This is a genomic window from Pedomonas sp. (genome assembly GCF_036515995.1).
Lineage (GTDB): Bacteria > Pseudomonadota > Alphaproteobacteria > Sphingomonadales > Sphingomonadaceae > Pedomonas.
This window is the reverse complement of sequence record NZ_DATBUP010000265.1, coordinates 1-40,677: the sequence shown is the minus strand read 5'-3', so window position 1 is coordinate 40,677 and position 40,677 is coordinate 1. Positions and strand designations below refer to the sequence as shown.

General features: G+C 60.8%; 35 protein-coding genes and 1 pseudogene. 16 read left to right on the top strand and 20 right to left on the bottom strand.

Annotated features, from left to right (window positions below; genetic code table 11):
- Positions 1-641, bottom strand: a pseudogene (locus tag VIG90_RS19015) (hypothetical protein); the annotation flags it as partial.
- A gap of 131 nt (positions 642-772) precedes the next feature.
- A complete protein-coding gene (locus tag VIG90_RS19010; protein WP_331595094.1) occupies positions 773-1,078 on the bottom strand; it encodes a hypothetical protein in 306 nt (101 codons plus the stop codon).
- Between the two features lie 119 nt (positions 1,079-1,197).
- Between VIG90_RS19010 and ettA the strand changes: the two genes are divergently transcribed.
- Positions 1,198-2,874, top strand: coding sequence for an energy-dependent translational throttle protein EttA (gene ettA, locus VIG90_RS19005; protein WP_331595093.1), 1,677 nt, complete (start codon positions 1,198-1,200; stop codon positions 2,872-2,874).
- Between the two features lie 102 nt (positions 2,875-2,976).
- Here the strand turns inward: ettA and VIG90_RS19000 are convergent, their stop codons facing one another.
- The 5 genes from VIG90_RS19000 to VIG90_RS18980 form a co-directional block, all read right to left on the bottom strand.
- Positions 2,977-3,624 (bottom strand): TadE/TadG family type IV pilus assembly protein, encoded by a 648-nt coding sequence (locus VIG90_RS19000; protein ID WP_331595092.1) that lies wholly within the window; start codon positions 3,622-3,624, stop codon positions 2,977-2,979.
- 19 nt (positions 3,625-3,643) lie between these two features.
- Entirely contained in the window at positions 3,644-4,228 is a 585-nt protein-coding gene (locus VIG90_RS18995; protein WP_331595091.1) for a TadE/TadG family type IV pilus assembly protein, read from the bottom strand.
- 12 nt (positions 4,229-4,240) lie between these two features.
- Complete coding sequence (locus VIG90_RS18990) at positions 4,241-6,064, bottom strand: TadE/TadG family type IV pilus assembly protein (RefSeq protein ID WP_331595090.1); 1,824 nt, start codon at positions 6,062-6,064, stop codon at positions 4,241-4,243.
- Between the two features lie 217 nt (positions 6,065-6,281).
- On the bottom strand, positions 6,282-7,280 hold the full coding sequence (locus tag VIG90_RS18985; RefSeq protein ID WP_331595089.1) for a VacJ family lipoprotein: 999 nt from the start codon (positions 7,278-7,280) through the stop codon (positions 6,282-6,284).
- 154 nt (positions 7,281-7,434) lie between these two features.
- The gene (locus VIG90_RS18980; protein WP_331595088.1) at positions 7,435-7,731 is read right to left on the bottom strand and encodes a chorismate mutase; all 297 of its coding nucleotides are present in this window, start codon (positions 7,729-7,731) and stop codon (positions 7,435-7,437) included.
- 374 nt (positions 7,732-8,105) lie between these two features.
- Here VIG90_RS18980 and VIG90_RS18975 point away from each other — a divergent pair, with 374 nt between their 5' ends.
- The 6 genes from VIG90_RS18975 to VIG90_RS18950 all read left to right on the top strand — a co-directional run bounded on the left by VIG90_RS18975 (position 8,106) and on the right by VIG90_RS18950 (position 16,506).
- Positions 8,106-9,125 (top strand): polyprenyl synthetase family protein, encoded by a 1,020-nt coding sequence (locus VIG90_RS18975; protein WP_331595087.1) that lies wholly within the window; start codon positions 8,106-8,108, stop codon positions 9,123-9,125.
- 33 nt (positions 9,126-9,158) lie between these two features.
- On the top strand, positions 9,159-11,618 hold the full coding sequence (gene hrpB, locus VIG90_RS18970) for an ATP-dependent helicase HrpB (RefSeq protein ID WP_331595086.1): 2,460 nt from the start codon (positions 9,159-9,161) through the stop codon (positions 11,616-11,618).
- Between the two features lie 131 nt (positions 11,619-11,749).
- Positions 11,750-12,202 (top strand): MaoC family dehydratase, encoded by a 453-nt coding sequence (locus tag VIG90_RS18965; protein ID WP_331595085.1) that lies wholly within the window; start codon positions 11,750-11,752, stop codon positions 12,200-12,202.
- 106 nt (positions 12,203-12,308) lie between these two features.
- Entirely contained in the window at positions 12,309-14,399 is a 2,091-nt protein-coding gene (locus tag VIG90_RS18960) for a 3-hydroxyacyl-CoA dehydrogenase NAD-binding domain-containing protein (RefSeq protein WP_331595095.1), read from the top strand.
- Between the two features lie 215 nt (positions 14,400-14,614).
- Positions 14,615-15,991 (top strand): L-serine ammonia-lyase, encoded by a 1,377-nt coding sequence (locus tag VIG90_RS18955; protein WP_331595084.1) that lies wholly within the window; start codon positions 14,615-14,617, stop codon positions 15,989-15,991.
- Between the two features lie 170 nt (positions 15,992-16,161).
- Positions 16,162-16,506, top strand: coding sequence for a hypothetical protein (locus tag VIG90_RS18950; RefSeq protein ID WP_331595083.1), 345 nt, complete (start codon positions 16,162-16,164; stop codon positions 16,504-16,506).
- A 42-nt stretch (positions 16,507-16,548) separates the two neighbouring features.
- Here the strand turns inward: VIG90_RS18950 and VIG90_RS18945 are convergent, their stop codons facing one another.
- Complete coding sequence (locus tag VIG90_RS18945) at positions 16,549-16,977, bottom strand: Lrp/AsnC family transcriptional regulator (protein ID WP_331595082.1); 429 nt, start codon at positions 16,975-16,977, stop codon at positions 16,549-16,551.
- A 123-nt stretch (positions 16,978-17,100) separates the two neighbouring features.
- On the opposite strand from VIG90_RS18945, the gene VIG90_RS18940 reads away from it, so the two are divergent.
- Positions 17,101-18,201 (top strand): saccharopine dehydrogenase family protein, encoded by a 1,101-nt coding sequence (locus VIG90_RS18940; RefSeq protein ID WP_331595081.1) that lies wholly within the window; start codon positions 17,101-17,103, stop codon positions 18,199-18,201.
- A 131-nt stretch (positions 18,202-18,332) separates the two neighbouring features.
- On the opposite strand, the gene VIG90_RS18935 is transcribed toward VIG90_RS18940, so the two are convergent.
- A complete protein-coding gene (locus VIG90_RS18935; protein WP_331595080.1) occupies positions 18,333-18,650 on the bottom strand; it encodes a zf-TFIIB domain-containing protein in 318 nt (105 codons plus the stop codon).
- Positions 18,651-19,054: 404 nt separating this feature from the next.
- Between VIG90_RS18935 and VIG90_RS18930 the strand changes: the two genes are divergently transcribed.
- Positions 19,055-19,474: a VOC family protein gene (locus tag VIG90_RS18930; RefSeq protein ID WP_331595079.1), complete on the top strand. Its 420-nt coding sequence runs from the start codon at positions 19,055-19,057 to the stop codon at positions 19,472-19,474.
- 27 nt (positions 19,475-19,501) lie between these two features.
- Here VIG90_RS18930 and VIG90_RS18925 read toward each other — a convergent pair whose 3' ends face one another.
- The 7 genes from VIG90_RS18925 to VIG90_RS18895 all read right to left on the bottom strand — a co-directional run bounded on the left by VIG90_RS18925 (position 19,502) and on the right by VIG90_RS18895 (position 28,221).
- The gene (locus VIG90_RS18925; RefSeq protein WP_331595078.1) at positions 19,502-20,677 is read right to left on the bottom strand and encodes a VWA domain-containing protein; all 1,176 of its coding nucleotides are present in this window, start codon (positions 20,675-20,677) and stop codon (positions 19,502-19,504) included.
- A gap of 120 nt (positions 20,678-20,797) precedes the next feature.
- Positions 20,798-21,640, bottom strand: a complete 843-nt coding sequence (locus VIG90_RS18920; RefSeq protein ID WP_331595077.1) for an AAA family ATPase — start codon at positions 21,638-21,640, stop codon at positions 20,798-20,800.
- Positions 21,641-21,738: 98 nt separating this feature from the next.
- Positions 21,739-22,581: a MoxR family ATPase gene (locus tag VIG90_RS18915; RefSeq protein ID WP_331595076.1), complete on the bottom strand. Its 843-nt coding sequence runs from the start codon at positions 22,579-22,581 to the stop codon at positions 21,739-21,741.
- 122 nt (positions 22,582-22,703) lie between these two features.
- Positions 22,704-23,471: a DUF6975 family protein gene (locus tag VIG90_RS18910; RefSeq protein WP_331595075.1), complete on the bottom strand. Its 768-nt coding sequence runs from the start codon at positions 23,469-23,471 to the stop codon at positions 22,704-22,706.
- Positions 23,472-23,658: 187 nt separating this feature from the next.
- The gene (rpoD, locus tag VIG90_RS18905) at positions 23,659-25,683 is read right to left on the bottom strand and encodes an RNA polymerase sigma factor RpoD (RefSeq protein WP_331595074.1); all 2,025 of its coding nucleotides are present in this window, start codon (positions 25,681-25,683) and stop codon (positions 23,659-23,661) included.
- 5 nt (positions 25,684-25,688) lie between these two features.
- Positions 25,689-27,566, bottom strand: a complete 1,878-nt coding sequence (gene dnaG, locus VIG90_RS18900; protein WP_331595073.1) for a DNA primase — start codon at positions 27,564-27,566, stop codon at positions 25,689-25,691.
- A gap of 199 nt (positions 27,567-27,765) precedes the next feature.
- The gene (locus VIG90_RS18895) at positions 27,766-28,221 is read right to left on the bottom strand and encodes a GatB/YqeY domain-containing protein (protein WP_331595072.1); all 456 of its coding nucleotides are present in this window, start codon (positions 28,219-28,221) and stop codon (positions 27,766-27,768) included.
- A gap of 202 nt (positions 28,222-28,423) precedes the next feature.
- Here VIG90_RS18895 and carA point away from each other — a divergent pair, with 202 nt between their 5' ends.
- Positions 28,424-29,611 carry a glutamine-hydrolyzing carbamoyl-phosphate synthase small subunit gene (carA, locus tag VIG90_RS18890; protein WP_414695528.1) on the top strand — a complete coding sequence of 396 codons (1,188 nt, stop codon included), beginning with the start codon at positions 28,424-28,426 and terminating at the stop codon, positions 29,609-29,611.
- Positions 29,612-29,643: 32 nt separating this feature from the next.
- On the opposite strand, the gene VIG90_RS18885 is transcribed toward carA, so the two are convergent.
- Positions 29,644-29,802: a hypothetical protein gene (locus VIG90_RS18885; protein WP_331595070.1), complete on the bottom strand. Its 159-nt coding sequence runs from the start codon at positions 29,800-29,802 to the stop codon at positions 29,644-29,646.
- Between the two features lie 102 nt (positions 29,803-29,904).
- Here VIG90_RS18885 and carB point away from each other — a divergent pair, with 102 nt between their 5' ends.
- From carB to VIG90_RS18860, 5 genes are all read left to right on the top strand, one after another.
- Entirely contained in the window at positions 29,905-33,135 is a 3,231-nt protein-coding gene (carB, locus tag VIG90_RS18880) for a carbamoyl-phosphate synthase large subunit (protein ID WP_331595069.1), read from the top strand.
- Positions 33,136-33,254: 119 nt separating this feature from the next.
- Positions 33,255-33,734 (top strand): transcription elongation factor GreA, encoded by a 480-nt coding sequence (greA, locus tag VIG90_RS18875; protein WP_331595068.1) that lies wholly within the window; start codon positions 33,255-33,257, stop codon positions 33,732-33,734.
- 174 nt (positions 33,735-33,908) lie between these two features.
- Positions 33,909-36,044 carry a HAMP domain-containing methyl-accepting chemotaxis protein gene (locus VIG90_RS18870; protein ID WP_331595067.1) on the top strand — a complete coding sequence of 712 codons (2,136 nt, stop codon included), beginning with the start codon at positions 33,909-33,911 and terminating at the stop codon, positions 36,042-36,044.
- A gap of 81 nt (positions 36,045-36,125) precedes the next feature.
- Complete coding sequence (locus VIG90_RS18865; protein ID WP_331595066.1) at positions 36,126-36,776, top strand: rhomboid family intramembrane serine protease; 651 nt, start codon at positions 36,126-36,128, stop codon at positions 36,774-36,776.
- Positions 36,777-36,842: 66 nt separating this feature from the next.
- The gene (locus VIG90_RS18860; protein ID WP_331595065.1) at positions 36,843-37,025 is read left to right on the top strand and encodes a hypothetical protein; all 183 of its coding nucleotides are present in this window, start codon (positions 36,843-36,845) and stop codon (positions 37,023-37,025) included.
- Between the two features lie 171 nt (positions 37,026-37,196).
- Here the strand turns inward: VIG90_RS18860 and VIG90_RS18855 are convergent, their stop codons facing one another.
- From VIG90_RS18855 to VIG90_RS18845, 3 genes are all read right to left on the bottom strand, one after another.
- On the bottom strand, positions 37,197-37,421 hold the full coding sequence (locus tag VIG90_RS18855) for a DUF4170 domain-containing protein (RefSeq protein WP_331595064.1): 225 nt from the start codon (positions 37,419-37,421) through the stop codon (positions 37,197-37,199).
- A gap of 113 nt (positions 37,422-37,534) precedes the next feature.
- The gene (dgcA, locus tag VIG90_RS18850) at positions 37,535-38,515 is read right to left on the bottom strand and encodes an N-acetyl-D-Glu racemase DgcA (protein WP_331595063.1); all 981 of its coding nucleotides are present in this window, start codon (positions 38,513-38,515) and stop codon (positions 37,535-37,537) included.
- Between the two features lie 180 nt (positions 38,516-38,695).
- Positions 38,696-39,355 (bottom strand): ABC transporter substrate-binding protein, encoded by a 660-nt coding sequence (locus tag VIG90_RS18845; RefSeq protein WP_331595062.1) that lies wholly within the window; start codon positions 39,353-39,355, stop codon positions 38,696-38,698.
- Positions 39,356-39,920: 565 nt separating this feature from the next.
- On the opposite strand from VIG90_RS18845, the gene VIG90_RS18840 reads away from it, so the two are divergent.
- A partial coding sequence (locus VIG90_RS18840; protein ID WP_331595061.1) for a DUF2336 domain-containing protein occupies positions 39,921-40,677 on the top strand: 757 nt, incomplete at its 3' end.

Here is a 40,677-nt window from a genome sequence, read left to right as displayed (position 1 = left end):
AGGGAGGCGGCAGGGGCAAGATGCAAGGCCACTTCTTTCAGCGGGCGGCGAAGCGAGGTGACGAGCTCGGCTGCCGCAGCTGTGCTCATGGTCAGAATGACGGGCAGGACGATGGCGTAATTGATCAGTTCTGCAGTAAACCAGTAAGTCAGACCGGTCAGCAGGGAGCGGTCGAGCATGACCGGGCCCATGCCGCAGCCGATCAGCGATGCAACGGTCGCAGCCGAAGCGCATGCAACAAACAAGTGCAGCATGGACATGGGTCGCCGCAACCTGCGGTCTTCCGTATCCATGAGCGAGAAGCCGAAATAGCCGGTTGCGACCCCGCCAAGGTTGGCGGCCGTCATCCACAGGTTGGCGGCAGGAAGGTCGCCATTCAAGTGGCCTGCCAGAAAATAGCCGGCAAAGGCTGCAAGCCAGCCAAGAGGTCTGGACAGCGCGGGACGGGTCACCAGCAACCCGAGCAGAATGGCATTGGCCGGCCAGACGACAGCAAGGAAACCGACCGGGCGTGTATAAATACCGAACAGGGATGCAGCGAACACAACTGCACCCAGCAGGCCGATGCTAATAGCACCTGCGGTTTGGCAGTCTTCCGTACGATGTAATGCTACACCGGAGCCACCTGCTTCACGCTCCATCAGTCCGATCCCGCGTCTTTCAACTTTAGCGAGTGATTAGCGCGGGCCATGCAAAATAATAGCAGAAAATTCTAGTCCTAGGTCAGCATGCTAGCAATCTGCGGACCATGCTGGTGACCGGCAGGCCAGGTCTACAGACGGGGCAGGGCGGAACGCTGCTTGCGGTGCTGATACCGGGCAGGGCGCAATGCCGGAGCCGTGGTGCCCAGAGACAAAGCCGTCAGCAATACCGCTGCCGAAAGCGCGCCGAAGGCTATGCCAAATGAGCCAACGAGGCCCAGCAGAGCCCAGGCGCCGCCGTCCAGCACGGCGTAACCGAGGTTGGCAATGTTCTCGAGCAGGCAAATCGCCAGCAGAATCAGGCCCGCCAGAGCGCCGAGAAAGAAGGAGCGGGCGATTGCCGTGTGAATGAGATCAGTCGAATCAGAGGTGCGCATGCGTACTCTCCCCCAGGCTCAAGGACCCCTCTGGCAGGGTGCGGCGTCCTCTCGGGTTGTGAAGCGGCGCTACGTTCGCTATCTGAACCCGACAACGGCTGCCAGACATCAGGACATCCATGAGCTACCAATACGTCTACGTCATGAAAAATTTGTCCAAGACCTACCCAGGCGGGAAACAGGTCTTGAACAATATAACGCTCAGCTTCTTGCCTGGTGCCAAGATCGCCATCATCGGCGTCAACGGCGCAGGTAAATCAACGCTCATGAAGATCATGGGCGGGCTGGACTCCGAGTACACTGGCGAGGCCTGGGCCGCGGATGGCGCGCGCGTAGGTTACCTGTCGCAGGAACCGGAGCTCGATCCGAACAAGGATGTCCGTGGCAACGTGATGGACGGCGTTCGTGAGGTTGCCGACCTCATCGAGCGCTACAACGAGATTGCCGCAAAGATGGGCGATCCGGGTCCGGACGACGATTTTGACGCGCTCATGACGGAAATGGGCGAGCTTCAGGAGAAGATCGACGCGGTTGACGGCTGGACGCTCGACAACCAGCTGGAGATCGCCATGGACGCTCTGCGCTGCCCGCCGGCGGACGCGGACGTGACCAAGCTTTCGGGCGGTGAGAAGCGCCGCGTGGCACTGTGCCGCCTGCTTCTGGAGAAGCCGGACCTGCTGCTGCTTGACGAGCCGACCAACCACCTGGACGCGGAATCCGTGGCGTGGCTGGAGAAGCACCTTCAGGAGTACAAGGGCACGGTCATCCTCGTCACCCACGATCGTTACTTCCTCGATAACGTGGTCTCTTGGGTGCTTGAACTCGACCGCGGCCGGGGCATTCCGTTCGAAGGCAACTATTCTGCATGGCTCGAAGCCAAGCAGAAGCGCCTGTCGCAGGAAGAGCGCGAGGATGCGGCCCGCCAGAAGGCGATCTCGGACGAGCTGGACTGGATCCGCTCCAACCCGAAGGCGCGGCAGGCCAAATCCAAGGCACGTATCAAGGCGTTCGACGAACTGGTCAAGGCGCAGTCCGACCGTGCACCGGGCCGGGCGCAGATCCTCATCCAGACCCCGCAGCGTCTGGGCGACACGGTGATCGAGGTGAACAACCTCACCAAGTCGTTCGGAGACAAGCTGCTGATCGACAACCTGTCGTTCAGCCTGCCGCCGGGCGGTATCGTTGGTGTGATCGGCCCGAACGGCGCCGGTAAGACCACGCTGTTCCGCATGCTCCTGGGCCAGGAGCAGCCGGATGCGGGTACTATCCGCATCGGCGACACCGTGCAGCTGGGTTATGTAGACCAGAGCCGCGACGCGCTCGACCCGAACAAGAACGTTTGGGAAGAGGTGTCCGGCGGGAACGACATGTTCTACTTCGGCAAGCACCAGTTCTCGACCCGCGCCTACGTGGGTGCGTTCAACTTCCGCGGGCCGGACCAGCAGAAGAAGGTGGGCCAGCTTTCGGGCGGTGAGCGCAACCGTGTCCACATGGCCAAGATGCTGGCGCGGGGCGGCAACGTTCTGTTCCTCGACGAACCGACCAACGACCTGGACGTGGAAACCCTGCGTGCTCTTGAAGAGGCGCTGGAGAACTTTGCCGGCTGCGCCGTGGTCATCAGCCACGATCGCTTCTTCCTCGACCGTCTGGCGACGCACATCCTCGCTTTTGAGGGCGACAGCCACGTGGAGTGGTTCGAAGGCAACTTCCAGGCGTATGAGGAAGACCGCATCCGCCGCTTCGGTGAGGAGGCAACCCGCCCGCACCGGATCACGTACAAGAAGCTGACCCGCTAACGGCGGATCAGTTGGGTACAGAAACAGGCTCGGAGCCCTCGCTCCGGGCCTGTTTTTTATGTGAGGGATTTGTGAGGCGGGAACGTGCGGCTTCTGACTGTGTCAGACCGGGTATCCGTTGGCGTTATACTGCGTCACGTTGGTGCCGCAGTTGCTCTTGGCCGGGCTGCCGTCTGCCGTGATGACGCCGAAGCTGAGGGAGCGCGGCATGTAAACCGCGACGTGGGTGATCGGTTCTCGCTCGTTGAAGAGCCCGTCGAAGAGCAGCGGCTCATACATCATCGATGCCTGGGCAACGACGGTGATGGCATTCTCCTCAAGGGCAATATTCAGCGGCAGCACGACATTCTTGTTGTCGGACGAGCCGATCTTGCTGGGAATCGTCACCTTGTCACCATCGCACCGCTGCCACAGGATGGAATTTCCAACCTTCGTCCCGCCGCCGCGAACAGCGGTGATGTAAATGCGGCCATCGCCAAGAATGTCCATCGGGCTCGTGACCATGTTGGCGGCCAGGAACAGGTCGGTGATCTGGCTTTCAAGCACGCCGACGGGGGATTGAGCGGTAAGGTCCGCCAGCATGGTGGCGACACGCGTCACCTTCATCCGCGCCATGGTGTAATTGGCCAGCTCAAGCCCGCCGGTGAGCAGGAGAATGAGAACCGGCATCGTGAAGGCGAGTTCAACAAAGCTGAGGCCGCGCTCGTCCCCGCGCAGGCGGCGGATGAGCCTGTTCAGCGCAATCATCATGGGCAGGGCCTCTTCATGCTCAGGCCTCGCACTCGTATGGTTCGTTGCGCACGACGGTGCTGGCTGAAAGGGTCATCCATTCCTTGCCGCCAAGAAGCGGCAAGTTGAGGAACAGCGTCTCGGCCTTGAATTCGGCGCGGTAGACGACGACGTCTCCCGGCCCGCCCAGATCCCCGCTCTTGCCCTGATCTTCGGACCACTGGCCGTCGCCGTTGATATCAAGGAAGGAGTCGCCAGGATCGTAGCGCCCGTTTCCATTCACATCGAGCGTCAGCGGTTCGGGCTTGCCGACGGAGCCGAAGCCATTGGCGTAGGAGCGGGCCTCGACCGTGATGCTATCCCTGTCGACGTTGTACGCCGCCATGACGTCTTTGATTTCCGTCTCGATCAGGGTCGCGCGGTCCTCCGAGCAACCGGCGGACTTGGTGATGGCATCGCGCGTGGCGTCACGCACTGCGCCAACAAGGCTGGCCTGCTTCAACGTCTGGTAACCCAAGTCGAAGCCGCCGAGGAGCAGCATGGCGAGGATCGGAAAGCCGAGGGCGAACTCGACTGAGTATGTGCCCGACTGATCACGGCGCAGGGCGCGGAGCAGTTTTTTCATCGATGCGCTCCGCTACTCGACCAGATGCAGCTGAACGAGATCGACGGCAATCATGCGGAAGGCATCTTTCAACGCCTCCGGGCTTGCAGTGTCGAAGAAATAGCGCGGGCTGGTTGCGCAGGTTCGGTATAGATTGCGCGTAATCGTGTCCGTTGAACTAATGGCGAACGCGATAGTGTAAACGCGGATGCCATCCTTACGCGCAGCTTCGCAGACCATCTGTAAGCGATGGGACATTTGCCTCTCAGCTGCCACCACATCACTTGGCAACCGGTCTGTGAGGGCTTTTTGTCGCGGCAAACGGTATGCTGTGTAAAGGCCGTGGCCGATTTGGAGGGGTAGGCCCTGGTCGTCTGTCACATCACGAACCAGGCCAGTCAAATTGTCGTTGTTCTGCGATAAATAATTTATCTCTCCGTCGGTCATGAGGATGATCGCCTCGACTTCGGGCTTATCGTTTGGATTGTCCGGCACAATATTTTTGAACAGGTGCGGTGCTCGCAGCATGCGATAGGCCCACGCCATTCCCAAGTTGCTGTGCGTGCCCCAACCGGGCCGGACGGCATGATTGTTGTTGTCGATCCAAGTTTTCAGAGTTGCAGGAGAAGCGCCCCATGTCGGTGGCAGTGCTTCGGCCGGGCAGTCGACATTGGGAGAGTTGGACGTATCAGTGCTGGGGTTCCAAGTGCCCACGTTGTCCCAACTTGAGTAGGTCGTTGCACCGCGCGAGCTGGTTACGTCACCGTTAGATCGCGCTCGAAGCAGGCTGGTGTCTATATCACCATTGCTTTTTAGGATGCTTTGCCCAGCCAACCGCTTGGGTCCATGGTACCAAGCGATCAACATCCTTTTCCAAATGCCATTATTTGGCGTGCTGATCTTGTAAAGATTATTCGGCAAAAGCGGCGGAGCCAGTTGCGGCATGAACAACGGTACTCCGCCTGTTCCGGGTGTGCGGGCGTGTGTATCATGCGCGCCATCATTCATATAGGTGGTGGGCGTCGAGATGTCTTGAATCGTATAGGCGGCCTCAACGCAGCCGGCCCAGCGCAGCCTGTTGGTGGATGTCGGGCGCCCGTCTGTGAACGGCGGCATCTTGTGGATATACTGGTCCTTCAGCAGCCAGCCGGTATTTACGGTGGTTGTATAGGGAACAATCCCGATCGCTATGTTCGCATGGGTGTCGGAGTCGCCGGCATAAACGGTATCGATGAACGTCTTGGCCGCATCGCGTAGTGCGCGAATCCTTGTTTGACCACCCGTGCTGCTGGCCATGGAATAGGTATTATCAAGCACAAGGATGGCCTCGAGTGCGTTGATCTTCTTGCCGGTGGCGACTTCGGCCTTTGCTTCCAGATCCAGCGTTGCCAGCTTGTCGCCGAATATGTGCAGGAAGAAGGTGGGGAACGCCACCTGAGCTTCCAGTCGGAGGTTCACGATGTCGGCGTCGGCCGGGTTGGGGGCCTGCTCGGGCGTAATGTCGAACCGCGTGACGGTCGTGCCCATGTAGCCGTCCGGGAAGTTTGCCTTGAAATATCTATCGATTTCCTGATTGCGCCGTTCGGTATCGCCCGTGATCGTGCCTCCGGCCAGCACAGCGGCATCGACCGCTGCACGCAACTGCGACTTAACCATATAGGCCGAGCCGACATCGACGGACGCGCCAATGACGCCCAGCAGCGGCACGAGAGCGGAGGCGACAATGGGAATGGTGTTGCCGCGACTGTTGGCTAGCAAACGCCTGACGCGTGCGAGCGGGCGGGGCATGTTCAGCGATGATGTAAACCTTACCGCACGTCCCAGGCGCATGGCGATCCCCCGGTCAATCGGTTGCATGTCGGTGTCAGCGCGTCTGACACTTCTCCGGACCATGGACGCAAGAATAGGAAATCCGCGTTAACGGTCTGCAAACAGTCACCGTTAAGATCTGGGCGGCTTGCATTAACCGAAGTATGGGCGTGGACCACGAAACAAACGTGCGAAGGTGGCCCCAAATGAAAACTCCCGCCGGGCTGAGCGCGGCGGGAGTTTGGCCAGTTCGCAGGCGTTGCCGTTATGCGGCGGCCGGTAGTTCCTGAGCAGTATCGGTATCCGGGTCGGCGGCTTCGGACACCATGGCCGGATCCGCTGTGCTCGGTTCAGATGCAGGAGCCTGGGGCGCAGCTGCCTCTGGAGCAGCGGCCGGATCGTTGGCCGGAGCCTGAACGGCTGGCGGGGTCTCTGCTCCTTCCGGCGCCGGGGCCTGTTCCGGGGTGGCTGGTGCAGCAGGGACGGTGCTCTGCGGCGTCAGGACGTCCGAGGGCATCGGCTGTTCGTCACCGAAAATGTCGTCTTCCTCGGAGGGCGTTGAAATCTTGCCGTCGGAAATGGCGAAGGCCCGGTTCTGCTGGTAGGCCGAGCGCATGAACACGTACGGGTCGTCCGCTGTATTGAGCAGCGGGTCGATGGTGTCGATGGCATTGGCGCGCAGGTCGATGACACGTGCGCCGAGCAGCCCGTAGGAAGCCTCGTTGCCGACCTCCTTGGTGACGACGATGTCCACGGGGTCGGTAACGAACAGCACCACGTCACCCAGGAAGTCGCGCGGGTTCGACGGCCCAAGGAAGGGAATGACCAGATAAGGACCGGACGGAACCCCCCAGGTGGCGAGCGTCTGGCCGAAATCCTCGCGCTGTTCATAGACTTCCAGCTTGGTCGCCTGGTCCCACAGGCCGCCGACACCAATGGTGGTGTTGATCAGGAAGCGGCCAAGTGCATTGGCAGCAACGTCCGGCTTGAACTGAAGCAAGGCGTTCACAAAGGTGAACGGCTCGCGCAGGTTGCTGAGAAAATTGGAAACGCCCTTGCGGATCGGTTTCGGAGCGATGGCCCGATACCCCTTGGCCACAGGCTTGAGTACGGCCCGGTCCACAGTATCGTTGAACTTGTAGATCGAGCGGTTGGTTTTCTCGAACGGGTCTTCATCAGCTGCATGGACAGGCCCGGCCAGAGATACTGTCATTGCCAGCATCGCTGCGGCGCCGATGAGCAGCTTGTGCCTGTGATGGGTCATGAAGAGGCCTTTCGATACTTAACTGTAGCATTACGAACCGAGCGAATCCGCCAATGAGCAATCAGCGGACTCGCTCAAGGCCATACGTTCCAACGGTAAAGTTGTTTCGGACGTGTGGCAGATAGTCTGAATTCCGTGCGGCGCAAGCGCTACGTCAGGATGCGCTCGACCCGTCCTTGCTCTGCATCTGCTCGTGGTGACGGATCACTTCGTCAATGATAAAGCGCAAGAACTTCTCGGAGAACTCGGGATCCAGATTGGCGTCTTGCGCCAGACGGCGCAGGCGGGCGACCTGCTGAGATTCGCGGTTGGCATCAGCGGGCGGCAGGCCCGACCGGGCTTTGTAGGCGCCAACCTTCTGGGTCACTTTGAAGCGCTCGGCCAGAAGGTAGACAAGGGCGGCATCAATGTTGTCGATGCTCTCGCGGTAGGCTGCCAGCGTTTCGTCCATTGCGTGCTCCCTGCTTGTAGGCCATAGGGCCGGCATTACGTCCTGTCAGATGGTCCTGACCAGATTCTGAGGCTTTTGCGGCGAATCGCCACCTTGCCCCGGATTGGACGGGCCTGTCTGCTACTGGACGTTCAGGGCGTTGTATCTGATCGGAGCAGCATTGCTAGAGGGCAATATAACGAGTTTGACGCATTGACGGTGGGCAGCTTCCGGTAAAACCGTACTGGAAAGGTCAGCAGAGCTAGACCGCTTGAGCCTGAAGTCAACCCGAGGGCCTGTTTTTGCCGGTATGAGACGTGCTGGAATGCGGTTGTCGCGTGACTTCGATGAAAACCATGGCTACACGCTGCTGCTAAGATCTATGGAGTGACGGTGTGACAGCAAGCATCCAACCTTTGCGGGCAGATATCGCCAAGGCGCCCAACATTGACCGGCTGCAAGCGCTGGTTGGGCAGGATCTGGAAGCCGTCAACCAGATCATCATCGAGCGGATGCAAAGCCCGGTTGCGATGATTCCGGAACTGGCGGGCCACCTCATCGCCTCGGGCGGCAAGCGGCTGCGCCCGATGTTGCTGCTCGCTGCCAGCAAGTTGCTAGGCTACGAAGGCACCCGGCACCATGCCCTGGCTGCCGCTGTCGAGTTCATTCACACGGCAACGCTGCTTCATGATGACGTGGTGGACGGCTCTGACCTGCGCCGTGGGCGCAAGACCGCTAACATCATCTGGGGCAACCAGCCAAGCGTGCTGGTGGGCGATTTCCTGTTCGGCCGGTCGTTCGAACTGATGGTTGAAGACGGCTCGCTGCGCGTTCTCAGCATTCTCAGCCGCGTCGCTGCCATTATGGCGCAGGGCGAGGTGGATCAGTTGACCACCGCTCGCGATGTGGAAACCACCGAAGACCGTTATCTGGGTGTCATTACGGCAAAGACTGCCGTCCTGTTCGCGGCCTCCTGCCAGGTTGCGGCCGCAATCATGGAAGCGGATGAGGCGAGCGAAGCGGCAATGGAAGCCTATGGCCGCTACCTTGGCATCGCCTTCCAACTGGTGGATGATGCGCTGGACTACGCCTCTGATGCTGCCGTGATGGGCAAGGAGGTTGGCGACGACTTCCGTGAGGGCAAGGTCACCCTACCGCTCATTCTGGCCTACCAGCGGGGCAGCGAGGAAGAGCGCGAGTTCTGGCGTCGCACCATTGGTCGTCTCAAGCAGGACGATGATGACCTGAACCGTGCGATCTGCATCATGAACCGTCACGGCTCGATCAGCGATACGCTGGGCCGTGCCCGCCATTACGGGCAACTGGCAAAGGAATCGCTGGCGGCTTTCCCGGACGGCGAGGCCAAGGACTGCCTGATCGAAACCGTGGATTTCGCCATCGCGCGGGCGTTCTGACGCCCGCCGGCTGCGCGTCCGGACGTCCGATCCATGACCTCCCTGCCAATCGATGCGGTTTTGCCCGAGCTGACCGCAGCCTTGCGCGATCATTCGAACGCTGTGCTGGTGGCCCCGCCGGGTGCAGGCAAGACCACACGTGTGCCGTTGGTTCTGATGGACGAACCGTGGGCGGCAGACGGCAAGATCCTTGTGCTCAGTCCTCGCAGGCTTGCGGCTCGTGCCGCTGCCACGCGCATGGCGGAGACGCTGGGCGAGCAGGTTGGCAGCACGGTTGGCTACCGGGTGCGACTCGAATCAAGGGTCAGCGCAAAGACGCGTATTGAAGTCGTGACCGAGGGTGTCTTTACCCGGCTGGTGCAGGATAACCCTGAACTGCCCGGCATTGCCGCCGTACTGTTCGACGAGTTTCACGAGCGTTCGCTGGATGCGGACCTTGGCCTTGCGCTGGCGCTGGAGGCTCAGGGCGTGCTGCGGCCGGACGTACGGCTGGTGCCGATGTCCGCAACGCTGGATGGCGCACGGGTGGCGAGCCTCTTGGGCGATGCTCCGGTGATCCGGTCCGAAGGGCGCAGCTATCCGGTCGATATCCGCTATCTGGGACATGATGCGAGCCTGCGAATAGATGGGCAGGTTGCCAGGGCAGTGCGGGCCGCTCTGCGAGAGGAAACAGGCTCGATCCTCGTCTTCCTGCCGGGGGCGGGCGAGATCAACCGCGTCGCCACCATGCTGCGCGAGGAGGGCGTGCCAGGCGATACGGATGTGCACACTCTCTACGGCGCGATGGAAGCAGGCGCGCAGCGTGCAGCCATAGCTCCCGCCGCGCCGGGAAGGCGCAAGGTAGTGCTGGCCACATCCATTGCCGAGACCAGCCTAACCATCGAGGGTGTGCGGGTGGTGATCGATTCCGGTCTCGCCCGCAAGCCGAAGTACGAGCCGGGCACGGGGCTGACGCGCCTTGTGACCGAGCGGGCCAGCCAGGCGGCGGTTGTCCAGCGCTCCGGTCGTGCCGGACGCCTGGAGCCGGGCGTTTGCTGGCGGCTGTGGGAGGAGGGGCAGACCCGGGCTCTGCCGCCGTTCGACCGGCCTGAAATTCTGGAGGCTGACCTTTCCGGATTGGCGCTGGATCTGGCCCTATGGGGCGTGAGCGATCCCAACAGCCTCGCATGGCTCGATCCGCCGCCGGCAGCCGCCTATGCCGAGGCGCGAGAGCTGCTCAGCGAGCTGGATGCCATCGATACCGTTGGCAAGGTGACGCCGCACGGAGCCCGGCTTGCCAAGTTGCCGCTTGCGCCACGTCTCGCCCACATGGTGGTAATGGCGACCGAGCAAGGGCAGGGCTTGCTGGCGGCTGAGATTGCCGTGCTGCTGGGCGAGCAGGGGCTGGGCGGCAATGATGTTGACGTGCGTCATCGCCTGTCCAGATGGCGGCGGGAGCGGGGTGGCCGGGCCGAGCAGGCGCGGCAGATGGCCCGCCGCTGGGCCAGGATGGCCGGAGCAGATGCCACGGAATCGGATCCTGAGGACGCTGGAAGGGTACTCGCTCTGGCCTATCCGGACCGGGTGGCGATGGGGCGTCCCGGACAACGCGGCAGCTTCGTTCTGGCAAACGGCCGCGGTGCATTGCTCGATGAAACCGACGCATTGGCGGGGGAGGCGGGGCTCGCCGTTGCCGTGGTGACGGGAGCCGCGGACCGGGCCCGCATTCTGCTCGCAGCGCCGCTGGACCCTGCGGAGTTGCCTGAACTGTTTCCGGGCCATGTAACAGAAGTGGCCGATGTTCGCTTCGATGCGGGAAGCGGCGCCTTGCGGGCACGGCAGGTGCGCCGGTTCGGCAAGCTGGTGCTGGGCGAGAAGGTGCTGCCCAAGCCCGATCCGGACGTACTGGCCTCGAGCTGGCGCAGCGTTTTTCAGCGGGACGGGCTCGGCCGGTTGCCGTGGACGGCAGGACAGGCGCGCCTGAGAGAGCGTGTTGCCTTCATGCGCGCTCATGACGGCGAACAGTGGCCGGACCTTTCAGATGCGGCCTTGCTCGACCATTGGGAGGACGGTCTCGGTCCCATGCTTTCCGGCAAGATGCGCCTTGGCGAGATCTCGCCTGATGATCTAGACGGCGTGATTGCTGCCTTCCTGCCATGGGATGCCAAGCGCCGATTGGAGGAGTTGATGCCGGACCGGCTGTCGACGCCCGCCGGGACCAGCCACGCCATCGATTATGCTGCACCGGGCGGTCCGGCCGTCGAGGTGCGGGTGCAGGAACTCTTCGGCCTGACCAAGCACCCCAGTATTGCAGGCGGCAAGGTGCCGTTGACGCTGGTGCTGCTCTCGCCTGCGCACCGTCCCATTCAGACCACCAAGGATTTGCCGGGCTTCTGGAAAGGCTCATGGGCCGCCGTGAAGACCGAGATGAAAGGGCGTTACCCCAAGCACCCATGGCCGGACGATCCTGCTGCCGCGCCGCCAACAACACGTGCCAAGCCGCGCGGGACGTGATAATAGAACGACCGGACGGTCTATTCGGGGCCGTTCTCCGGGCTTGTAGCCTTGCCGCCCCGCGATAAGCTCAGCGCTTTCGCAAGTAATGCCTTTTGGAGGTCCGAAGGGCGGGGGGGGGGAGACACGGCATGACGATCAGCGCGGATGAGTTCAAGGCACTTGAGGGCAAGCATCTTGGCGTATCTGAATGGTTTCTGGTGGACCAGGCCCGGATCAACCAGTTCGCGGAGGTGACCCGGGACTTTCAGTTTATCCACGTGAACGAAGAGCGGGCACGCGCAACGCCGCTTGGCGGCACCATTGCCCACGGCCAGCTTACCCTGTCGCTGGTGCCGACCCTGGCCGAGGAAGTGATGCCGGTGGTGGACGGGATCACGATGGGATTCAACTACGGCTACGACCGGGTGCGTTTTCTGAGCCCGGTGCGCAGCGGCAAACGGGTGCGGGGGAGCTTCAGCCTGAAGACTGTGGACCTCAGTAAACCCGGTCGCATCGCGTTCTGCATGGAGGTCACGATCGAGATCGAGGGTGAGGACAAGCCCGCGCTCGTGGCGGACTGGCTGGGGCTCACCATGTTTTGAGGCGGCACGCTGCCGGCGCAGTTCGACCGGAAAGATATTCCGCCTCGGGTATTGTTGATGTGTGGCCGCGCCCTAGGGCAAGGCCGGGAAAGGGAGAAATGAGGTGATGTCAGGACGGTTCGAGAAGCACGGCAAGGTTGGTGTCATCTTGGTGGGTAATCCGCCGGTCAACGCCATCGGCCATAGCGTGCGCCTGCACATTGTCGACAGCCTGAAGACAGCAGCGGCAGACGAGGACATACAGGCGGTGGTAGTGGCCTGCGCCGGACGCACCTTCATGGCCGGGGCCGACATTGCCGAATTTAAGACCGGACAGAAGCCGCCTTACCTGCCGGATGTGATTGCGGCGCTGGACGCCTTTCCCAAACCGCTGGTTGCCGCCATTCACGGCACGGCATTTGGCGGTGGGTTTGAAATTGCACTGGCCTGCCACTACCGGGTGGCCCTTTTCGATGCCAAGGTCGGCCTGCCGGAGGTGAAGCTGGGCTTGATGCCGGGTTCGGGCGGTACGCAGCGGCTCCCCCGCCTTATCGGTGTGGAGAAGGCACTCCCGCTTATTCTTTCGGGCGATGCGGTGCCCGTAAAGCAGGCGGCCAAGCTCGGCATCATCGACAAGGTGATGGATGGTGACCTGTTGGGCGAGGCGATTGCGTTTGCCGAGCAGAAGTCCGTGGAGGGCGCTCCGCTGCCGCGCGTGAGCGAAAAAATCATCGATCTGGCGGCATTGCCAGCAAACTACTTTGAAGAACAACGCCAGAAGGCGGCCAGGGAGAAGCGCAATCTGAATTCTCCGCAGCGGATCATTGATGCGGTTGAAGTGGCGGCAACCTTGCCGTTTGAAGAAGGTGTGGCAAAAGAGCGGGAGTTGTTTCTCTCATGCCTTGCTCATCCCCAGGCCAAGGCGCTGCAGCATGTATTTTTCGCGGAGCGTCAGGCAGCTAAGATTCCCAATTTGCCGAAGACCGTAACTGAGCGCGAGGTAACGTCCGTCGCAGTTATTGGCGCGGGTACAATGGGCGGTGGCATCGCTATGAATTTCGCCAACGTTGGAATTCCCGTGAGCATTCTTGAGGTGAGCGCCGAAGGATTGGAACGCGGTCTTGCCACCGTGCGCAAAAATTATGAGAGCTCGGCAAAGCGTGGACGTATGACGGCTGAACAGGTGGAGGAGCGTATGGCGCTCATCCGGCCGACGCTGGACTATGGCGAGCTGAAGAATGCCGATCTTATCATTGAGGCGGTGTTTGAAACGCTTGGGGTGAAACGCCAGGTTTTCACCCGGCTGGATGAAGTGGCGAAGCCGGGTGCAATTCTTGCCTCCAACACCTCTTACCTCTCAATCGACGCGATTGCTGAATTTACGTCTCGTCCGCAGGATGTGATCGGCTTGCACTTTTTCTCGCCCGCCAACGTAATGAAGCTACTGGAAATCGTGAGGGGCGCAAAAACCGCGCCGGATGTGCTGGCTACAGCATTGACGCTGGCCAAGCGTATCAAGAAGGTGGGCGTAGTGACCGGCAACTGCCACGGCTTTATCGGCAATCGCATGCTGCAAGGCTACCGCCGCGAGGCAGGCCTGCTGGTGCTGGAGGGCGCAACGCCAAGCCAGGTGGACAAGGCGCTGTACGATTTCGGCATGCCGATGGGCGTGCTGCAAATGGGCGATATGGCTGGACAGGATATCGCCTACCGGTCACGGCAGGAGATGTCGGCGGACGAGTATGAGCCCAAGGCTTACCGCGTGGCGGATCGGCTGGTGGAAATGGGCCGGCCCGGTCTGAAGGCCGGCGCGGGCTACTATGAGTATGACGAGGGCAGCCGCACGCCGAAACCCTCTCAGGTGACGCAAAAAATCATCGAGGAGGTGCGGGCGGAATTCGGCGTTACTCCGCGGAACATTTCCGATCATGAAATCGTCGAGCGCTGCTTCCTCGCCATGGTGAATATCGGGTGTGAAATTCTGCGAGAAGGCATCGCTTACCGTGCCAGCGACATCGATACCGTTTATGTGAACGGCTACGGCTTCCCGGCCTACCGAGGTGGCCCGATGTTTTGGGCGGAGAACGAGATCGGCCTTGGGGCGGCGCTGGAGAAAATCCGGAGCTATGCTGCAACAGTCAGCGAGCGTTGGTGGAAGCCGTCCCCGCTGCTGGAGCAGCTGGTGGCAGAGGGTAAGGGCTTTGCTGACCTGAAGTGAAGCATTGCTGTGTGCTGAGGCACACGCTTGCCCAAGGTGTAGGCAGGCTGCAACGCTGTTTGAGGTCTGTTTCGCAACCTGTGGTTCTTACAAGTTGCGAGGCAGACCTTATGTTGAGGCGTAAAGCGTGCACCGGAGAAAAGCGCGCGTGAAAAATTGGCCGTGCGGGCTGTGAATCCCCGGCTGTTCCACCATAGGGACGAGGGCAGACGCCGATGTTTCTGAGCCTTTTCGATGTTTTTAAAGTGGGTGTCGGGCCGTCCAGCTCGCACACGGTCGGACCCATGCTGGCGGCGGCGCGGTTCGTTGCAGGTCTGGTGCAAAGCGGCCAGCTGGATGCCGTTGCGCGGGTGCAGGCGGAGTTGTTCGGTTCCCTGGCACTGACGGGCCTTGGTCACGCGACGGATCGTGCTGTCCTGCTCGGTCTTGAAGGGCATTTGCCGCAGGTAATTGATCCCGAGATCATTGAACCGGCGGTCAGCCGCATTCGCACGGAGCGGCGCCTGCGTTTGGCAGGCACACAGGACATCCCCTTCGATCTTAAGGCAGACTTGATATTCGAGTTCGAGATACGGCTGCCTTACCACGTGAACGGGATGCGCTTTACTGCCCTTGATCGAAATGGTGAGCCGATTGCCCGAGAGATTTTCTATTCGATTGGCGGGGGGTTCGTCGTCAGCGAGGAGGAGGCGGGACGGAACGCGCCACTCGAGGATCATGCAGTGTTACCGTACCAGTTCAATACGGCTGCTGATTTGCTGGCAATCGGCGAGAAGACGGGGCTCAGCATTTCCGAGATCATGATGGCGAACGAGACGGCGCTGCGCCCTCGGGCCGAAGTGGAAGCCGGAATTGATGCACTGTGGCAGGTCATGGACGCCTGTATCTCCCGCGGCTGCCGGGAGGAAGGCGTGCTTCCGGGCGGCCTCAAGGTGCCGCGCCGGGCACCGGCGCTTTATCAGAAGTTGCAGGACCGGCTGGAGCGCTCCTTGCGGGATCCGATGTCGGTCATGGACTGGGTGAACCTCTGGGCCATGGCCGTGAACGAGGAGAACGCAGCAGGCGGTCGGGTGGTGACGGCTCCCACCAACGGCGCGGCGGGCATCATCCCGGCCGTGCTGCGGTATTACGACCGGTTCTGTAACAGCAGTCCGGAGGGCTTTCGCACTTTCCTGCTGACGGCGGCAGCAATCGCCGCGCTGTTCAAGCGCAACGCCTCAATTTCCGGCGCTGAGGTGGGGTGTCAGGGAGAGGTGGGGGTCGCCTGTTCGATGGCCGCGGCGGGGCTGACGGCTGCATTGGGCGGTACCAACGCCCAGATCGAGAACGCGGCAGAAATCGGTATGGAGCACAATCTGGGCCTGACGTGTGATCCCGTGGGCGGACTGGTGCAAATTCCGTGCATCGAGCGCAATGCCATGGGTGCGATCAAGGCGATTGATGCCTCGCGACTCGCGATGCTGGGCGACGGGACTCATATGGTGCCGCTCGACAAGGTGATCGAGACCATGCGCCAAACCGGGCTCGACATGTCTTCCAAGTACAAGGAAACATCGCAAGGCGGTCTGGCGGTCAACATGGCGGAATGCTGATGCCGAAAGGTTCCGCGACAAAGTGAGTGGACGAGCCGAAGCGTGGCGGGATTGAGATGAAAATTCTATGCTGCCAGCAGCGGACGGTCAGGTGCAATGTTAGAGTCTGTCATCGTTCGTGGCTTGCTTGGCGGCCGGAAACAGTGAATCTCCGGCCAAAGGAACACATCATGGCGCCAGAGAAGAACCGCCTCGTCTACTCCATCTGGTCCGAAGAGGGCCGCAACATCAATTTCTCCTTTCCGCTGCACCCGCTGACGAATGCGCCGGGGCAGGTGGGAGATATTCTCGACGTGGTGCTGGATGCGCTGGACCGTGAAGTTCACGCCATGGGCGCAACCAACGGCGATGTGATTCAGGCCCTCGCCATGGCGCTGGCCTGCCGGGCAGCGGTGATGGAGGGCTCGGTGGATGCAAATACTGCCCTGGCTGATGACCTGGCGCAGGAGGCGCTGGCCGCTGCGCGGGCGAGCCTCGCCGCCGACAACATGGGCCATAGCGACGAGAAACGCTGAGCCCGTTTCCAGGTGGAGCTTTCGGGCGGAGGCTGGACCTTATCAGCCCCGCTCGAACTTCCGGCTGAGAATGATGGATGACATGGTTTCGCGAACACCGTCGATGGTGCGAATCTGGTCCAGAGCCATGTCGAGATCGTGTGTGGTGGGCCCTGCTACCACGGCAATCAGGTCGTAAGGACCGCTGACAGACAGCAGGCTGACAACGGCGCTGATGCGCTTCAAGCCTGCTTCCACGGCCACCTGCTGCTGCGGCGCAACGCCAATCAACACATGAGCGCGTACCCGCGTATCTGCAGCGCCCAGGCGCGCAGAGTATCCCGTAATCACCCCAGTGGCTTCCAGCCGGTCAATCCGCGCCTGCACGGTAGAGCGAGCGACACCCAGTTTGCGCGCCAGCACCGCCGTTGGCAGACGGGCGTTCTGCATGAGGAGTTCGATCAGGCGAGTGTCGAGCGAGTCATCTGTCATAATGACGGATACTTGAACAGTTTGCCGGAAATTGTCGAGCGAATTGTGCAGGCTGGTGCTACACTTCGACCGGGCTGAGCCGTAATATCCACTTTAAAGCGTAGGTAGAAAAGGGGTGGATCCATGCGCGATATTCTGGTTGTAGGCGCGGGCAACATCGGTGAGATGATCGCGGCTTTGCTGCTACCAACCGGTGCTTATCGCGTTACGATTGCGGACCGCTGCGAAAAGGCACTGTCCCGTATCTCAGCGGTTGATGGCGTTGACCGCCTGGTACTCGACGCGACCGACGAAGCTGCTCTTGCAGGTGCCTTGAAGGGGCGGTTCGCGGTCATTTCCGCTGCGCCCTATCATATAACTGCTCGGATTGCCCGCGCCGCTCATGCGGCGGGCGTTCATTACCTCGACCCGACCGAGGACGTTGCATCGACCAAACTGGTCAAGGAATTAAGCCTGACCGCCAAGTCGGCGCTCATTCCGCAGTGCGGCCTTGCGCCGGGCTTTATCGCCATCGTCGGAAAGCATCTGGCCGATACGTTTGACGAGCTGGACACATTGCGTCTGCGGGTGGGCGCATTGCCGCGGTTTCCGACGAATAGCCTGACCTATAATCTGACCTGGTCCACTGAAGGCGTCATTAATGAATATCTGGAGCCGTGCGAAGCGATCGTGGACGGCAAGCTGACACTGCTGCCGGCTCTGGAGAACGTGGAGCGGTTCGCGCTCGACGGGATGACGTTCGAGGCGTTCAACACATCGGGCGGCCTGGGTACGCTGGCGGATACGCTCTCTGGCAAGGTGCGTCACCTCAGCTACCAGACGATCCGTTATCCCGGCCATCGGGACATCATGCGGACATTGATCCACGATCTTCGTCTCGGACAGAACCGGGAACTGTTCAAGCAGGTTCTGGAGAATGCCGTACCGGTGACCGAGCAGGACGTGGTGATTGTCTTTGCCACGGCTTCGGGCCGTCGTAACGGGCGTCTGATGCAGGAAAGCTATGCGAACCGCATCTATCCGCGCTTCATGAACGGCAAGCACTGGGCGGCGATCCAAGTGACAACGGCAAGTGCCATCTGCGCCGTACTGGATATGCTGGCGGCGGGCGATCTGCCGGATAAAGGTTTCGTGCGGCAGGAAGACATTCCGCTGCCGGTCTTTCTCGGAAACCGCTTCGGCCAGGCTTATGCGATGCATCAGCAACTGGATCGTGTTGCGTAGCGGAATGCCGCGTTTGCGGCTTGTGAAGACTTGCCCTTCCTATCCCTCGGCCGGTGTTTTGCCGGCCATTTTTTTGGTGTAGCGCCTTGCAGGAACGGTAGTCCCTGCAAGGCTGGGCAGACTGGCCCTGTCTAGTCGAACAGCTCTTCGAAGAACGATTTCTTGCGCTTCTTGTATTTGTAGTCGTGGCCGTAGTCGGCGTAGCTGCGCTTGGCGTAGGGATCGAACGGGCTGTGCTGGGGAGGCTGGGGCTGGGGATAGGGTGCCTGCGGCGGGGGAGCGGCTGCTTCCATCTCACGGGACGCCCGCTCGATGATCTTGTCTAGTTCGCCCCTGTCGAGCCAGACGCCACGGCACTGAGGGCAGTAGTCTATCTCGACGCCTTGGCGCTCGCTCATCACAAGTCCGACGCGACAGATGGGGCAGGGCATTCCGGCAGCACTGGTCATGATATTCTCCTTATGAATGACACTCGTACCAGGCCCAGTGTGACGGATGGATGCCATAAGCCGGGCCTCTTAAATTGCGGTCCGACATCACAGCCCGCGTAATGAGGACTGCCAGAGGGGCCCGGCCCGCTGCTTCAGAAGATGGGAGGCACGGGCTGTGTTTCAACACCACGGTATTGCAAAGCCAGGCTTGTCCGTTGGCATCGCGCGGTGGGTGGAACGAACGTGCGCCGCCGCTTGATGGAGGGCACTGCCTCAATTAAGGTTGGTTTGTCGAAAAAGGCAGGCTGGTTTGGTTAGCCCAGCCGCTTTCCGCTATGCGAAAGCTCTGACTGGCGAACTGCGCCAAGTCCCACGGCCCGGAAGCTGATACAGTGTGTATCGGCCAACCTTTGGGTGTGGAAATGAAACAGCAAATGTCTGTTATTACGCTTGGCGTTGAAGATCTTGAGCGGTCGCGCCGCTTCTATGTCGGAGGTTTCGGCTGGGCGCCGGTGTTCGAGAATGACACCATTCTCTTTTACCAAATGAACGGTTTCGTGCTGGGCACTTGGCTGAAGCGAGAACTTGAAGCTGATACCGGCCTCCCAGCGTCGGGCTCGGGCGCGGTGGCCTTTGCCCACAACGTGCTGGTCCGAGAGGCGGTAGCGTCAGCGCTTGCGCAGTTGGCGGCACACGGCGGGACCATTCTCAAGCCCGCCGCTGATACATTCTACGGCGGCCATGCGGGATACGTGGCGGATCCGGACGGACACGTTTGGGAAGTTGCATGGAACCCGGCCTGGCCGATCAGCCCTGAAGGTTATGTAACGTTCAAGAGCTAGTATGGGCTGGACCGCGCCGGAGGACTTTCAGCGGATAAGTTCCCGCATGGCGCGGTCCAGTCCGTCCAGGGTAAGGGGATACATCCGGTCCCCGAACAGATTGCGGATCATCGTGGTTGACTGGCTGTAGCGCCAGTTCACTTCCGTGACCGGGTTCAGCCAGACGGCATGTTGATAGACATTCAGCACGCGCTGAAGCCAGACCTGTCCAGCCTCCTCGTTCCAGTGCTCTACGGAGCCGCCGGGAATGGCGATTTCGTACGGGCTCATCGCCGCGTCACCTACAAAGATGACCTTGTAGTCGCTGGGGAACTTGTGAAGCACATCCCATGTCGAGGTGCGGTCCTGCCAGCGGCGGTGGTTGTCCTTCCAGACGCTCTCATAGAGGCAGTTATGGAAGTAAAAGAACTCAAGGTGCTTGAACTCGGTGGTGGCGGCGGAAAATAACTCTTCCATCAATCGGATGTACGGGTCCATCGATCCGCCGACATCCAGAAACAGCAGCACCTTCACTGCATTGTGTCGTTCTGGCCGCATCTGAATGTCGAGATAGCCGCGCTTGGCGGTCGACTTGATGGTATTGTCCAGATCCAGCTCGTCGGCCGCGCCTTCCCGGGCGAACTGACGCAGTCGACGTAGCGCGACCTTGATGTTCCGGGTGCCGATCTCGACGGAGGTGTCCAGATTTTGGAATTCACGCTTGTCCCACACCTTGACGGCCCGATTGTGGCGGTTCCGGTCCTGCCCGATGCGGACGCCTTCGGGGTTGTAGCCATAGGCCCCGAAAGGAGAGGTGCCCTTGGTGCCGATCCACTTGTTACCGCCTTCATGGCGGCCCTTCTGCTCTTCGAGACGCTTCTTGAGCGTCTCCATGATCTCTTCCCATGAGCCGAGGGAGTTGATCTTCTCCATCTCTTCCGGATTGAGATACAGTTCAGAGAGCTGTCGCAGCCACTCCTCAGGAATTTCGGTGGTGCCCACGTCTATGACTGTTTCCAACCCCTTGAAGACGTTGCCGAATACCTGGTCGAAACGGTCAAGCAGGCCCTCGTCCTTTACATAGGCGGCTCGGGCCAGATAGTAGAATTCCTCCACGCTGTAGCTAATGACGCCAGACTTTAGCGCCTCAAGCAGCAGTAGGTGCTCCTTGAGAGAGGCCGGGATCTTCGCCTCGCGCAGGGCCGTCAGGAAATTCAGGAACATCTGCCGTCTCGCCTTGTCCTATGCCATCGGGTTGTGTGCCGCTAGGGAGCGGGTAACAAGCCACAGTTGCTCTCTTTACGCCAGATGCGAGTTAAGCTGAACCCAATGGTAGGGAGAGGATCAGGCCGCAAGGAGAGCCAGAGCATCGGAGAGCACGTCATCGGCGGGGCGATCTGTTGACAGGCGGTGCCAGACGATTTCTCCACGCAGGTCTGTCGCTTGTGCCGCGACGATCGCTCCGGTGGCGTCAGAAGCATCAGCGCTGCGGTTCATAGAAGAGGCCCGGCTGTCTGCCCGAGCCATCATGACCTCCAGTGGCGCTTCGAGCCAAATGCCAGTGAACGGCACGTTTGCTCGCGTGGCAATTTTTTCCATGATGTTGCGGGACTGACGACGAGTGAAGGTTGCCTCTGCAATGACGGTTTGGCCCTTCTCCAGTAATTCCTGTGTGGTGGTTGTCAGACGACGATAAACCTTACCGCTGATGACGGGCTTGTAGCCTTCCTCACCCAGCCGCACCTCAGGAGGCAGGCCAAGCAGACGTTTGCGGATGCCGTCCGTTCGCAGCCAGATGGCCCCCAGAGGCGGGGAAATGCGCGCAGCAAGGGCACGTGCAAGTGTGGATTTTCCTGAGCCAGATAGGCCGCCGATGGCAATGAGCCGGGGCGTCAGAGGCTGTTCGAGCAGGGAATGGGACAGGTTCAGGGCGTCCATTCGCTCAGGATTGTCCGCAAAGATGTGCAGCGCGCTCAGGGTAACATGAAACGGAATGAGGTTTGCGCTGCTGTAGTCCTGCCGGGCTTCAAGCGCGCGGTTGATCAGGGCGTTGGCAAGATCGGTGCGTCCGCCGAGCACCAGGCTGCACGCCCGGGATGCGAGCGGCGTGTCTCCGGCAGCGGCCAAGGCATCGGCAATCCGATTGATGTAATCAAGACTTAGCTGGGCAGATTGGTTTTCGACCATGGTGCCGCTCTTTGGCTGCTAATAGCCAAAGGCTGCGGCAGCGAGCGCCCCGCGTCAAGAGCAGGGCGTGCCGAGAAGCAGCGCAGTTTGCGGGATTCCTATTCCCGGCGCCGGGCCATGAATGCCAGCCGCTCAAACAGCATCACGTCCTGTTCGTTCTTGAGCAGCGCGCCATGCAGCGGCGGAATGAGTTTGCGGGCATCACGGCTGCGCAGAACGTCTGCGGGCAGATCCTCGTGCATGAGCAGCTTGAGCCAGTCTAGCAGCTCGGACGTGGACGGCTTCTTCTTGAGGCCCGGCATCTCGCGAATATCATAGAAAACGCTGAGAGCTTCGCGCACCAGGTCCTTCTGAATGTTGGGAAAATGCACGTCGATGATCGACTGCATCGTCTCGGCATCCGGGAACTTGATGTAGTGGAAGAAGCAGCGGCGCAGGAAGGCGTCCGGCAGTTCCTTCTCGTTGTTCGACGTAATGATGACGATGGGCCGGTTCTGCGCCTTCACTGTCTCGCCGGTTTCGTAAACGTGAAACTCCATGCGATCGAGTTCCTGAAGCAGGTCATTCGGAAACTCGATATCGGCTTTGTCGATCTCATCTATCAGCAGCACCGGGGTTTCAGAGGCGGTAAATGCCTCCCACAGCTTGCCCTTGCGAATGTAGTTGGCGATGTCGTGGACCTTCGGGTCGCCCAACTGGGAATCACGCAGCCGGCTGACGGCATCGTACTCATATAGGCCCTGCTGCGCCTTGGTGGTGGACTTGACATGCCATTCGATCAGCGGGGTGTTGAATGCCTTGGCAACCTCAATGGCCAGCACGGTTTTGCCTGTGCCCGGCTCGCCCTTCACCAGCAACGGGCGGCGCAGCGTGGCCGCGGCGTTGACGGCGACCTTCAGATCGTCGGTGGCGACATAATTGGACGTGCCGGTAAAGCGCATGGCTGATCTCTTTCCACTGAATTAGGCACAGGGACGCAGCCGCACCCTAATGTGATGCTGCGGCTTCGGCAATCCAGCGTATCCACCAGGCCTCGTTCGAGGTGCAATCAGCGCGAGAGGGATCAGTTTGTGCGCTTTGCCAGCGTTCGAGCCCGCTCAGCCAGCATTGACCAGAAGGTTGCCTGCAAGGCCAATGCCTGACCGACACCGAACAGCAGGCCGCGCCGCGCCGCCGGCGACTGTGCGATGACGCTGAGGTGCCGCGCCAGCGCAGGCGGTGGCTGCAAGGGCGCGTCGGGCAACTCATCCAGACCGGGAATGGTAATGGCGGGCTGGCCGGACAGCGGCGCAGCGCGCAGCATCTGGCTGATCTGGCTAGTCAGGCGGGCCCATGTCAGGGCAATGGCAACGCCTGTGCCAAGCGCACAACCGCTACGCTCGGACTCGAGCAATATTTCGATCCGGCGGCGGTGGGAGAGGGCGTTGGCCTCAGCCGTGGTCAGTCCGGCGCGCAGTCGCGTCGGGCCAACGGCGATTGCCAGCCGACGGATGCTGTCAGCATGTACAATAGAAGCGCCAAACAGGGACCGGGCGAGCTCTGCCGGCGACTGGTCGGTGTCCAGTTGGTCCTTCAGTTGGGCGGCCACCTGCGTGGCAAGGGCGGGCCAGCCATGGCTGGCAATGGCATACAGATGGGCGAAGTCCGCCAGAAGGCTGGATATCACCTCCCATGAGGCGCATGACAACTCATTGAGATAGCTCGGATAAAGGGCAGGTTCGCTCTTGAGGCCGTCAAGCAGATGATACGCGAAATCCTGCCCCGACGCATATTGGTGGGCCGTGCTGTTCCAGGGCGAGGTTCCCTGACGCTGAAGGGCGTCCTGGTTCATCACACCGGGCATCCGTGGGTCTTTCAATCCGTAAGCCATGTCGGTACGCGAGTTTAATTACTGAACATTAAGAGGCCTTTAATTCTCTGGGGGCCGTGACAGGAAAAATGCGTTTAAATCAGAGCAAATGAAAACGCCCCGAAGCATGGAGGCTTCGGGGCGTTGGCTTTGCTGGTCTCTGGCCGGGTCAGGTATCGAGGAAGCTGCGCATCTTGCGCGAGCGCGACGGGTGCTTGAGCTTGCGCAGCGCCTTCGCCTCGATCTGACGGATACGTTCGCGGGTCACCGAGAACTGCTGGCCCACTTCCTCCAGCGTGTGATCGGTGTTCATGCCGATGCCGAAGCGCATGCGCAGCACACGCTCTTCACGCGGGGTGAGGGATGCCAGAACACGGGTCACGGTTTCCTTGAGGTTGCCGTGAATGGCGGCATCCAGCGGAATGACCGCGTTCTTGTCCTCGATGAAATCGCCCAGGTGCGAATCCTCCTCGTCGCCAATCGGCGTTTCGAGCGAGATCGGCTCCTTGGCGATCTTCATGACCTTGCGCACCTTCTCCAACGGCATGGAGAGGCGCTCAGCCAGTTCCTCCGGCGTCGGCTCGCGGCCGATCTCGTGCAGGATCTGGCGACCGGTGCGCACCAGCTTGTTGATCGTCTCGATCATGTGCACCGGAATACGAATGGTGCGGGCCTGATCTGCGATCGAACGGGTAATAGCCTGCCGGATCCACCAGGTGGCGTAGGTCGAGAACTTGTAGCCGCGGCGATACTCGAACTTGTCCACGGCCTTCATGAGGCCGATGTTGCCTTCCTGAATGAGGTCCAGGAACTGCAGGCCACGGTTGGTGTACTTCTTGGCGATGGAGATCACGAGGCGCAGGTTGGCCTCCACCATCTCCTTCTTGGCGATGCGGGCCTCGCGTTCGCCCTTCTGCACCATCGTGACGATGCGACGGAACTCTTCGATGTCCACACCGGCAATGTTGGCGACTTCCGCCACCTGCCCTCGCAGATTGTCGATGTTGTTGCGCTCGGCGGTGATGAAGTTGTCCCAGTTCTTGCCGAGCTTGGAGACGCGATCGATCCAGCCTTCTTCCAGTTCGTTGCCCAGATACTCGTCCAGGAAAGACTGACGCGGAATGCGATAACGCTCAGCAAGACGCAGGGCCTGGCCGCCCAGCGACATCAGGCGCTTGTTGAGGCCGTAGAGCTGATCGACCAGCTGCTCGATCTTGCCGTTGTTGAACTGCACGCTTTCAACCAGCGCAGTCAGTTCCTCACGCAGCTTCTGGTACTTCTTCTCGTTGGCCTGACCGAAGTCTTCGCCGGCGTGGATGGCCTCGAGGCGCTGTTCTTGAAGCTTGGCGAACTTCTTGTGAGCAGCGGTGATCTGGGCGAACTTCTCCAGAGCCTGCGGCTTCAGGACTTCTTCCATTGCGGCGAGGGAGAGGGTGTTGTCCTCTTCTTCCTCTTCGAAGTTCTGGCGCGGCGCACGGCGCTCGGTGAATTCGTCGTCGTCGCTGGAGGTTTCTTCCTCTTCCTCCTCCTCGTCTTCCTTGTAGGCGACGGTCGGCAGGTCAGATTCGCTCTCGTCGCCCTCAACCTGCGCTTCGCTCGGCTCTTTGGAGAGCATGGCGTCGAGGTCAAGGATCTCGCGCAGCAGGATTTCGCCGTTGTTCAGCGCCTCGGACCACTCGATGATGGCCTTGAAGGTGAGGGGGCTCTCGCAGAGCCCGGCGATCATGGTGTCGCGGCCAGCCTCGATGCGCTTGGCGATGGCGATTTCGCCCTCGCGGGACAGAAGCTCGACGGCGCCCATTTCGCGCAGGTACATGCGCACCGGGTCATCCGTGCGGTCCAGCGCGGTTGCCTTCTTCTCGACGATCGGCGCATCGGTGCCGTCATCCTCGCCATCGGCAGCGGCGTCGATCTCCTGAACGGCCGGCTCTTCTGCCTCGGCGTCCTCGGGATCGTCGCCCTCGATAACGTTGATGCCCATCTCGTTAAGCATTGCCATGATGTCCTCGATCTGCTCGGAGGACATCTGCTCTTGCGGAAGGTTGGCGTTCAACTCGTCGTAGGTGATGTAACCGCGCTCTTTCGCGCGCGCGATCATGCGCTTCACCGACGCTTCGCTGACGTCGACGATCGGGGCATCACCGGTTTCTTCAGACGCGTCTTCGGTCTTTTCCGCTTCCTGGCGTTTCACCATCTTACTCAAGTCCTTAGTGCCGACCCGCTGGCTGCCAGGTCTGACAGCTCACGTTCAATTGTTGCACGCTCCTGCGCAATTCGCATCGGCCGGAGCAGAGTGTCGTCATCGTCCGGCCGAACAGCCGATTGTGCCTCCGCTAATTCCGCATCTAGCGCAGTCAGTCGCGCAATTGCCTGCAAGACATGGACAAAGTCGGATTCCGCCTGCCCGGGGTGGGTATCCCCACGTGAGAATGAGAATAGTTTTTGCCGTGTCCGGAGTCCCGCAAGCTGCCGCCCAAAACCATCTGCGGTTAATGTGTGGTCGAGTCGGGTCTTGTCAAGGTCAGGCAGGCGAATCGATGCTTCGAGCATATGCCCGATGAGCCGCGCCAGTTCAGGGTCCACTAATGGGAACCGCTCAATTTCCTCGTGGTAACGATCAAGCCACTCGGGATGTTCCAACAAACCAAGAACGATTTCATGTTCCGTTGAGGGGGGGACGTTGGGGTTTCGAATGAGCTGGGTGGCGGTCCGAGTCTCCTGCCGCGCTGTCGGGGAGGGGGCGAAACCACGTCCCTGAAACCGGCCCTGGAAACGCCCTTCACTACGAGAAGGTCCCGATGGACGCTCATTGCCACGCCCTGTTAACTCATCGAAACGATTGAGGAATTCCCGTCGGTACAGGTCGGACACCTGCTTGTCCGCAATCGCTGAGGCGCGGCCCATCAGGCTCTGGCGCAACGCTGCGCGACCTTCCGGCGTGCTGAGCTGCGCTTCCGCCATCTCGGTGCGCCACAGCAGGTCGACAAGTGGCTCCGCCCTGCCTGCAAGAGCCACTAGGGCATCAGGGCCGCCAGAGCGGACGAGGTCGTCCGGATCCTTGCCTTCCGGCAGGGTGATGAAGCGCAGACTTTTACCCGCTTCAAGGAGGGGGAGGGCCCGATGCGCCGCCCGAATCGCAGCGCGCAGGCCTGCCGAATCACCATCAAAGCAGAGCAGCGGCTCAGGAGTGATTCGCCAGAGGCGCCGTAAGTGATCTTCTGTGAGGGCCGTGCCGAGCGGCGCGACAGAAGCCTCAAGGCCCGCTTGTGCCAAGGTGATGACGTCCAGATACCCTTCAACGACGAAGATGCGCCCGGATTTGCGCCCCGGCGGCCCTGCCAGGTCGATGTTGTAGAGCGTGCGGCCCTTGTCGAACAGCGGGGTGTCCGGAGAGTTCAGATACTTTGGCTGGCCGTCGCCCAGAATGCGACCACCGAACGCGATGATTCGCCCGCGACCGTCGCGAATCGGGAACATGATTCTGTTACGAAAACGGTCATAGGGCGTGCGGTCTTCGGTTGCGATGATGAGCCCCGCCTCGACCAGCAGGGCCTCGGTTGCGCCCTTGGCAAGCAGTGCGGACTTGAGTGCATCTCGCTTGTCCGGGGCAAAGCCGATCCCGAAGCGGCGAATAGTCTCCGGCAGCAGGCCGCGCCGCTGGAGGTAATTGCGCGCCTCCGCGCCCGCAATGCCCTGCAGTTGGTCGGCGAACCACGTCTGCGCCGCCGCCATCACATCGAGCAAGCCCTTCAGGCGCTCTTCCTGCTCGCGGCTGCCTCTGGTCTCCCGCGGCATGTCCAGTCCGGCCTCATTGGCCAACTGCTCCACAGCCTCCCGGAACGTGCGCCCCTCGGCTTCGCAGAGAAAACGTACCGCATCGCCGTGCGCACCGCAGCCGAAGCAGTGATAGAATGCCTTCTCGTCGTTGACGTAGAAGCTTGGCGTCTTCTCGTTGTGGAACGGGCAGCAACCCTTCCACTCCCGCCCGGCGCGCTGGAGCTTTACCTTGCGGCCGACCACGGCGCTGATCGGTACGCGCGCTCGGATCTCATCAAGGAAGGCAGGCGAGATGCTCATGGAGCCGTAATCCTAAAGCGAAAGCAAAGCGCCGGGAAACGCTGATTGCCCAAACTGCTTCGGTTAAGTCGTTTTCTGCACCAAGTCCGCGCCCGCTTCCGAACGGGGCGGGCCTTGTACCATGGACATGGCGAGTCGTGCCTCTGCCTGCAAGAGCAGGGGCGATGACCATTTTCAGAGAATATTGCTGGCGCCCGGATCAGCCGGCCAGTGCGGCTTTCACAATCGGGCCAGCCTTGCCCATATCGATCTGGCCGGCGTAACGTTCCTTGAGAGCGCCCATAACCTTGCCCATATCCTTGGGAGAGGAAGCCCCAAGCTCGGCAACCAGCTCGCCGATGACCTTTTGAGCTTCTTCTTCAGACATGGTGGAGGGAAGGAAGCGTTCCAGAACGGCGACTTCGGCGCGTTCGACTTCGGCAAGCTCGGAGCGGCCGCCTTTTTCATACATGTCGATCGACTCGCGGCGTTGCTTGACCATCTTGGTAAGCACATCAATGACCAGGACGTCGTCGTTGGCTGGAGCCTCGGAGGTGCGCAGTTCGATATCGCGGTTCTTGATCGCCGCCTGAGCCATGCGCAGGGTCGAAACCGTCTGGGTATCCTTGGCCTTCATGGCCTCAACGAGCGCTTGCTTGATGGCATCGCGGATCATGCGGGCGGAATCCTGACTGTTTGGGAAAGAGCGGATCATAGCGGTAAGAGCGCGTTTTTTCAACCAAAAACTTTGGGCTAAGTCATTGAAATTTAACGATAAATTAAATTTGCTGTTTTCCTTGACACGAGCCACTCAGGTCAATAGAGACGCCGCAATTTGCCCGGCCCCCCTTTGCCCGGGTAAACCCTGAAAACGCTTTATGTATGAGAGGTGCCCGGTGACTGACTCTGCCGCTGCCAAACACACCGACGCGCCCATTGGAGCCACTGCCGTTCTGGCCCTTGCCGATGGTACCCTGTTCTGGGGCCAGGGCTTCGGCGCGACCGGCGAAAAAGTGGGCGAGGTATGCTTCAATACGGCGATGACCGGCTACCAGGAGATCATGACTGATCCTTCCTATGCTGGACAGATCGTCACTTTTACCTTCCCGCATATCGGTAACGTGGGTGCGAATGCCGAGGACATTGAGGCGACCACGCCTTTTGCCCTTGGCTGTGTCATGCGTGAGGCCATCACGCATGAGGCCAATTTCCGCGCGGAGCGGGGATTTGACGACTGGCTCAAATCTTATGGCCTTATTGGCATCGCTGGTGTCGATACTCGCCGCCTGACCCGCTACATCCGTATCCACGGTGCGCCGAACGGCGTCATTGCCCACAACCCCGAGGGCAAGTTTGATGTCGACGCACTTATTAATAAGGCCAAGGCGTGGCCGGGCCTGAAGGGCATGGATCTGGCCAAGGAAGTCTGGGCCCGCCAGACCTATCAGGCCGATGAGACCCTGTGGGCGCTGGGTGCGGGTTACGGCAAGCAGACCGAGCCGCGCAAGCATGTGGTCGCCATCGATTACGGCATCAAGCGCAACATCCTGCGCAACCTTGCCTCGACGGGCGCCAAAATCACGGTGGTGCCGGGCGATGCGACGTTCGACGAAATCATGGCGCACAATCCGGACGGCCTGTTCCTCTCCAACGGCCCGGGCGACCCGGCCGCAACCGGCGAATACGCCGTGCCGGTGATCCGGCAACTGCTCGAGACGGGCAAGCCGATGTTCGGCATCTGCCTCGGTCACCAGTTGCTGGGCCTCGCTGCAGGCGGCCAGACCTTCAAGATGCACCAGGGTCACCGCGGCGCGAACCATCCGGTGAAGGACATGGAGACCGGCAAGGTCGAGATCACGGTGATGAACCACGGTTTCGCTGTCGATCCCAAGTCGTTGCCGGAGAATGTGAAGCCGACGCACGTGTCGCTCTTCGACGGTACGCTGTGTGGCCTGCGCTACACCGACAAGCCGGTTTTCTCGGTGCAACACCACCCTGAGGCCTCTCCCGGCCCGCAGGACAGCTTCTACCTGTTCAAGCGGTTCATGGACCTCATGGAAGGCTGACAATGGCGCAGCGCGGTGGATATCAGCGGGGCTCACGGCGGCGGCAGGCGTCCAGTGCCTGGACTCGTGCCGGACGACTTGACGTGCCCGTAATGGATGCCGCCGCGCAGCGCATTCAGTTGTTCAGCCATTATGCCGGAATGCTCGGCGAGCACGCGACCCCCCAGCTCTCTGGCCCGCAGTTCGGCCATTCCCCCTCTCTGCAGCCCGCCGCCCCTCGTTTCCCCGTGCTGGTTTACAGCCGGACGGAAGCTGGGCCGGGCGACGGCACTCAAGCAGGATAAAAGACCGTTATGCCTAAACGTACCGACATCTCCTCCATCATGATCATCGGCGCCGGTCCCATCGTGATCGGTCAGGCGTGCGAATTCGACTACTCCGGCACACAGGCGTGCAAGGCGCTGAAAGAGGAGGGGTACCGGATCATTCTGGTCAACTCCAATCCGGCAACGATCATGACCGATCCGGATCTGGCCGATGCAACCTACATCGAGCCGATCACGCCGGAGATTGTGGCAAAGATCATCGAAAAGGAGCGCCCGGACGCGGTGCTCCCGACGATGGGCGGCCAGACCGCGCTGAATACGGCGCTGGCGCTTGCTAACGACGGCACGCTGGCGAAGTTCGGCGTGGAACTGATCGGTGCGGATGCCGAGGCGATCGACAAGGCCGAGGACCGCCTCAAGTTCCGCGACGCGATGGACAAGATCGGCCTGGAATCCGCTCGTTCGCGTATCGCGCACACCCTTGAGGAGGCGCTGGAAGCCCTTGAATATACAGGACTTCCCTCGATCATTCGCCCCTCGTTCACGCTGGGCGGCACGGGCGGTGGTATTGCCTACAACCGTGACGAGTTCATCCAGATCGTGACGGGCGGCCTTGAGGCTTCACCGACCACCGAGGTGCTGATCGAAGAGTCGCTGCTCGGCTGGAAGGAGTACGAGATGGAAGTTGTCCGCGACAAGGCGGACAATGCCATCATCATCTGCTCCATCGAGAACATCGACCCGATGGGTGTCCACACGGGTGACTCGATCACTGTCGCGCCGGCGCTGACGCTGACCGACAAGGAATACCAGATCATGCGCAACGCCTCGATCGCGGTGCTGCGCGAGATCGGCGTTGAGACCGGCGGTTCCAACGTGCAGTTCGCCGTGAATCCGGCCAACGGCCGTCTGGTCGTCATCGAGATGAACCCGCGTGTGTCGCGTTCGTCGGCGCTGGCTTCTAAGGCCACCGGATTCCCGATCGCCAAGGTCGCGGCCAAGCTGGCCGTAGGCTACACCCTCGACGAAATCATGAACGACATTACCGGCGTTACCCCGGCGTCGTTCGAGCCGACGATCGACTATGTCGTCACCAAGATCCCGCGGTTCGCATTCGAGAAGTTCAAAGGCGCTGAGCCGCTGCTGACCACCGCCATGAAGTCGGTGGGCGAAGTGATGGCTATCGGCCGCTGCTTCCAGGAATCGGTCCAGAAGGCGCTGCGCGGCCTTGAGACTGGTCTCGACGGCTTCAATGAGGTGGAAATCGACGGCAATACCCGAGAGGCGCTGTCCAACGCGCTTGCACGTCCGACGCCGGACCGCCTGCTGGTGGTGGCTCAGGCGTTCCGCGAGGGCTTCACCGTCGAGGAGATCCACGCCATTACCAAGTACGAGCCCTGGTTCCTGCGTCAGATCCAGGAGATCGTCGAGGAAGAGGCGAAGGTGAAGGCGAGCGGCCTGCCGCAGGATCCGAAGGCGCTGCGCGAGCTGAAGGCCATGGGCTTCTCTGATCGCCGCCTTGCCAAGCTGGCAGGCAAGACCGAGAACGAAGTGGCAGCTCTGCGCCGGGCGCAGGGCGTGACGCCGGTGTTCAAGCGCATCGACACCTGCGCCGCCGAATTCGAGGCCCAGACCCCGTACATGTACTCAACCTACGAAGCGCCGGTATTCGGCGAGGTTGAGTGCGAGTCCATGCCGACCGCGGCCAACAAGATCGCCATTCTCGGCGGTGGCCCGAACCGCATCGGTCAGGGCATCGAGTTCGACTATTGCTGCTGCCACGCATGCTTTGCGCTGACGGATGCCGGGTTCGAGACCATCATGGTCAACTGCAATCCGGAGACCGTCTCTACCGACTACGATACGTCCGACCGCCTGTACTTCGAGCCGCTGACTCAGGAAGACGTGATTGAGCTCCTGCGCGTTGAGCAGAAGAACGGTACGCTGAAGGGGGTTATCGTTCAGTTCGGCGGTCAGACCCCGCTGAAGCTGGCACAGGCGCTGGAAGATGCCGGTATCCCAATCCTGGGCACTTCGCCGGATGCGATCGACCTCGCCGAAGACCGTGAGCGTTTTGCCGCCCTGGTTGAGGAACTGGGCTTGAAGCAGCCGGCCAACGGCATCGCCCGCTCGCGTGAGGAGGCCATCGAGGTTGCCGAGCGCATCGGTTATCCGGTTCTGATCCGTCCGTCCTACGTGCTGGGCGGCCGCGCGATGGAAATCGTCGAGACCACCGCGCAGCTGGAAACCTACATCCGCGAGGCGGTGCAGGTGTCGGGCAGCTCTCCCGTGCTGATCGACCAGTACCTGCGTGACGCCATCGAGGTGGACGTGGACGCTCTGGCTGATGGCACGGACGTGTTCGTGGCCGGGGTGATGCAGCACATCGAGGAAGCCGGGGTTCACTCCGGTGACTCGGCTTGCACGCTGCCGCCATACAGCCTCTCGGCTGAAATCATTGCTGAACTGAAGGAAGAGACCCGCAAGCTGGCGCTGGCGCTGAAGGTGCGTGGTCTGATGAACGTGCAGTACGCGGTGAAGAATGGCGAGATCTACCTCATCGAGGTGAACCCGCGCGCTTCTCGTACCGTGCCGTTCGTCGCCAAGACCATCGGCCTGCCGATCGCGAAGATCGCGGCTCGCATCATGGCTGGCGAAAGCCTGGCCTCCTTTAACCTGAGCGAGAAGCCGCTGAAGCACATCGCCGTAAAGGAAGCCGTGTTCCCGTTCGCTCGCTTCCCGGGCGTTGATCCGGTGCTGTCGCCGGAGATGAAGTCCACCGGCGAGGTCATGGGTCTCGACTCCTCGTTCGAGGCGGCCTTCGCCAAGTCCCAGCTGGGCGCGGGCGTGAAGCTTCCTCTGGACGGCACCGTCTTCGTGTCCGTGAAGGACCATGACAAGGTGCACATGGTCGAGCCGGTGCGGAACCTTGTGGAAATGGGCTTCAACGTCATCGCCACGAGCGGCACTGCGTCCTACCTGAAAGAGCAGGGCGTGGAAGTTGGTGTGGTGAACAAGGTAGCCCAGGGTCGTCCGCACATCGTGGACTTCCTGAAGGACGGCAAGGTCCAGATGGTGTTCAACACCACCGAAGGCGTCCAGGCTCTGAAAGACAGCCATTCGATCCGTTCGACGGCGCTTTACGGCAAGGTTCCGTACTTCACGACCGCTGCTGCTTCGGCTGCAGTTGTGAAATCCATTCAGGTGCTGCGTCAGCACGCCCTTGATGTTCACAGCCTCCAGTCCTACAATTCATAGAGGATCGGGAGGGGGATCGGCCTTGCCGGTCCTTGAAGATTTGAGTGACGCCGTGGGCGGTCGTGATTAACCGCCCACAGGTGTCTTTTTCTTTGTGTGAGCCATGAGGAGCGTGAAGGATGGCCACCCTTGAGAAATTTCCGATGCTGGCGGAAGGCTTTGAGGCTCTGCAGGCTGAGTTGCACCGCCTGAAGGCGGTGGAGCGGCCGGCAGTCGTCGAAGCCATCGAGGAGGCGCGTGCGCACGGCGACCTCTCTGAGAACGCCGAGTATCATGCCGCCAAGGAGCGTCAGGGTCAGATCGAAGCCAGCATTGCTGAGATGGAAGACCGTCTGAGCCGAGCTCAGGTGATCGATCCGAAGCGTCTGTCCGGCGACAAGGTGGTGTTCGGTGCGACCGTCACCCTGCTGGACGAGGACGACAAGGAAGTCGTTTACCAGATCGTCGGTCAGTACGAGGCTGACGCGAAGTCTGGCCGCATCTCCTACTCTTCGCCGCTGGGCAAGGCATTGATCGGCCGCAAGGTCGGCGACGAGGTGGAAGTGATCACCCCGTCGGGCGAAAAGTACTACGAGATTTCCAAGCTGGAATTCAAATAAGCCAGTCTTGGGGAGACTGCTCGTTCGAGCAGCTGCCTGAAACGTCCGAAACGGGCCGTAGCTGATGCTGCGGCCCGTTTCGTTTACGCTATTGCGACTAATGTGAATTCATAAAATCTAAACCCAAGCGCCTTATCTCCTTCAATTCCATGATTGATGATTGCCGGAGGGGGCGTGGCACATTCATCTACTGCCGAAGCGCGCGGAGGCAGCCGCAGGCTTGGCTGGTTGCGGGACCTGAGTGTTCCGCGCAAGCTCTTCCTCACCTATGCGATCATCGTCGCAGTTATTGTTTGTCTGGCAGCCTTTACCGCCTTCAGCAGCTTTCTGACCCGCAGGGACGTGTCAGAACTGGCGGTGCTTGCTCGTTACGCAGTTGACCTGAGCGGGGCAGAGCTGGATGCGTTGACCGCACAGGATCGCATCAAGCAGTACGTTATCAGCCCGGACGCCGCCACAGCCGACGAAGTGCGTCAGAAGCTGGCAAGCGCGGGTGCGGGACTGGAAAAGTCAGCCTCCCTCCTGACGGACCTCGGGCAGAGCGATGAGCTGGAGCAGACGCGCAACCATCTGGCTGCGTTTCAAGCCTCGTTTAACCGCATCACTTCCAGCCAGATGCAGATCCGAAACGTGGATGAATCTGCCCTTCAGCAGTTGGGGCCATCGATTGCGGGCACCTTGCGGGACATTATGACCGTCTCCTACCGCAACGAGGACTCGCGCGCGGCCTACTTTGCCGGGCGAGCCCTGGATCAGTACATGCAGGTGCGCATTGATGTTGCCCGGTTCATGTCATCCGGCAAGCAGAGCGATGCGGATGCGGCACGCTCCAACCTACTCAATCTGGAGGAGGCGCTGAACCAGTTGTACGGCGCGCTTTCCTCCCGGGCGATGCGTACGCAGGCCGACGGGGTGATCGCCAACCTCGTCACCTATGATGAGAGCTTCGGAACGCTGGTCAAGTTGACCGAAGCGCGTGATGGTGAGGTAAACGCCATTCTTGCCCAGACCGGGCCCTCGTTCGAGCGAAGCATCGATACGCTGCGACAGGCACTGGTAGACCATCAGGATGCCTCGACAGCTTCTACAATTGGCCAACTCATGCTGGTCATGTGGCAATCCGGCATCGCCAGCGCTCTTGGCATTGGACTTGCCATGCTTGCCGCGCTCATGGCGCTGCGGTTCATCGTCAATCCTATCCGCATCATGTCGGCAGCCATGCATAGGCTTGCCGACGGTGATCGCGCGATTGAGGTGGGGAATACAGAGCAGCGGGATGAGATCGGCGAAATGGCCCGAGCCGTCCAGGTGTTCAAGGATAACGCCATCGCCATGGAGCAGCTTCAAGCGGAGCAGGCCGCCAATGAGGCGGCCCAGCGGGAAGCCGAGCAGCGGGAGCGGGAAGCGGAAGACGAGCGGCGTTGCCAGCGCGAGCAGGAGCGAATGGCAGCCGAGGAGGAGAAACGGCGCCTGCTGGCCGAAATGGCTGATCACTTTGAATCCAGCGTCAAGCATGTGGTGGAGATCGTCTCCGCAACGGCCCGCCGGATCGAGGACATGGCCCGGCTTGCGTCGGACGCTGCCCAGAACAGTGTGATGATTGCGGCCGAGGTCGCCTCCACATCCGAGCAGGCCAGCCACAGCGTGGCAACCGTTGCAGCCGCAACTGAGCAGATGTCTCACTCCATTTCGGAAGTATCCTCACAAGTGGCGTCCTCGACCAATATTGCCAAGCGTGCCGTCGAGCGGGCCAAGCGGACGGATGAGATCGTTGCCAGTCTGGCAGGCGATGCCCGTCGCATTGGTGAGGTAGTAAGTATCATTCAGAACATCGCCGAGCAGACCAATCTTCTGGCGCTCAATGCCACCATCGAAGCGGCGCGGGCAGGAGAGGCGGGGCGCGGCTTTGCCGTCGTGGCCTCGGAAGTGAAGGCGCTGGCCAACCAGACAGCGGGTGCGACAGGCGAAATCGCCCAGCAGATCAACTCCATCCAGTCAGTCACGGGGGAAGCGGTCGAAGCTATCCGCGAAATTCAAGAGACCATCCAGGAGGTCAGTACACTGTCTGCAAATGTTGCGGCTGCGGTCGAGGAGCAGGCGGCAACGACACTGGAGATCTCCCGGAACACCCAGCACGCGGCCCAGGGCACGCACGAAGTGGTAAACAACATTCTCATGGTGCGTGATGGCGTCGATTCCACGGGTGAGGCGGCCCAGGAATCCCTGCGCGCTGCGGCCGAACTGACCCAGCAGGCCACCATGCTGCGCGACGAGGTGGACAGGTTCTTAGCGCGGGTGCGCGCCGCCTGACGTCGCCTTTCACCACCGGCAGCGGGCGGTAAGGGCGATGCTACCCTTGAAGCGGGGCCGCTCACGCTATAGCTAGAAGGCGTGACACCTGAATCTCCTTCCTTGCCCGCCGCTCCGGTTACCCGGTTCATCATTCTGGCCTGCATTCTCGTCGAACTGGCGTTTGTGCTACTGCCGTTTCCCACGGATCAGCGGCTTGCGTATGTCATGGCACTGGTGCCGGCGCGGCTCACGCTGATGCCGTCGTCTGGGGCAATCACGCTCGTTACATCCCAGTTCCTCCACGCCGGGTGGTTTCATCTGCTCGCCAATATGGTGTTTTTATGGGCGGTCGGTCGTCCGGTGGAGTGGGTTCTTGGCGGGCGGCGTTTTCTAATCCTTTACCTGCTAACTGGCGTTCTGGCTGGCATTCTGCAGACATTGGTGGAACCCATGTCCACAGTTCCGGTTGTGGGCGCGAGCGGCGCCATCTCTGGCATGCTCGCCATCTATGCGCTGCTGTTCTCCCGCAGCCGTGTCGCTTCGCGGCAAATTGCAGGCATTCAGGTATCCGGGCAGGTGCTGCGGGTGCTATGGTTCGCGGCAGCCTGGATCGGTATCCAGCTGATGATTGCCGTGATCTTCAACTCAGGAACCATGGGCGTCGTTGCCATCTGGGCACACATCGGTGGCTTTCTGGCGGGCTTGGTTCTGGGCATTCCCTTCATCCGTCGCAAAAGACAGGAAGGCTGACGCAGTTGTAAAGCGCACGTCACATACCGATGCTATGGTGTCTCCAATATAAAAAAGGGAGAACCCATGACTGCACATCGTTCCATTAATCAGGCCGGTTTGGGGCGGCTTGCCCGCCAACTGCTGAAGGACATTCCCGCCGGCAGCCGTGACGAAGCCCGTCGTGCGCTTGTGGGCCGTATCGGCCCCTACTGCCCGACGAACGCTCTCGTCGAGACGGCGCTCGATCGTCATTTTTCTCAAAGATAATTTCTGAACTGTCGTGCTGACCCCGGGCCAAGGCTCGGGGAAGGCAAGCTTGGAGCTTGTTTCGTCGCCTGCGAAACAAGCTCTTTGTGCATACAGGAGAGAGCCTCCGGTTTCTTGTACCGGGGGACAGCAGACAATCTGCCGGAGGCGCCCAGAGCCGTTGGGAAGGCCTCAGCCGATATCGGCTGGCTGAAGCAGCTTGTGCAGGTGAACAATGACGTACTTCATCTGTGCATCATCCACGGTGCGCTGGGCTGCACCGCGCCAGGCTTTTTCGGCCGAGGCGTAGTCCGGGAAGATGCCGACGAAATCGACAGCCTTCAGATCCTCGAATTCCAGACCCTGCGGGTCCTTTACGCGACCGCCAAAGACCATGTGCATCAAGGTGTTTGCCATTCTGAACTCCATTACTGCCTGAAGCAGGGCCGAACCTGATAAGAGTGGATCGACATTCCCTGCTTTCTGGTTCCGCTGTGCTGACGGGTAAGCGTGCTCAGTGTCAGCACATGCTAGCCCCACAAGCCCGACTGGGCTGGGACGATCTGTCCGCGCTGATAGCACAATGCAGGCGAACGGTCTGCATTTAGAAGCAACGGTCCGTCGAGATCGACGAACGCCGCATAGGGTGTGAGCAAAACAGCCGGGGCCATACCCAGCGATGTACCGACCATGCAGCCGACCATCACCTCAAGGTTGTGGCTGCGGGCGCTGTCCAGCGTGCGGATGGCTTCGGTCAGCCCTCCCGTCTTGTCGAGCTTTATGTTGATGGCGTCGTAGCGGTCCGCAAGCCGCTCTATATCCTCTGATGTATGGCAGGACTCATCGGCACAGATGCTGACCGGGTACCGTCCTCTTGTGAGCAGATGGTCCTCCGCAACGGGCAGGGGCTGCTCGATCAACACCACACCGAGGTCCGCGCACAGGGGAGCGAGGCGCTCCAGTGTCTGGAAGTCCCATCCTTCGTTGGCATCAATGATGAAACGCGCCTCGGGCACCGCATCACGGACGGCGCGCAGCCGGTCCAGATCGTTTTCTCCGCCGAGCTTCAGCTTCAGAAGGTCCGTGCCCGGCGCGTTGCGGGCGGCTTCGGCCATTGCTTCGGGCGTGTCCAGGCTGAGGGTGTAGGCTGTCGTGACCGGTTTCGGCTCCTTGAGCCCCGCAAGCTGCCAGGCAGGCAGACCCTGCTGACGGGCTTCCAAATCCCAGAGAGCGCAGTCAACAGCGTTGCGAGCGGCACCAGGCGGCAGCAGGCGGCCAACATCTGCGCGGCTGGCACCGGCCTCCAGTTCGACGCGGATGCCTTCGATCTGACCAGTCACGCTTTCCAGCGTCTCGCCGTAGCGTTTGTAAGGTACGCTCTCGGCCCATCCGGTCAGGCCACCCTCGGATAGACGCAGAGTGACGACCTCTGCCTCCGTCTTGCTGCCGCGAGAAATGGTAAAGGCCCCCCGAATGGGAAAGCGTTCGATCCGGATATCAAGCCGGCGCATGGTTGCTGCGCTCCAGTTCAATAGGTTGGCAATGAAGCCGCGCCTGGAACCAGAAACGCTAGAAATGAGCGCGCGACTACAGTTGCAATAACAAACCCCAGCCTTCCGGGGAAGGCTGGGGCTATTGCATCGTTAAGGCGCTAGCAGGGAAGGTGGCGCAGCCTGTCCTCCCTGTCTAGATCAGCGACTGCCTTTGGCTGCTGCCGTAGCGGAACCGCTGTTGGTGGCACGCATCTCGGCAATCAGATTGTCGAGGCCGCGAGCCTGAATCTTGGCGTTGAACTCGTCACGCTGGGTGACGGCCATGCTCACACCCTCAAGCGACAGGTCGATGATCTTGAGGCCGCGGCCAGCGATCTCGCGCACGCGCCAGTCTGCCCGCACAGGTTGCTGGACGCTGGGGCCCGTGACGACGGTGCGCACGTAAACGTCACCGCGCGGAGCCGGGGAGGTGCCAGTTACCTTCAGGCTTGAATTGCCGTACTCGGTCAGACGCGAGGAATAGATGCGGATTACGTAGTCCGGAAACGCCGAGTGGAAAGCCTTCAGCTGATCCGGCGTTGCGGTGCGGCGGGCAGTCCCGAGCACACCGTTGCCGATGACGTCGAGAGCAAAGCCCTTCTGGAGAAGCTGACGGAACTGCTGATCGCGCTGTGCCTGGGTCAGGGACTTGTTCTGCAGTACAGCAAAGGCTTCATCCGCCAGCGTCTGGACAAAGCTGCTGGCGGCGTTGGCATTCACCGCTTCCTGCGCAAAAGCGGCAGGTGCAATGGCCGCGGACCCGGCGAACGAGCCAAAGGCAAGCGCGGCGGCCAAAACTGCATTTACGTGAAAGCGCATACTTGCTCCTATCTTCCTTCCGGCCCTGTCAGGCGTGAAGGCCTTAGTTAGTGCGTGGCTTCTGCCCTGCCAAGGGTCGGTGCAGATGGCCACGCTTACGTTTGCTGCTGACAATCGAATAAGGCGCCTGAACCTGCGCTGAACCTTGAAGCCAGTTAAGCATCGGTTTTACGTAAGGAAATTCCGCGAAGGCGGCCGTCATGGCCGGCTTTAGCGACATGTGGGCCAGCAGGCGACACAAGTAGATTCAAGTTTTCCTAAGTTTATGGTCGTTCTGGTAACTCCTCTGCTCTCGCTCTGGCGGCTATTCAATTGCACCGGATTAGCCGCGCGGTGCCCGGGACAGCCATTTCCACCGCAGCGAAGTCAGGGAATAGAGGCCTGCCGTGCCAGGGCTTCAGCCTTTCTTCATTTGAAGCTCGCCGAGAACATGCAACAAATATTCAGCCAGAAACAAAACCGCGGGTCCGTTTAACTTCCCTTAACCAGTCGTGCCTAAGCATTATGTTGATAGGGACGTTGCGCGCAGCAGCCGCGAAGGGCTGTGACGTTCGGAGGTGATAACTTGAGTGCCGAACATCAGCTTTCCGTTGAGGATGTAAAGAATCTCCTGTCGGACCCGTCGACCGAAAACCGGGCCTTGATGGCTCAGAAAGTTGCGGCTGCGTTCGTAGCCAGCAGTCTTGGTGATCGGGAACGGGTTCTGGCCGAAGAAATCTTCCGTATCATGGCGCGTGATGTGGAGCTGAAAGTGAGGGAAGCTCTCTCGCAGAGCATCCGGCTCAGCCCGGATCTCCCCCATGATGTGGCAGTAGCGTTGGCGAATGACATCGCGGCAGTGGCACTGCCGATCATCGAGGCCAGCACTGTGCTCACGGATGACGACCTGCTCACCATCATCCAGTCCAAGCCCACTGAATATCAGGTGGCGGTGGCTGGTCGACCCATCGTCTCGGAACGGATTTCAGACGCGCTGGTCGATACGCGCAACGAAGACGTAGTTGCTCGGCTGGTGGCTAATGATGGCGCGAAGATCACCGAACAGGCCATGAGCCGGGTTCTTGACGATTTCGGGCATGTAAAGCGCATCTCCAATCCAATGGCCGAGCGCTCGGTGCTGCCGCTGACAGTGGCGGAACGACTTGTGACGCTGGTATCCGAGAAGATCCGCGATCATCTGGTAACGCACCATGATCTGTCTCCGGACGTGGCGATGGATCTCCTGCTCGACAGCCGGGAGCGTGCGACCCTGAATCTTCTGGGCGGCGCTGTCGATGCACCGGACGTGTTCGAACTGGTCGGCCAGCTTCACACTAATGGCC

Excerpts from the sequence above, each read along its gene's own strand:
- VIG90_RS19010 (WP_331595094.1), bottom strand. The coding sequence starts at position 1,078 with ATGCGCACCTCTGATTCGACTGATCTCATTCACACGGCAATCGCCCGC.
- ettA (WP_331595093.1), top strand. The coding sequence starts at position 1,198 with ATGAGCTACCAATACGTCTACGTCATGAAAAATTTGTCCAAGACCTAC.
- VIG90_RS19000 (WP_331595092.1), bottom strand. The coding sequence starts at position 3,624 with ATGATGATTGCGCTGAACAGGCTCATCCGCCGCCTGCGCGGGGACGAG.
- VIG90_RS18995 (WP_331595091.1), bottom strand. The coding sequence starts at position 4,228 with ATGAAAAAACTGCTCCGCGCCCTGCGCCGTGATCAGTCGGGCACATAC.
- VIG90_RS18990 (WP_331595090.1), bottom strand. The coding sequence starts at position 6,064 with ATGCAACCGATTGACCGGGGGATCGCCATGCGCCTGGGACGTGCGGTA.
- VIG90_RS18985 (WP_331595089.1), bottom strand. The coding sequence starts at position 7,280 with ATGACCCATCACAGGCACAAGCTGCTCATCGGCGCCGCAGCGATGCTG.
- VIG90_RS18980 (WP_331595088.1), bottom strand. The coding sequence starts at position 7,731 with ATGGACGAAACGCTGGCAGCCTACCGCGAGAGCATCGACAACATTGAT.
- hrpB (WP_331595086.1), top strand. The coding sequence starts at position 9,159 with ATGACCTCCCTGCCAATCGATGCGGTTTTGCCCGAGCTGACCGCAGCC.
- VIG90_RS18965 (WP_331595085.1), top strand. The coding sequence starts at position 11,750 with ATGACGATCAGCGCGGATGAGTTCAAGGCACTTGAGGGCAAGCATCTT.
- VIG90_RS18960 (WP_331595095.1), top strand. The coding sequence starts at position 12,309 with ATGTCAGGACGGTTCGAGAAGCACGGCAAGGTTGGTGTCATCTTGGTG.
- VIG90_RS18955 (WP_331595084.1), top strand. The coding sequence starts at position 14,615 with ATGTTTCTGAGCCTTTTCGATGTTTTTAAAGTGGGTGTCGGGCCGTCC.
- VIG90_RS18950 (WP_331595083.1), top strand. The coding sequence starts at position 16,162 with ATGGCGCCAGAGAAGAACCGCCTCGTCTACTCCATCTGGTCCGAAGAG.
- VIG90_RS18945 (WP_331595082.1), bottom strand. The coding sequence starts at position 16,977 with ATGACAGATGACTCGCTCGACACTCGCCTGATCGAACTCCTCATGCAG.
- VIG90_RS18940 (WP_331595081.1), top strand. The coding sequence starts at position 17,101 with ATGCGCGATATTCTGGTTGTAGGCGCGGGCAACATCGGTGAGATGATC.
- VIG90_RS18935 (WP_331595080.1), bottom strand. The coding sequence starts at position 18,650 with ATGACCAGTGCTGCCGGAATGCCCTGCCCCATCTGTCGCGTCGGACTT.
- VIG90_RS18930 (WP_331595079.1), top strand. The coding sequence starts at position 19,055 with ATGAAACAGCAAATGTCTGTTATTACGCTTGGCGTTGAAGATCTTGAG.
- VIG90_RS18925 (WP_331595078.1), bottom strand. The coding sequence starts at position 20,677 with ATGTTCCTGAATTTCCTGACGGCCCTGCGCGAGGCGAAGATCCCGGCC.
- VIG90_RS18920 (WP_331595077.1), bottom strand. The coding sequence starts at position 21,640 with ATGGTCGAAAACCAATCTGCCCAGCTAAGTCTTGATTACATCAATCGG.
- VIG90_RS18915 (WP_331595076.1), bottom strand. The coding sequence starts at position 22,581 with ATGCGCTTTACCGGCACGTCCAATTATGTCGCCACCGACGATCTGAAG.
- VIG90_RS18910 (WP_331595075.1), bottom strand. The coding sequence starts at position 23,471 with ATGAACCAGGACGCCCTTCAGCGTCAGGGAACCTCGCCCTGGAACAGC.
- rpoD (WP_331595074.1), bottom strand. The coding sequence starts at position 25,683 with ATGGTGAAACGCCAGGAAGCGGAAAAGACCGAAGACGCGTCTGAAGAA.
- dnaG (WP_331595073.1), bottom strand. The coding sequence starts at position 27,566 with ATGAGCATCTCGCCTGCCTTCCTTGATGAGATCCGAGCGCGCGTACCG.
- VIG90_RS18895 (WP_331595072.1), bottom strand. The coding sequence starts at position 28,221 with ATGATCCGCGATGCCATCAAGCAAGCGCTCGTTGAGGCCATGAAGGCC.
- carA (WP_414695528.1), top strand. The coding sequence starts at position 28,424 with ATGTATGAGAGGTGCCCGGTGACTGACTCTGCCGCTGCCAAACACACC.
- VIG90_RS18885 (WP_331595070.1), bottom strand. The coding sequence starts at position 29,802 with ATGGCCGAACTGCGGGCCAGAGAGCTGGGGGGTCGCGTGCTCGCCGAG.
- carB (WP_331595069.1), top strand. The coding sequence starts at position 29,905 with ATGCCTAAACGTACCGACATCTCCTCCATCATGATCATCGGCGCCGGT.
- greA (WP_331595068.1), top strand. The coding sequence starts at position 33,255 with ATGGCCACCCTTGAGAAATTTCCGATGCTGGCGGAAGGCTTTGAGGCT.
- VIG90_RS18860 (WP_331595065.1), top strand. The coding sequence starts at position 36,843 with ATGACTGCACATCGTTCCATTAATCAGGCCGGTTTGGGGCGGCTTGCC.
- VIG90_RS18855 (WP_331595064.1), bottom strand. The coding sequence starts at position 37,421 with ATGGCAAACACCTTGATGCACATGGTCTTTGGCGGTCGCGTAAAGGAC.
- dgcA (WP_331595063.1), bottom strand. The coding sequence starts at position 38,515 with ATGCGCCGGCTTGATATCCGGATCGAACGCTTTCCCATTCGGGGGGCC.
- VIG90_RS18845 (WP_331595062.1), bottom strand. The coding sequence starts at position 39,355 with ATGCGCTTTCACGTAAATGCAGTTTTGGCCGCCGCGCTTGCCTTTGGC.